Raw genomic sequence first — 57,671 nt, 5'->3', positions numbered from 1 at the left:
GCAAAAGATTTCCCGCTGCCACCTATAATTGATATCGTGACAGTGGTATTGACATCGGTAACAGGGGTCATTGCTTTAGGGGCGGCGCTAGAGGGCTATTTTAAGGGCGCTATGAATCCACTCACGCGTGGCATATTGGCCATCGGCGCGTTACTACTGATTTATCCTGAGCTGACGACGGGGTTTATAGGCGGTGTGATCGTGCTGATTATTGCTATACTCAATATCAAAACAGCCAAAAAGCCCACACCGACTATCACGGTGTAAAGAGTTGAGCTTGAAGGCTTTATTAAAGTTACGTCATTCTCAACTATTTGGCTTTATAGTTAGTACACTTTAAAACTTTCGATAAAAAAGGGTGAACAGTAACTATCTACTGTTCACCCTTTATTTTATCTACAGACTTGCGATTAGAGCTTTGCTAACTCAACAACCAAGCTTGCCTTCGGCTTCTAGCGCTTTTTTGCTACGAACCGGCGCAGGGCAATCTTCACCGTAGTACTGACGATCAGCAAAGTAGCTTGAGCGTACCATTGGGCCTGCCCAAATGCTAAAGAAGCCAATCTTTTTACCGTAGTCCATATAGCGCTGAAACTCATCAGGATGGACATAACGATCAACTGGCGCATGATCCTTACTGGGCTGTAGATACTGACCGATGGTAATCATATCGACATCATGAGCCTTGAGATCATCGAGCAGCGCATAGACCTCTTCTTCGGTCTCACCAAGACCGACCATAAAGCCGCACTTGGTGGCGATATCAGGACGACGCTCTTTGTAGATTTTGAGCAAGTCGAGTGAATGCTGATAATCAGAACCAGGACGGAACGCTTTGTACAGACGCGGCACAGTTTCGATATTATGGTTAAAGACATCTGGCGGTGTCTCAGTCAATAAGTCTAACGCAATCTCTATACGACCACGGAAATCTGGCACCAATATCTCAATTAAGCAGTTCGGGCTCAGCGCGCGAGATTCGTTCAATACTTCTACAAAGTGCCCAGCACCGCCGTCTTTTAGATCATCGCGGTCGACAGAGGTAATCACCGCATACTTAAGACCCAAGCCTTGAATGGTCTCAGCAGTGTGACGCGGCTCGTCTTTATCAAGCGCATTCGGACGACCATGACCCACATCACAAAACGGGCAGCGACGGGTACAGATATCGCCCATGATCATAAAGGTCGCTGTACCATCGGCAAAGCACTGCGGCAGGTTAGGGCAGGCAGCCTCTTCGCAGACGGTATAGAGCTTTTGCTCACGCAAGGTGGCTTTGATACGAGCCACTTCCGCAGGGGAGGACATCTTGACCCGAATCCAATCTGGCTTTTTTTTGGCCTCAACCGTGGGGATGACCTTAATTGGGATACGCGCAACTTTATCATAGCCACGTAGTTTTTCGCCTTGAATGGCTTTTTTGGGTTTGACCTTGGCAGCAGGTACATGTGTTTGTACGGCAGTTGTCATAATAGAGTTATCTCTTAACCCTTTATATTATAAGGGTTTATGGAATGATCAGAATGTTTTTTAAGTATCGATATTATAGCAGAGATTTAGGGTTTAATTTTTAGTGAATATTATTAAGACTACTATGAATTGTCTGATGATCATAGTTTTAAATATCTATATCAATGTCCAACTCATTTAGGATGTCTATGGCCGCGCGAAACGCTTCTTGGGTGGCAGGTGCGCCGCAATAGGGCAGGCTGTGCATCAGTACTTCTCGAATCTCGGCAACGCTCGCACCGTTATTAATGGCACCGCGAATATGACCTTTTAGCTCAGTCGGACTTTTTTGTGCAATCAAAAAAGCAATGGTAATTAACGAGCGATATTTGCGCGGTAATACTGAATCATCTTGCCACGTACTGCCCCAAGCATGCTCAATGATCCAGTCTTGTAGCGGCTGGGTAAAGCCCGTCGCGCTATCAAGCGAGCGTTTTACATGCTGCTCGCCCATCACTTCAGTGCGTACTTGTAGACCGTTTTGATAATTGACGTTTTCTGCCATTTTAAGCTCCTTCTTGTTATCTTTCGTATCAGTATTTCCCTATCGGTCTTTCTTTCGAACGCTTCTTATTTATGAATAAAACTTATTTTTTCAAGCCAGTCTAGCGTATTTAGGTTGCGCAGCCTCTGAGAGTGCAGCACGTAAGTAAAATTTATACCAGTAGCGCATTTAAGTTTATGCAATCTTTTTATTTTCAACTGATTGTATCGCTCATTTGTACGCCTAACAATTATGTCAAAAATAGACTGCTATTTCTTAGAGTTATGAGAGGGTGGTTAACCCTATGATTGATGGTACTATTTTTATAATAAATGTCCAATATGGCTTTATTCTGAGCCTTTTAAAGCCATAGCCATTAACATTTAGAGCGTTTTAAGCTATGATTGCACCGATTATTATTTCATATGGTACACAGACGCAGGCGGTCATGCTGACTACCCACGTATTGTGCTAACCCCAAATGACGAGGACGACTATTGTGTTAGAAGCTTATCGTAAACATGTCGAAGAACGTGCTGAGCTAGGAACTGTACCGCTACCATTGAATGAAAAGCAAGTAGCAGAGTTGGTTGAACTATTAAAAAACCCACCAGCAGGCGAAGAAGAGTTTTTGATGAACCTGCTAGAAAACCGTATTCCTGCTGGGGTTGACCAAGCTGCTTACGTTAAGGCTGCATTTTTGGCTGCTATCTTAAAGGGTGAAGCCTCATCACCACTTATCAATAAGAAAAAAGCGGTTGAAATCCTAGGTACCATGCAAGGTGGCTACAATGTCCAACCATTGGTTGCCGCTCTTGATGATGAAGACGTTGCTCAAGACGCTGCTGAGGCATTGAAAAAGACGTTGCTCGTATTCGATGCGTTCAACGACGTCACCGAAAAAGCTGAAGCAGGCAACGACATCGCAAAAGAAGTTGTACAGTCTTGGGCTGATGCTGAGTGGTTCTTAAACCGCCCAGAAGTGCCTAAAAAGACCACTTATACAACGTTTAAAGTGACTGGCGAGACCAACACTGATGATTTGTCGCCAGCACAAGATGCGTGGAGCCGCCCTGACATCCCATTGCATTCATTAGCTATGCACAAAAACTCTCGTGACGGCATCACTGCTGACGAAGAGGGCGTGCGCGGTCCAATGAACCTTATTGATGAGCTAAAAGAAAAAGGCCATCCACTTGCGTACGTTGGCGACGTCGTCGGTACCGGCTCTAGCCGTAAGTCTGCGACCAACTCAGTACTATGGCTGATGGGCGAAGACATCCCGAACGTACCTAACAAACGCGGCGGCGGTCTGGTACTGGGTAACAATATCGCTCCTATCTTCTTTAACACCATGGAAGACTCTGGCGCATTGCCAATCGAAAAAGTAGCTGTCGATAACCTAAACATGGGTGATGTGTTTGACATCTATCCACATGACGGCAAAATCACTAAGCATGACTCAGACGAGATCATCTCAGAGTTCAAACTAAACTCACCAACACTGCTTGACGAAGTTCGCGCGGGTGGCCGTATTCCATTGATCGTTGGTCGTGGTCTCACCAACCGTGCTCGTGAATACATGGGTCTGGGTCATTCTGACGTATTTGCGAAACCTGAAGAGCCAGCCGATACCGGCAAAGGCTTTACCCTTGCGCAAAAAATGGTCGGTAAAGCGTGTGGCCTAGAAGGCGTACGCCCAGGTATGTACTGTGAGCCGAAGATGACCACAGTCGGTAGTCAGGACACCACAGGTCCGATGACTCGTGATGAGCTAAAAGACTTGGCTTGCTTAGGTTTCCAAGCAGACCTCGTCATGCAGTCATTCTGTCATACTGCTGCTTATCCAAAGCCAGTCGACGTTGAGACGCAGCATACACTACCTGACTTTATCATGAACCGTGGTGGCGTCAGCTTACGCCCAGGTGATGGCATCATTCACTCGTGGCTTAACCGTATGCTTCTTCCAGATACTGTGGGTACTGGTGGTGATTCGCACACCCGTTTCCCAATGGGTATCTCGTTCCCAGCTGGCTCTGGTCTGGTAGCCTTTGCTGCAGCCACTGGTGTGATGCCGCTAGATATGCCTGAGTCTGTGCGTGTTCGCTTCGTAGGTGAGCGTCAGCCTGGTATCACCCTACGTGACCTCGTCCATGCCATTCCTTACCAAGCGATCAAAGAAGGTTACCTAACTGTTGATAAGAAAGGCAAAATCAACGAGTTCAACGGTCGTATTCTTGAGATCGAAGGTCTAGAAGACTTGACCGCTGAGCAAGCGTTTGAGCTGTCTGATGCGTCAGCTGAGCGTAGTGCGGCGGGCTGTACCATCACGCTATCTGAAGAGTCGGTAACTGAGTACCTAAACTCAAACATCACCCTGCTTAAGTGGATGATATCTGAAGGTTATGGCGACGCGCGTACCATTAGCCGCCGTATCGAGCAGATGCAAGATTGGTTAGCTAACCCTAGCCTGATGCGTGCTGACGAAGATGCAGAATATACTATCGATATGACCATCGATATGAGCGAGATCAAAGAACCAATCCTATGCTGCCCGAACGATCCAGACGATGCCAAGACTCTAGCAGACGTGGCTGGCGACACCATCGACGAAGTATTTATCGGTTCGTGCATGACCAACATCGGTCACTTCCGCGCGGCAGGTAAACTGCTACAAGACGTACCAGCAGGTAGCCTCAAGACGCGTTTATGGATTGCACCGCCAACCAAGATGGATGCACGCCAGTTGATGGAAGAGGGTTACTATAACGTCTATGCACAAGCCGGTGCTCGTACTGAGATGCCAGGTTGCTCACTATGTATGGGTAACCAAGCGCGTATCGCACCGAAGTCTACTGCCGTTTCGACGTCGACTCGTAACTTCCCGAACCGTTTGGGTCAAGGCGCAAACGTTTATCTCGCGTCTGCAGAGCTTGCAGCAGTAGCAGCGGTACTTGGTAAACTGCCAACTAACGATGAATACCAGCAGTATGCTGGCATGCTTAACAGCATGGGTGATGAAGTGTATCAATACATGAACTTCGATCGTATGGAAGAGTACACCGAAGAAGCAGATAAGATTAACGTTGCTCAGTTGACCTAAACTTTAAAGTGAAACGTTTTTAAGTTTTACCGTTCTTATATAAATAGAACCCCGTATCGTCATGATGCGGGGTTTTCGTTTTAAATGCACTGGCTGATTTCTCTCACTATCTTCTGTATAATATAGGGGCAGGCGGAAACCGTGGCTCTGCACTTTTTACTTTTTCTATCTCGGGACGGACCGATACTTTGATCATGCACTTTATGTGCTTTGGAGTCTTGGTTGATTACCTTATCCTCTATCAAACGTCGCCTTGTATATGTGACTGTCTTTGAAATTATCGCGATTATCTCGTCCACTTATGTATTGATGAAGCTTAGCGGCAGCGATGCGGCAGAGTCTTTGCCAGTTGCGGTAATGGTGTCATTGGCCGCCGTGATTTGGAACTTTATATATAACACCGCTTTTGAAGCATGGGAACAGCGCCGGCAGGTAGCAAAGCGTACGTTATTAATCCGCAGTATTCATGCGCTAGGTTTTGAGGGCGGCTTGGTGTTGGTTTGTTTACCGATTTATATGATTTGGTACGACGTTGGTTTGCTCAAAGCCTTTATGATGGAGGTAGCATTACTGCTTTTCTTCTTAGTTTACACTTTCGTTTTTACCTTGATTTTTGACAAGATATTTACTTTACCAAACCAGTATAAGCCAGCTTCTGCTTCTTAAAAAGCACTAAAATATCAAAATACTACTTATTATTTATAGACTGTGCTCAAAAAAAGCTGCCATCAATAGGCAGCTTTTTATGTAACGTATGCAGATATAAAGAGGTATTATTTGCCTTGATAAACTGGCTTGCGCTTTTCCATAAATGCTGTAACGCCCTCGACAAAGTCATCAGTGACTGCCATCATGTTTTGTTGTTCAACTTCCATATCAAGCGCTTCATTGAGTCCAGAAAAAGCATGCACATTAATCATATGCTTCATAGACGCCAAGGCTTTCCCAGGTAAGTTACTCAGGCGAGTGGCTAAAGTGTGTACAGCAGCATCTAATTCATCACTGCTGACCACATTATTGACCAAATTTAGACGAGCCATGTCTTCTGCTTTGACTTTGTCACCCAGCATGATCAATTCAGTGGTTTTTGCTGCACCGATCATCTGGTTGAGTAGATAAGTACCGCCTGCATCTGGAATCAAGCCTATATTAACAAAGGCTTGTACAAATTTTGCATTCTCACTTGCCACGCGAAAATCACAAGTGAGTGCCAAGTTCATTGCAGCGCCTGCAACCGCGCCTTCTAATTTTGCGATAATAGGCTTGTGAATATGACGCAGCTTTAAGCTAACCTCAGCTATCTCTTTTAGCATATAATCAAGTTTGCCCGCTAATACTTCAGAATCCAATCCACCTTCTAGCATCTCACCGATATCTCCGCCACTCGAAAAGTTGTTACCAGCACCTTGTAACACAATTACCCGCACTTCTGCATCGTTATCCGCCTTATCAAGGGCTTCCATGATGGCTGTTTTCATTGCTGTACTAAAAGCATTTAAGGTCTTTGGGCTGTTCATAGTGATAGTGGCGATATGGTTTTTGCTTTGATACTCAACGAGAGATTGGGACATGTTGGATTTCCTTGTCTTATATAGTTGTTTAAACCTGTTATTAGTAAAATATAAAGGGATGATAATATTGCATTTTGGACTACCAATGCCGATTACTATAGCAGCTTGCTATGATTATAAAAGCAGGTTTTGTGAGCGCTAAAGCCACAGTAATAAAAATAATATATAAAAGATTATGAATCAGGGGTCAGTAACGTTACTTGATAAAAACAATGGATTTATTTAAATTTGCTTACATTCATTATGAAAAACCATACTAGGCGACACAGGATTTGTGTCTTATGCTAAAGCATAAAAACTTGTATATAAAAACACTCACAATCAAGCCAGTCGATTTTTGCTTATAAACGACTATGGTTAATTGACTACATTAGACAAGGACGCTTCTATGCCACATATACAAATCAACAATGCCAATATTTATTACGAGGACAGTGCGCCCAAAGATCAAGATAAACCGGTCATGGTATTCGCTCATGGTCTGCTGTGGAGTACGCGGATGTATGATAAGCAGGTCGCTCATTTTAAAGAGGATTATCGCTGTATTGCTTTTGATTTTCGCGGGCAAGGACAGTCACAGATTACCAAATCAGGTTATGACATGGACTCTTTAACTGACGATACCATCGCGTTATTGGACGCTCTTGATATCGATAGTTGCCACTTTGTAGGTTTGTCTATGGGTGGGTTCATTGGGCAGCGAATCGCTATAAACCGTCCAGAACTTCTGTCCTCTTTAATACTACTTGAGACGTCATCTGATCCTGAAGATCCCAAAAATGCCCCGCAGTACCGTAAACTCATCAGCGCAATCCGATGGTTAGGGATGAAGCGAGTCAGCAAAAAAGTGATGCCTATTATGTTTGGCAGTAGTTTTTTGGCAGACAAATCGCGCAAGTCTGAATGCAAAGAGTGGCTGGCGCAGATTCAAGGCAATCACAAGGTTGGGGTAACTAAGGCCACGATGGGCGTCATCGAACGTAAAGGAACCTATGAGCAGCTTGGAAGTATTACCACCCCAACATTGATCGTAGTCGGTGATGAAGACGCTGCAACCCCTTATACAAAGTCTGAGCGCATGCACTTTGCCATCAAAGGCTCTAAGCTTGCAGTCATCCAGCGCGCAGGTCATACAGCGACTGTAGAAGAGCCTGAGCAAGTAAATACCGTTATGAGTAAGTTTTTGGAGTGCTGCGTGTAGTATATAAAGTCTCGCTGGTAAAAAAACCGCTACTCAGTTAAGGCAGCGGTTTTTTTAGGTTAATGTATCGTATAAATCAGCAATCTTACAAACGTGGTTTGTGGTCACTATTGCCATCGTTAATAGTGCCAAACACTTCAGCACGACTCACCACTTCATGCGCCCAAGCACGATGGGTTGCGGGCTCTAACATCGTATTGTTGTATTTAAACACCGCTTTGGCCTCGCTATGGAGTATCGCTTGCGCCTCATCCAACATACTAAGCGGCACGCAATAAGCTTGCTGCACCAAAGCAATTTGGCTGGGATGGATGACGGTTTTACCGACTAAGCCTAAGCTGACATCACGGGTCAGCTCTTGCATAAACAGCGTTGGTTGATCTAAATACTCGAACACGGGTGCGCTAAGATAAAAACCGTGCGGTACAAAGCAGCCAAGCAGCTGATAAGCGAGCATGCCAATCGGAGTATCGTAGACGATACTGTCCTTTGGACGGCGCAAACGCAGCGCGGCAAACAAGTCGTTGCCACCAATGCGCAAGGCATAGACGGGCTGATTAAAGGCTTCTTTAAAACCAATCGCCAACTCTTGATTATGATGCGGATTAAATAAAGCGGCAGTCTCCAAGGTTGGCATCAATAACTGATCCGTACTTACATTTTGACAGGCCATACGCCAATTCGACAAGCTATACATATCGACTTTGGGCATCACAAAACCATCAACGAGGTCAATATGAGCAAAATCTGTAAGTTTTTGTAGCATCGTCGGATTACGTGGTCGTATAAAGACTAGCGGCCGCGTAGGTTGCTGCGTCTGAATATTTGCCTGCCCTGAGGGCATATTGATGCTATCGACGTGCAGCGCCCACGTATGGAGTAGAGCTTGCAAGCGTTCAAGTGCCAACTCGACATCGCTATGGCTAACGGCATCTTCTAAACAAATAATAATGCTATTAATCGTCGGTAATTTATCACGCTTAATGACTTGCCAAATGTCTTGACGGGTGGCAGGCATATAAAGACTTGCACCAAGCTGATAGGGGTGATAAGTGTGCGGCTTGATCATAGCATGACGCTCAGTGATCAGATGTTCATAAGACTGGGTGTGGCTATAAATGTTTGTTTCGTTGTTTGGCGTATCTGACATAGTTGGCATCATAAATAAGGATAAATGAGAGATTGTAAAAGGTGACAAAGAGTAGAGGATTAAAATGCGCTAATCGTCTTTGTCACGCTGCTTAATAAGAGTGATGGCTTGATAAGGCAATATTTTAGCATCTAAAACACTGGTAGTAATATGACGGTCGCTACATAAATGACGTAATAGCACCGTGTCAGGGTGCTCGGCAGTTGCTAACAAGATACGCTCAGGGTCGCGGCGCAATATCGCTCTGGTGGCTTCTGCAATCGTCGGCTTAATGCGATTACGGTTGGTAATGTCGTAGTCCGCTGCGATTTTATCTATCAGCTCTGCGGTGTGATATCGCGGCCGCGTAAATGTTGGCAAACGTTGCTCCGTTATCGTCAGTGTTCGCCGCGCGTTATCGATTTGCTCGATAAAGTTTAGGCTATGGTCTGCCTCTACCAAGTTATCATAAAAAACACTGCGATGTAGTCCTGATTGCGGCTCGGTATACAGACTACGAGATATCAGTCCTGAGACGGTACTGTTTAGCAGTCCAGATGGAATTAGCCAGTCATCAGTACTGGCTGCCAGCCAAGCGACTCCTGCTGGATCAGCCAGTGTTAGTAAAGGAATGGCGCCCGTACCTTGATGATAAATACTGGCGAAATATGGATGATTGGGGTCACTAAAGGCTTCTAAACTGCGTGCCAGCTCTTGATAAATAGCGCCCTTGCCGGTCCAACCATCAACGAAAACGATAGGGCTATCAGGATGGCTGTCCAATATGAGCTGCAAGGCGACTGGATCAAGACCACGATCGCGAATGATGCTGACGCCATAATGCACACTGGGCAAAGAATAACTGCTAGCAGCATCTGTTAAGGCTCGCTGCAATAACACCCCAATCGGCAAACCTGCCCGTACCAAGCTGACCAGTACCAGCGGACACTCATCATGAACAGTATGCTGAAAAGTATGATGTAGCGTATGGGCCAAATGAGCAATATCGCTAGCCATGCGCGTTTTGCCTTGCTCAAGCGCTTGCAGATACAGCTGCTCATGCATGGCGGACGGTGCTTGCTCTAAAGTCAGCATGTCTGAATAGTGACGCTGACCACTTTGAATAAGTGCTTCTTTTTGGCTGACTGGCACATCGGCCACCGTCTCTTTATCGACGATATCAAGCAGTACCGTCACATCACTGGCAAGATAACTGCCTGAGCTGTATTTTTTTAGTTGTTGAATATTGGGGTTGGTCATAGAAGGTTTTTTTCTCGTATAGGCTGTTATTGTTATAATTACTGAGAATTAATATTGTCGTGCAGTTGACCATGATTGGGCATACCGTACCAATCCAATAGTTGTAAAAACGGTAAATCGGCTAAGCTATCACCAAAACCAAAACTTGGCCGTTGACTGTCTAAATGATGGTCTAATAAAAACTGCACGGCATGGCGCTTGTGCACTGCATGCGGCAGTATGGCAAGATTATTAGCGTTTACGTGCACATAAAAGTCCTGCTCAAAATCACGTATCAATGTAGGCAGCTTCTTGGCTAATTCTATTAATGCTTGATGGTCTTTTTGCGCATGTTTAATCGCCAAATAAATGGTCAGCTCTTCATTAACAGAACCATTATTAAAACTATCGATATGCGGTGTAAATACTAGCTGACTGTTATCGTTTTTACTATGGTTTGCAAATAATTGGCTTAATTGGTCCAGCTTATCCTGTAAGGGTTTAAGCTCGTTATACATATATTGCTGCCACGTACTTAATAGCTCACCATCAGAAGTTAAAATAATCGCACCGTGGGTTAAGACTTGCCAACTGTTAAAAGGCAGTTTAACGCGCGTGATCTCATAACGGTCGCGTGCAGTGACGACTATTAAGTCAGTGCTTACAAGCAGCCAATTTAAAAACGCTGTTTGCCGCTGACTCATAAAGCTCAGTTGTGCGCCTTGCTTATTGACCGTGGCGCATACTAAATTTTTGGTTTCAGAAGTGGGTAAACCCCACGCATCAATTTTACGCTGAGTTTGAAACAGTGTATCGTCCAAATCCATAAGTGTATAAGGTTTGATGATGTCAGGGTTGGCCTTAAAAAACGGGATAGTCATAAAAGTGTCCGTAAATGATGAGTGTAAAAATCAGAGCATAATCCAGTCAGAGCATAGCTTGGAGAGTAGTCTAAAACGTAGGACTCACCACCAACACATTATCCAAACTTTGCCACATATCATCGACACTATCAGCAGGTGTCTCCACACACAGTACAATCAAGTCCCAATCTTTTGGCTCAACATTATAGACAAAGTTGGTCATGCCAAGCCCATAATTGTCGTTAAAACTCATCATTGTACTAATCGCACCACCAAGCGCAATGGGTGAGCGGGTCAATGCACTAAATTTGACGGTTGGTACTGTTTCAGAGCCTTGTATTTGTGTCTCTTTTTCAAGCCATTCCGCCAATAAAAACGGCAACCAAACAAATTCATTACTGCCTAAAACCAAAATCCGCTCCGGCAACTGTTGTCTATCAAACTGTAATTGACCACTAAAGTGACTGAATGCATTTTGAAATCTTAATAGATAGTCAGCAAACCCATCTGTACTATCGAGTGTCGGGAAGCGTCCCCAGTTACCAGTGTCGCCTAATGGCTGACTACCAGCATCAGTAGTATCAACCGATGGCATGATAATTGCTCTAGGGTTTGGTGCATCTGTCCATCTCCAAGTACCAGACAACAAATGATGACGTTGAAAGTCGATATTAGGTAGACGTGCTGATACCTGATCAGAAGTTAGATCATCCGCGTCAGTTGCAGTTTGGGTCTGATTTAGAGACCAATCAACCAGCGTGGTGAGATGTACTTGTTCTAACTCTGTGAGTCCTGAGTTGCGTAAAGCTGTCACCACATTGATGCAAGTATTCCCTGTCGACGCTTCGTCATCGACCATGACAAGTGTTTTGCTGGCAAGTAGCTTTGCTTGTATGGCTTTATCAGAGCTTTTATAGATCAGATGCTGACTGGCATGACTATGATCTTCGCTAAAGCTGGTTAAGAGGCTGTCTTCATTATTATCTGTATGTTGGGCGTGACGAGTAGAGTTTAGCAGTAGGGCGTTTGGATAGCGCGTTTGTAGCGCTTGATGAACCCCAGCAGATAGACCAACGGCAGTTTCTGCCATCCCAATGACTAAGATTGGCTCAGGCAGGTCACTAGGAACCGAGTTTGCCAAGTGAGTAAATGCTTGGCGCATGGTAGTAGGCGCAACGGGAATATGACGCCCTAAGACTTTTGATACAAACAAAAATGCACGCTTTGGATTGATACGCTGCGCAAATCCAAGTAAATCTTCTAATTGGTAAAAGTCGTTTTGCTCTAAGTCATTATTACTTGTCACACCTTTGGTTTGGTAGGTCAAACTGAGTGTACCGCGAGGTAGGGCGATGGTTGTATGTTGCTGAGATGACATTGATGTTCCTTTAAGCTTTTAATTTTATAGTGTGACAAATAGGGCAGATGATAACTGAAATGTCATCGTAAAGTGCAGGTTTTATACACTTTACAAAAAAAGTAAAGATAAGATACGAGTAAAAAGATTGATTAATTAGATGCTTATTAATTGTATTCGTATAAACGAATTTAAATAAAAATTTGAATCAATTTTTATTTGAATTCAGCTTGTTTATTAGTCAAATGTCGTTTATCGGAAGATAACTCCCTTTATCGGACAATATTGTGCTAATGCTTGCTAGTAACTATTCCTTAAGTAATAATATTGAAAAATCCTTCTATAGAACAGGTACTACAATATTTAAATAATATTAAAGTGCAGTAGGGAATATAGTTTTAATTATAAGAATAAAAACTGCTGTCTGTTCTTTTTATCTTCTTATAAATAAAGATTAATAAATACAACTGTTTAATCAATAGTTTAGTGTTTATAACCGGGTTTACTTATATTAAATTATTGAATTTATTACATTTATAGAAATATTTTAGTTTTCTATGGTTAAAGGTCATAAATTTGAGCTGTAACAACCGCAAAGCAATTATTTATTACAGCTATAAAGTTAAATGGTTTAACTAAATGCAGCTATGCTTTTATGACAACTATACTGTAATCTTAATAAAAATTATAAATTAAATAACGCTACTATAAACTGTATATGCTATTTATTTTGACTATGAACTTTGTCTAAATAGTTTGGTACTAAAAAGTCTAGCTATATTTACAAAAAAAGGAGTGGTCTTTGAAATTTTCTTGTGCATTAGAAACGTCATCTGAACGCATTCGCCTAGTTAACGTAATCTCGCCTCTTATTAAAGCAGGTTATCAACTAGTATCGCAAAAACAAGAACCATCAGAAAACGGTGGAAATATTATTCATGTGGTCGCTAGAAGTCAAGGATCAAAAACACAAGCTGATCTGGTCGACGACTTATCCTCTATCGCAGGCTGTACGCTCTTCAATTTAGAAATCTCTGACGAAGAAACGGAAGCACCAACCAGAAAAGCGATGGATGAAAAAGAAGTTTTAGCGACTATTGGCGCTCAGTATCCCAATATAGTTGATGTGGTCAAAAAGTATGCAGACAGTTTGACAGATGGTAAGCGCGCTGCTGCGTTACATGAACTGGGTCGTAAGGTTGGCGGTGGTATTTATCAACGCGATTATGCGCTTGGTAGCCCCCTAAAAAAGTCTGTTGCCATCAGTCGAGAGCTTGTTCCAGCGCTGAAAAGTTTTGCTAAAGTTAAAGCTAATGAAAACATGATTACTTTAATTAGATGTCCGTTTTGTGGTTCGTCAAATAGCAGTCATTCAAGTTGTGATTTTGTAGTAGGTTACATAGAAGGCTTTTTAACGGCCAATCCTGCAGTAGGTAAAGCAAGTGTTGAGGAGACCAGCTGTGGAGCTGGAGGTAACAATACTTGTGAGTTTAACATTAGATAAAATAGTCGCTCATAGTTAGTTTAGCCGCTATAAACAAAAATAGTAGATGTATTAAGCACCTCGGTTCAACCAAACCAGCATGGTCTTATGCTCAACTTTTATTACATATGAAGGATAAAAAAATGATTGAAGTTCAATATGACATGCTTTTGGTGTTTGTCTCATACGCGATTGCAGTATTTGGTTCTTATGTCGGCTTAAACCTTGCTATCCGTGTTCCCGCTGCAAAGCCTGGCGCAGATTTATACTTTTGGGTAGCTTTATCTGCTATCGCCATTGGTGGTGCGATTTGGTCAATGCATTATATCGGTATGATGGCAGTCGATATGCAGATGCCAGTGACTTATGATGTAGGCATGACGGTTGCTTCTATGGTACTTGCAGTTGTGTTCGTTGCCATCGGTATTGTCATTGTAGGTCGCGGTACACCAAGTATTGCTAAACTATTAGGCGGTGGGACGCTAACAGGTCTTGGTGTTGCAGCCATGCATTATACTGGTATGGCTTCGATGCAGATGGAAGCCACTATGTCATACAATATGACGCTGCTGATCGTTTCAATCATCATTGCTATCGTAGCTGCTATCGCTGCACTATGGTTAGCGTTTAACTTACGCGGAAACTTACAACGTTTTGGTAGCGCGTTCATTATGGGTATCGCAGTTTGCGGTATGCATTATACAGGTATGGCAGCTGTGGAGATGACTCATACAGGTGATATGATGTCTATGGGCTATACTAATACAGGTGCATTTACCTCATCTTTGACTATCTTTATTAGCTCAGTGATTGTATTGAGCTTGCTATGGGCTGCTGCCTCTTACAACGCACCTAAAAAAGCGACTCTAGTGTTTGGTGAATAACAGCAAACCAGTATCGTTCTTGTAGTTAAACCACAAAGAGGGTTTTTAGATTTATGTCTAAAGCCCTTTTTTTGTGCCTGATTGTCTACTGCTCATGATTTTTATGATAAAACGCTTTCCTGAATTACAGTAAGAGTGATGCCTTAAATTATCTATCGTTAAGTGTTAGATATCAAAACTTAGTAACAATATCGAATAACAATACTAACGATAGATGATCTTCAGCTAATACGATGAAAGTAATATCTTATTGTTCCTAAACTTTCACACTCGTTGTAAATGGCCGTACTTGACAAGGTGTGATTTTTTGAACCATGTCCTGTAGTCTTGGTTTGTCAGTGAGTCCTAACCAATAGGCAAATCCTACTTGGGTCAAATCCACGCCGCTATGAGCCGTATAGCTAATACCGCCTGATGGGCGAGAGTTTATCTCAAGGACACGGTGCTGACCATTATCATCCGCCTTGGTCTGTACACTAACGATACCATCACAGCAAAAGGCTCTGATCAAAGGAATGACGACATCCATGACAGATTGCTCATAACCGATATGCTGAATTTGGCCTGTTTTGTGGCGAGTGATGGCTGCAAGTACCTCTCCGTATTCGCATACCACATCGATAGAGTATTCTTGACCAGATAAGTATGGCATCAGTAACATAGGGATGGGGCGCTCATGTACCATCTGGCTATTTGTATAAGCACTGACAAACTGCTCGGTGTTGATCTTCTTACTGTCTGTAAAGTATAAGTGTTCAAAGCTATCATAGGCTTTATGTGCTTGTTTTGCAGTATCAAGTCGCCAAAACCCTTGGGCAAAAATACCAGTAACAGGTTTTACGCATAGTGGCTGATGACCATGTTTAGCCAGTAACGCTTCAAGCTCAGCAGTATTATCAAAACGCCAAGCGTCCGCTACAGCAATATTGTGCATATGACAGTGCTGCATAAAAGCGAACTTGTCATCGATAGATGCTAATGATGCAACGCTGGTCGCACCTGTCAATAGACGAATCCCAACGGCATTAAACGTAGCGCGATGTGCCTCGTAGTCGATACCATTACGGCCCGTAAGAAGCACTTTTACGTTGTGTTGTTTGGCATGCTCTAACACAAATTGCCTACGCGGCATATCAGGTTTTATGGCTGAGTCTTTATCGTCATCTATTGGCACGCCAGTAGGCTCTTGATAAATTAAATCAGCAAATTCAAAAATCTCAGGTCTCTTATATCGATGTGAGGCGATAATATTAAATGGTGTGTTAGAACGAGCTTTTAGGGTTTGCAAACTGGCTAACATGTCACGCTGGCTTGATTGTCCTTCAGCAAGCCAAGCCGCGCTTAAATTATACTGATGCTCATTGTCTTGGTGGTCCATAAATCTCTCAACGTCATGTGGTTTGGCGTACTATTTTTACCGTCATTATATACAAATGCGGCAAATTATAAATAATTATGCAGCTAATGCACGACAGCTGATGTAACAGATTTCAAGCTTCATCGTAGCAAGCTGATACTCGTTTAGCCGCTACTAAAAATTGAGCAATATCCATGCTACTATAAGACGATAATAAGGCTAACAATATCTCAACCGCATAATCATACAAAGGATAAGTCATGAGTCAAACCCTAGTTGCAGGTGCCAATGCGCCATTACCAAATGACAATATTAGCATTAGAATTCTGAGTCAAAACGCGATTGATTGCGCCGCTTATCGTCTAACAAGCAGTGGTAAAGTCCGCGGTGATGGCGACATGGTGTTTTATGGTCAGACGCGTAGCGATGATGGCAGTGTCAGCTTTCGAGGACATGACAGTGATGGGTTTTTTGATATCAATTTGCCTGCGCAGCCCGCAAGCATCGAAAAAATAGCCTTAGCATTTTCTAGTGGACAGACGCTGTCTCAACTGGGTGATGTCGATATTCAAGTATTGCAAGGCAGTCAGGTATTGATGACTTGCCAGCTCAGTAGCGCTGGACGTAATGAAAAAGCCATTATCTTAGCCGAATGCTATCGCAGGCAGGGCAGCTGGAAGTTTCGCTTTATCGCTCAAGGTTTTGAAGGTGGTCTAAAGCCGTTGTCTGAGCACTTTGGCGTTGAGATTGCTGATGAAGCACCGGCCCAGCCCCAAGCTCAAAGACAGGCTCAAAACCAGTCACAACCTATCAATACTCAAAGACCTATCAATACCCAAAAAGCGGGTAATGCAAGTCAAGCAAGCACACCGCCGCCAATTCCCACTAGTCCTTCAATCAATTTAAGCAAAATTACCTTAACCAAAAACCAATCTAGTATTAATCTTAAAAAACGCGATGACTTTGGTAAAATATCTGTCAACCTAAACTGGAACCAACGCCCAAATATTGACAAGCAAGCGCCTAAAAAAGGCTTACTAGGCGACCTATTTAAGCAGCATGGTAAAGGCGGTATTGATCTTGATGTCGGTGCGATGATTCATCTTAAAAATGGCGAAAAAACACTGATTCAAGCGCTAGGTAATCGTTTTGGTAGTTTGCAATCAGCGCCTTATGTGTTGTTGCGTGCTGATGATCGAACGGGACAAGTCAGCGGTGGAGAGTGGCTTGATATTAACGGTCAGCAGTGGTCACAGATTGAGGAAGTGTTCATCTTTGCTTTTATCTATGAAGGTGCGCCAAACTGGGCGCAAACAGATGGGGTAGTGACCATCCACGTGCCAGAACAGCCACCGATTGAGACTCGCCTGACCGAAGGCTCGAACCATTCACCGATGTGCGCTATTGCACGTTTGGTCAATCAGCAAGGTAGTATTAACGTTGAGCGTATTAACCAATACTTTAAAGGTCATCAGGAAATGGACAAAGCCTTTAACTGGGGCTTTAGTTGGAAGCGCGGACGTAAGTAATACTTAAACCCAATACATTAATAAAAATATATTAATAAAAATCAGCCCGTCTACTATACATAGACGGGCTGATTTTTTATAAACAAGATACAGTTATAGCAAACGCTATTTAAACCTATTACGCATGTGGCGTAATAGCTGGCATCAAGTCGTGGAACGTGCGACCAGAAGCAGTCTCACCAATAGCATGCATCTTCCATTCATTATTATGACGATACACCTTTGCCATAATCATCGCTGTATGTCCGCCTTGGGCAGACAAGTTATAACGTGCGACTTCTGAGTTGTTATCAGCGTTGACGATGCGGCAAAAGGCATTTTCGACTGTCTCAAACGTCTGACCAGTAAAGCTATTGACTGTAAATACTAATGAAACCACATCACTAGGGACGCGGGAGAGATCAACGTTGATTACTTCGTCATCACCATCACCATCGCCTGTGCGATTATCACCAGTATGAACGATACTACCATCTTTTGACTTAAGCTGACTAAACCATATAGCATCGACAGGCTGTTTATTACTATCAAACATAATGCATGAAGCATCCAAATCGATTGAGTCGCCGCCAGTGCCGCCACCAAATAACTTACCTAAGAAGCCACCTTTTTTGTCTTGGGGTCCTTGTGCAACATCCCAGCCTAGACCTAGTTTTACTTGGTTGAGGGTGCCGCCAGCTTCTTTACTTAAAGATATTTTTTGACCCTTTTGTAAACTAACTGCCATGATAGAATCCTTATACCTTCCAAAATTATGATTAGCAGTGTCGAACTCGCTTAGCCTACGAAGCGCAGTACTTATACGCGTTTTTTGCTACTCTCATTTTGGTGAATGGTATTATAATAATTGTGAGTGGAATACTTAAAAGTTTGTTGCTGTATTTAGCTATCAATTTTGGTTATGAGTTTTAATTATAAGATATTATCTAAAAAACCACCATTACCGCCGCGACCACCCGAACTACTACCCAAGATACTTTGTAGCCAGCCCTGATAGCTATCTCGATTACGTGAACAAATAATTATCTTGCCAGTGCCTGAAAAGTTTAGCACCATGCCTTCGCCGCTAGTGACCGAGTTAATGATATTACTCATAATACCTTTTTTCTTACTGGTTGAGACCGACAGCTTATAATCAAGGTTTGAGTCCCAGCAGACTACGTGACCATTATCGATGATGACATCTTTGTCTGGTGTCACATCAATCTCAAATAAAGAGCCAAAGCCAGATACAACGACTTGCCCTTTACCTTGGGTCTGCATGACCATAAAGCCGCCCGTATCACCAAACACCGCGCCGCCAAGGTTACGCTGAATATTGGCTCTGATGTCGACGCCTGTTTGCGCTGCAACAAAGGCCCCATCGCTCAAAGTATACTGCTGAGTACCGACATCAAGTATCTGCATATCGCCATCAAGCGTCGGGGCAAGTAGGCAGTCACCTTCGCCATTGACCGCTTCTATTTGTTGTTGAAACAGGGATTCATCATTAGCAAAGCGGCGCATTAGCGATTGCATCAGTCCACCTTGCATTTTACCTTTTAGCTCAAGGTTAGACTCCATCATCACCATGGCATTGGCTTCGCAATAAATCGAATCGCCTTTTTTGAGGTTACAATGCAAAAATGGTTCGATAGTACCGATTAGGCTAAACGTAGCAGTCATAAATGACAAATCCTTGTTCTATTTCTATGTCTATTTTAAATATCTTACTAAGTAATTATAGTCAAAAAAACGTAGTCAAAAAATTTTGTGCAATCATTTATATTTAAAGCCATCAAATGCTATCTATACACTTGATGGCTTATTAGGAACTACAATCAGAGTTTTGATTGCAGTTTTTTACTCATAAATGGTTAAAATCAATAATTAAACATTGACACCATAAGAGGCAGCTAATGGTCCTAAACCACCACTAAAGCCTTGACCGACAGCGCGGAATTTCCAATCACCATTATGGCGATATAATTCACCAAAGATCATCGCTGTTTCAGTGCTACCATCTTCTGATAAGTCATAACGAGCCACTTCAGAATTACCCGTGTCGTTGACGACGCGAATATAAGCTTCACCAACCTGACCGAAGTTTTGATTACGGTTTTGACCTTCATAGATGATAGCGCAAATGGCTACTTTACTGACATCAGAAGGGATATTGGCAAGGTTGATTTTGATTTGCTCATCATCACCGTCACCCTCACCAGTACGGTTGTCGCCAGTATGCTCAACAGCGCCGTTATCTGACTTTAGGTTATTAAAAAAGATAAAGTCTTGATCGTTACGTACTTTGCCTGATTCATTGACCAAAAAGCCAATAGCATCCAGATCAAACTCTTGACCGTCGGTTGCGCGTGGATCCCAGCCTAGACCAACTGTGATATTGGTTAAACCTGGTGCTTCTTTTGATAGGTTTACGTTGCCGCCTTTTGTTAAGCTAATAGCCATATAAATATCCTTTAAATTATTAATTAAGTGGATTAAAGAGTCGAACAGATACAATAAAAATCATGCAGAAAGTTTACGATCAGCGTAAATAACAAAGATATCTACCTGTATGTCACGTCCTGCATATCATTACGTTTTACTATACTAAGCGTTTGCCTACTAAGCAAGGCGAATTTTGTGTGACTATATGACATATATCTTTCTATTTATAAAAAAATGATTTTATGACGATATCACGCTCATTTTGGCTATTTATCTGATTATGATTTATAATAGCGCGCTCAGGTTCCCTCTACCCTGATGTAAAAAAAGGCCGCTTTATGACTATCAGTACTGTTTTGAAAACCCCCATTGAACCCATTCGTTATAGCCGTGCTCTATTTTGGCTTGTCAGCTTGCATATCTTTATCATCGCTATTAGTAACTACTTAGTGCAGATACCTGTTGAGCTGTTTGGCTTTATCACTACATGGGGCGCCGTTACCTTTCCTTTTATCTTTTTAATTACTGATTTGACCGTGCGTATCTTTGGTCAAAATCTCGCTAGACGAATTATCTTCTTTGCTATGTTGCCTGCGCTGGTGATCTCTTATTATTTTTCAGTGGTGTTTTCAAATGGTCAGTTTGTTGGCCATGAACATCTGCTAGATTTTAATCTATTTGTCTTTCGCATTGTTCTTGCAAGCTTTAGCGCTTATGTCGTCGGTCAACTGTTAGATATCCAAGTGTTTAATAGATTACGCCGCCTGAGTATTTGGTGGATTGCGCCCTTAGTATCGACGTTTATTGGTAATCTGGTCGATAGCTTTTGCTTTTTTGCTATCGCCTTTTATAAAAGCCCAGACCCTTTTATGGCGTCGCACTGGGTTGAGATTGGCGCGATGGACTACTTATTTAAGATCGTGATGGGCGTGTTTATTTTCTTACCGCTATACGGTGTGATATTGGCAAAATTGCAAAAGATATTAGCAGGTAAGTAGAGCGTAAAAAAATAAGGTGAGTATGCGTAATTGTCTAACACGCTCTAAAAACGCACATAAAAACAGGTCATAACCGATAGCGGCGATGACCTGTCATTTAACATCTCAAATAACTCTAAGTGTTAAGCTTAGAGCTATCAAAACCTATTCAATTGCTGCTTGCTTACGATATTTTAGTGAAGAAAGTAGCGCCCAGCCGATAAAGGCGATACCGATAAGACCAGTAATCAGCTCTGGCACATGGAACTTCACTGATAACAGCATGATAATTGCTAATGCACCGATAGCATAGTGTGCGCCGTGCTCAAGATAAACGAACTCATCAAGTGTGCCTTTGTCCACTAAGAAGATAGTCATAGAACGTACAAACATTGCACCGATTGCAAGACCTAGCATAATAACGATAACGTCGTTGGTAATCGCAAAAGCACCAATAACACCATCAAAACTGAACGAGGCATCAAGAACTTCTAAGTATAAGAAGCCAATAATACCGCCTTTCATAATAGCGCTGGTCGCTTCCCCGCCCGACGTACCGCCTTCGTGTTCTAGCTCTTCTTCTAGATCACCCTCGAGCATACCAGATACCACTTGGACACCAAGGTAAACTAAAATACCCCAAACACCAGCGATCAAGACAGCTGCTGACTGGTCTGCATTGGCCCATGATACTGCTATCATTAAGATGATAAGTGCTACAAAGACACTCATAGCATCAACCTTACCCAGTTTTGCCAATCGGCTTTCAAGCCAGTGGAACCATAGGACTTCTTTTTCGTCAAATATAAAGTTTAAGAAAACCAGTAGTAAGAAAATACCACCAAACGCTGAGATTTCAGCATGGTGCGCCATCAGTCTGGCCGAGTACTCTTCTGGGTTGTATAAGGCTAAGTTGACCACTTCCATCATACCAAGGTCAGCGGTAACCGCGACAATGACGATAGGGAAGACCAAGCGCATACCAAATACGGCAATTAAAATACCAACGGTTAAGAAGATTTTTTTCCAAAATTCATCCCAGCCTTTGAGGACTGAGGCGTTGACCACCGCATTATCAAACGATAATGAAATCTCCATGACGGCCAAAATAGCAGTAATAGATAGGGTGGCTATCATGCCGCCCATACCGCCGTGTGAATATCCCCACCACGCCGCTACCGCTAAGGCAATGGCCGTAAAGATAAAGTCTAAATAAAAATGTCTCATGACACATCCTGTCTGGTTGCGTAAAGCTAAGGTCGGCCTATTATAGACACAAACCACAAAAAAGTGGTTATTGCTAACCACTTTTTATGCATAATTCTAACCGAAACATAAAGCATTATTAGTCGTTTGGCTACCAATAATAGTGACTGTTTTGTAGCTGTATTCCCTACTAATAATAGACCAACCTCTACTTTATGTTTTGGATGTGATAATTATTCTAATATGAATGTAAGTACTGATTTTGGGACAACTTTAGATATCCACACCATATTGGTGACACATGGCTTGTAGGCCACCTGAGTAGCCTTGACCGACAGCGCGGAATTTCCACTCACCATTATGACGATACACTTCGCCAAATACCATGGCTGTCTCAACAGAGTAGTCTTCTGCTAAGTCAAAGCGAACGACTTCAGTACCTGTCTCTTCATTAACGACGCGGATAAAAGCATTGGCTACTTGACCAAAGTTTTGATTGCGTGCCGCCGCATCATGAATGGTGACCGTGACGACGACTTTGTCGATGTCGGCTGGGACTTGGGTGAGGTTTACTTTGATGACTTCATCATCACCATCACCTTCGCCAGTACGGTTGTCTCCGGTATGCTCAACCGCGCCATTGTCAGATTTGAGCTGATTATAAAAGATAAAATCATGATCGCCGCGTACCTTGCCAGCAGTGTTCAATAAAAATACACTTGCATCAAGATCAAACTCAGCGCCAGACGTTGCGCGTTCGTCCCAGCCGAGGCCAATAAGCAGCTTAGATAAATTTGGGTCGGTTTTCGTTAGCGATAAGTTACCGCCTTTATTAAGAGATAAAGCCATTTTAAAGTCCTTATTATTAGAGTAAGTTAAACGTATTAATAAAATCGTGTTGGTGTTGAGACGATATAAGAAAAATAATATTGCACTAAAACTAGTGCAAGACCAACGCTTAATAACGCTCTATCATAACAACAAAAAATGACCCAATCAAAGCAGATTGGGTCATTGTCATGTTTGCTACAAAATAACTCGCAAGACTAGGAGGCGACTTTTTTGAGGTCAGCTTTGTTGCTCGATTTTAATTTATCTCTTAGCGATGGCGAATCTCAAAACTCTGATGGATGGGCTTTTTGATATTAAAATCAAAGCCAATGGTCTTTGAGGTAATATCAACGATATCGTAGCGCTCGCTTAGCTGCTCATCTAACTCAAAACGGGTAAAGTTGTTAGAAAAATACAACACACCATCCGAGGTTAGGCGATTCATAGCACGATTAATAAGGGCAGCATGATCACGCTGCACATCAAACGTACCTTGAAACTTTTTCGAGTTTGAAAAGGTCGGCGGATCAATAAAGATAATGTCGAATTGCTCAGTATTGTCCTTGATCCACTCAAAGATATCGGCTGCGACGAATTGATATTTACTACGGCTGACGTCCAAACCATTTAAGGCAAAGTTTTGTTTGCCCCAATCGAGATAGTTTTGTGACAAATCTACGCTAGTGACTTTTTTGGCACCAGCGAGGGCCGCATGTACACTCGCTGTACAGGTATAAGCAAACAAGTTAAGTACTGCTTTACCGCGACTATTGCTCTTGATGCGGGCGCGCATATTACGATGATCAATAAACAGACCGGTATCCAAATAGTCAGTAAAGTTGACATAAAAATACGCCCCATCTTCACGAGCAACGTAGAACTTTCCGCGTTTTTCAGTGTCGCCCTGCTTACTATATTGATCGTTGCCCGATTGACGCGCACGGGTTTTGATAAAGACTTGCTCGCGGTTGATATCAAACACCTCACGAATACCCATTAAGGCTAGGTTAAAGCGTTTTTTGGCAGTCTCAGGCGGGATGGTTTTGGGCGGTGCATATTCTTGCACGTGCGCATAATCGCCATAAAGGTCGATGGCCACTTTAAAATCTGGCAAATCAGCGTCATAGACACGAATATTACTAACATTGTCTTTTTTGGCGAGCTTTTTAAGCTTAGCAAGGTTTTTTTGCAGACGATTAATAAAGTCTTGTCCATCTTCTACTGTAATCTCACGTTTCTCAAAACGACTGACAAGGTTACCTGTTTGACCAGCGATGAGTGTCCCATAACGGAAATAAACGGTGATAGCACCATTGTGGCAGCGTAGGGTTTTGGGTTCTTTGATCGGTAAGATGTCGACTTGCTCGACATGAGATGCCAAGATACCAAGCTTTGGATTAATTCCGCTACCAGCAAAGCTGTCTTGTAAGATAAGCCCTAACGCATGGTATAACGGTTTTATCATTTCTTCATCACCCAAGCGCTCACCATAAGGTGGGTTGGTTATGACTAAAGGATTGCTTAATCTACCATCATTGACCATTGGCTTTAGGATGCTGCTTAATTGGTCAAGGGCGCGGGTCTCTATGTCTAGTAGCGGTAGCAAATCTTGCAAACCTGCCGCAATCAGATTCTTCTCTGTCGCTATAGTCGCACCACTATCTGCATCGTAACCTAGTATAAGAGGCAAGGTGTCTGGCTGCTCTTGAGCAATCGCTAAAGCGTCGCGAAAACGAGTTTGTGCATCATCGATCATCTGCTGCCAGAGCGCATCATCATGATGTTGCCACTCATAAAAACCAAACTGATTGGCCGCTTTATCGATACCGACCGCATAATCACAATGCATCAGGAGTGCTTCGATAATAAATGTACCAGAGCCGCACATGGGGTCGATTAGGGCGTTATAAAAAGGCGCATCGCCTGCGTCGTTTTTCTTATGCCAGCCTGCGCTATAGAGTAGCGCTGCTGCTAGGTTTTCTTTTAAAGGCGCTTCGGTCATGGCTACGCGATAACCTCGACGATGCAAACTGGTACCTGACAAGTCTAAATACAGCTCGGCCTGTTTGTCATTGACAGTGGCAAACACAGAAAAATCCGGATTTTTGCTGTCGACATTAGGGCGGCTGTCATATACCTCATTGAAGGTATCGGCGATGGCGTCTTTGATACGCAGCATCGCAAACTGCTGACTGACAGCGACGCGCTTATCAACAGACAGACGAATCGCAAAGGTTTGCTCTAGGCCAAATTGCTCCGTCCAATTGACAGATTTTGCCAAACCATAGAGCTGCTCGGCCACATCATATTCGGTATTGATGTTTTTGCGTTTGATCAGTAGCAGTACCCGTGAGGCCACACGAGACCAAAGGCAGATCGTATAAAGATCACGCAAACTACCAGTGACGGTCAGACGGCCTGTGCTTTTTATATCGCTTTTGATACCAAAGCTGGTCAGCTCAGTCTGTAGCGGCGCTTCGAGCCCATCGGCACAGGTAACGATAAGGTCAAGCGACAACGCTGGCGAAGATGCTGTGGAAGATGCTGGCGAAGTGGTTACGGTCATACGGATACCTGTGGGCTAAATTGATAGATAATACACATTATAAGATACGCTGTTTAACCCGTGATTTTATCATATTTCAAGGTAGGATGGTTTAAAGTGGTTGGCATTGGGTAATATAGTCGATACTAAATCTATGAATGCGCCAACTGATAGCACGGCTCAATGTGTATCGACTGTTTCATTGCTTATCTTTAGTTAGTGGTAGCGGTTCTGATTTTGGTTCTGGTTCTGAGATAACTTGCGTAGTAGTGGCAAAAGGCTTGGTAGCGATAGGATAGTCGACATCTTTTGGCATAAGCAAGCGCATATGCGGGTAGGGTGTTGAGATATTTGCAGCGTCAAAGGCACGTTTGATATTTTCTTGGAGGTTCTCTTTAATCTTTGGCATACGGGCGACAGCTGCAGGTTTTACCCAAAACCGTACGATAAAGAAAACCCCATATTCCCCAATCTCATCGACTGTGGCTGAGGTCTCAGGACGACTTAGCACCACATCAGTGTCGGTCAATACTTGTAAAATCTCTTTGCGTGCAGTGTCGATATCGTCTTCAAAGGCGATACGCACCCGAATATCAAAGCGTATAAAGTTTTTGGAGGTTAGATTGGTGACCTCAGAGGAGGCGACATTGGAGTTTGGAATAATGACGGTGATGTTGTCTCGTGTCAAAATATGCGTGGTACGTAAGGCAATCAGTACTACCCGGCCTTCATTTTCATTGATATGAATCCAGTCGCCAACTTGAAAAGATTGTTCGAGCAAGATAGTAATACCAGCGATAAAGTTAGCTAGCGTTGACTGGGCTGCAAAGCCCACCGCCAAACCAACAATACCTAAACCGGCTACCAAAGAGACAATATCAAAACCAAATTGGGCCATGACGCTGGCAAGTCCAAGTACCCAAATTAATACTGATAAAATATTTTTGAGTAGTTGTTCGATAGAAGCATTAAGACCGTAGTGCTGCAGTACTCGATGAATAATTTGCCCTGATGATGCCCATAATATGTAATAAATACCTGCCCAAATACTGGCTTTTGCTGTAGCTTTGACCGTACTTGGCTCAAAGTTAATCTGACTCATAATAGCAATGAGGCTAGCGACAACCCATATATAACGTAACACTGAGCGTGCTATGTTACTACGGCGTTCATTAAGGCGAAGCCGTGATTTATTCTGTTTTATAATATAAATCGCTAGCCAATAAAAAAATCCTAACACTGCAAGCAGTATTAGGATCTTAATGCCAGTGCTAACCAGCTCTACTGCTTGAGAGGACCAATCAAAAGAATTTTCTTCTACTGAGCCACCAAGCGCAAGATATAAACTGGTATGTAGGTCATGGATAATTTCTTTAAAAAAATCAGTAATACTAGCGATTGGCATTGTTTGATCCATGCAGAGGTTATTACATGTAAAGTATTTTGAACAACAGTATATTAAACAATACGCCGTCATGACGTACAGTAATAAGTTACCTTAAATCAAAAGAGCAAGCAAACGTAAGATGCCCGTTGATTAGCCCTCATTATATCTGCTTTTAGTATGCCTTAGCTTAAAAGTTGTCTTCTTGAGTGTCGTGATACTGATAAGGTATTTTCATTTTATGCTGTACATCGCGCAGAGCAGTACGCAGGCCTTCTAAAATAGTAGGATGATAAAAAGGCGTATCAAGTAAAGCTTTAACGCTTAAATCATTGGTAATAGCAGTCGCCAATATGTGTCCAATGTACTCAGCATCTGGGCCAACCATACTAGCACCTAAAACTCTATCGGTTTTTTTACAACCATAAATATGCAATAGGCCGCAATTGACACCCATAATACGACTACGGCCTTGGTTGTCAAAACTGACACGACCGATGACATATTCTAGCTCTGGATCCTGTTGTATCTCAGGTAGTGACATGCCGACGTTGACAATCTGCGGTGAGCAAAACACGATAGAAAAGGGAATAGCTGGTGGACGTATATAGGCGTCTGCTTTGTTTTCACAAACAATGTTACCTGCACTATAGCCTTCATCACTAGCAACGTGTAACAAAGGAATATTGGCATTGGCATCGCCAATAATATAAACATTAAGATTACCAATCTGACCTGTCTTCTTATCCAACTGTTTTGGACGGTTTTTGTCATCAAGCTCAACGTCTAAATTTTCGATACCCAATTGCTCAATATTATTCCGTCGACCAGTCGCGACTAGTACATACTCACCTTGCCACTGCTGCGCATTGCCTGCGCTGTCTTCATACTCAATAAAGGCAGATGTTCTGTCATTATCTTCATCTGTTTGCGTGCCTACGTTATGGATTTTACTGCCCAAATGCATGGTCAATTCGCGGTTTAAACAAACGATTGCTTTATTACTAATATCATCATCTTTAAGTCCTGCAACGCGTTTATCACGATTGAATAAAGTTACCTCCACACCTAAACGTTTAAACGCTTGCGCAAGCTCCAACCCAATAGCACCTGCGCCTACTACAGCCATAGTGCTGGGCAAGTCTGTTAGCTCAAAAACTGTATCAGAGGTCAATAAAGTGTCACCAAGCTTGTCAGACCAGTTATCTGGAATATAAGGGGAGCTACCAGTAGCCACAATAATTTTATTGGCTTTGATCAGCTCATCATTAACTTCGATCAAACCTTGTTTATTAATGTGCGCACGCCCTGAAATTTTCTTGTCTTCAGGCCAGCTATCTACCTGATCTTTAACATAGCTTGCAAAATGACTACGCTCATCACGGACACGCTTCATCACTTGTTGGCCATCTATTTGAGCAGTGGCATGAACGCCAAATTCATCAGAATGATTGGCTTCGTGAGCACGATCAGCTGCTGCAATCAAAAGCTTACTCGGCATACAGCCAACTTGAATACAAGTTGTGCTCCAAAACCCATCATTAATAATGACAATGTTTTCAATAGTTTTACTGGCCTGACGAAACGCGTTTTGACCTGCAGTACCAGCACCAATCACAGCTACCTCTACCTCACGAGTAACATTATTATCGGTGTTATCAGACGATTTGCTCATATTATCCTCAATTAATTGATTATTCATAACCACATTTAACGATCTATTATTTTAAATAGTAGGCTTTAATATTAAAGCCTATCTACACGTGATGCCTTTATTTATACGTAGCAAGCTGTTGCAAAAATGTGTAGTTACCTGCTCAGACAGAATAAGTAATTCTAAAGAATTAGCAATTAAAACCAGTAAACACGGTTTCTTCCTTATCAAAAAGTCTTAAAACGTGTCTAGAAAATAGGGTAATGCTAATTAGGAGTTTATGGTCTTGGTATATAAATTGCATAAATTTTAACCAAGTTCATAAAATTTTCTTATTGACATAGTTAAAAACCTTACTCTTGTTACATTAAATAGACACAAGTTGGTAAGACAGGTTAAAAATAGAACAGATATTTACATAGATTTCTGGGCCTTTTTTGAGAGCGCGCCTTAGCTCATAACGCACTGAAACTAGAAGTTATCTGTCAATTTTTGAGTCTTTTGTAGGTGTTATCGATATTTTGCCATATCGATGTAACTAGAGATTAAGAAACATATCTAACCCTATTACTCAAGGCAATTGCATGGAAGACTTGATCGAAAGAATGTCTTTATCCACAGCTAGTGAAAGGACTCATACTAAGGTCGCAAAAGAAACCTATTTTAAAAAATTTGGTAATAAGCAGACATTTCACCCTATTAAGATGCAACACCCTGCTATAGCTTCTATGGCATTATTCCTCGCTGGTTGCGGAGGAGGTGGTTCATCAAGCGGCTCCAGTGCGGCCAGCTCTAGTACGACAGGCTCTAGTACGACAGGCTCTAATACGGCAGGTTCTACTACGACAGGCTCTAATGCGGTAGGTTCTACTACGACAGGCTCTAATACGACAGGTTCTAGTACGACAGGCTCTAGTACGGCAGGTTCTAATACGGCAGGTTCTACTACGACAGGTTCTACTACGACAGGTTCTACTACGACAGGCTCTACTACGACAGGCTCTACTACGACAGGCTCTACTACGACAGGCTCTACTACGACAGGCTCTAATACGGCAGGCTCTAATACGGCAGGCTCTAATACGGCAGGTTCTAATACGGCAGGTTCCGATGCATCTATCTCTAGTCCCACCAGTACACCGGTAGATAATATAGTGAATATAGAGCCGTTAAATGATATCAATGCTGCTAGATTTTTGCAGCAGGCACAATTCTCATCTACTAAAGCTGAGATTGAAGACCTTAAAAGCATTGGTATAAATCAATGGCTGGCCAATCAGTTTTCTATGCGTAGCGGTATTAGCGGATACAACTGGTTGCTAAACGAAGGATACAATACTGCAAAACATCGTTATTCAACTTGGTCTGCAGACTGGATGTCGTGGCAACAGTTATTGTCTGCTAAAGATACCTTGCGTAAGCGTATGGCCATATCGCTATCAGAAATACTGGTCATGTCCTCTGTAGGTTTGGGTCTGCCGCACAAATCGTTTGCGGTTGCTGCTTACTGGGATGTACTCAACGAACATGCATTTGGAAATTTTAGAGATCTGTTAAAGGCTGTTACCCTAAATATGGGTATGGGCGCTTATCTCGACTTAAGACATAGTAGAAAAGCCAACAGTAAAGGGCGCAGACCAGACGAGAATTACGCTCGAGAAATCATGCAGTTGTTTACTATCGGATTGGTTGAGTTAAATATTGATGGCACGCCCAAATTGCACAATGGCAAGCCGATAGAAACTTATAGTCAAGAGACGGTCAGCAACATTGCTCAAGCTTTAACTGGATGGACAGTAGACAATAGATCCAACGTTGATAAGTCGATCACTTACACTGAATTCACGCGCAATCCCATGATTAATATAGCGAGTCGGCATGATACTCGTAGTACGAGTTTCTTTGGTGTTATCGTGCCTGAAGGGTCTAGCGGTGAGCAAGCTTTAGAGATTGTAATAGACACGTTGTTTAATCATCCTAACGTTGCACCTTTTATCACAAAACAGCTTATCCAGCGTTTGGTTACCAGTAACCCTAGTCCTCATTATATAAGACGAGTGGCTACTGTTTTTAATAGTAACGATAACGGTGAGCGCGGTAATCTACAGTCAGTGTTGACGGCTATTTTGACAGATTCAGAAGCTCGTAATCTTCCTGATAATACGCCGACAATTGGCAAGGTACGTGAACCTATGCTCAGGCTAGTTCAGTGGGTTCATACTTTTAGTAATCGCCAAAGCATATCGGGCGAATGGAAGATAAGCAATACCAGTAATAGAAAATGGTACTTAAATCAAAGTCCTCTTCGAGCGCCATCAGTATTTAACTTTTTTGATATTGATTATGCGCCTAATACAGATGCATTTATCGATAATGGAATAGTAGCGCCAGAGCTTCAGCTGCATAACGTGACTTCCACGGTAGGTTATATCAACCATATAAAACGTGTGATCGAAAAGGGCATTTTTTATGGGTTTATTGAAACTATTATCGAGATAGCACCAGATTATAGAACAGAGATGAAACTATATAATAAACCTGAAGAGTTAGTAGATCATTTAAATCTCATCTTATGTGGTGGTCAGATGTCACCTAAAACGATGGGGTTGATAAAGTCTGCCTTAAGAGCACTGACTGATGATACTCCAAGCTGGAAAGAAAATCGCATTCATTTGGCTGTGTTTATGACTATGGTTAGTCCAGATTATCTTGTGCAAAAATAAAAAGACGACTAAAAGCGAATGACTACTATGAGCGAATTATCAAGAAGAGCATTTTTAAAGCGTTTAGGATATCTAACCGCAGCAGGCGTGGCCAATCCTGTCACCATAAATTTGATGGGTATGGCTGAAGCTGCCGCTCAAACGGCTACAGACTATAAAGCATTGGTTTGTGTGTTTTTTGATGGTGGTAATGACCAAGCCAATACGCTTATTCCTATCGATTCAAAGAATTACAGAACTTATAAAGACGTGCGTCAAAGTATCGCTATAGACCAGTCAAAAGTCTTACCACTGATACCATCATCAAGTTTAGCAAATGGTCTAAAATGGGGCTTTCATCCAAACCTTCAACGTTTAAATAGCTTGTTTCATCTAAAAAAACTGGCAGTCTTACAAAATGTGGGTACTTTGATTCAACCAACCTCATTAGATGAGTTCAACAAAAAAACAGTCCCTTTGCCAAACATGCTATTTTCCCACTCTACACAGAAAAAGATTTGGCAAAGCACTTCTTCTGCCGCTTTTAAGGAAGGCTGGGGTGGAAAGATTGGTGATCTTATTTTGAATCAAAACTCACAAGCCATGTTTTCTTGTGTGAGTACAGCTAACAACTCTCTATTTTTGACAGGAGATAAAACAGTTCCTCTTAATATCGGAACAGACGGTATCATTCCTATTCCACCAGCCAAAGAAAACGCCAGACTTTATGGTTCAAAAGAGTGTGCACGCGCTTTTAAAGAGCTTATTACCTCAAGTCGTAACAATATTATGGAAAACCATATTAATGAAGTCACATTACGTTCCATAGAAGCTGAAAGCACAATGTCATCGGCATTAAAAAGTGCCGGAGAGCTAAAAACACAATTTTCAGCCAATAATTCTTTAGCTGAGCAGCTAGAGGTTGTGGCAAAGCTTATCAAAGCGCGTGGCCATTTTGGTGTAAAAAGACAGGTGTTTTTTGTGAGTCTTAAAGGCTTTGATACGCATTCAAGCTTATTAAGTCGGCACAGCAAACAGATGTCTTTGGTTGATGATGCTTTAGCAAGCTTCTATGAGGCGACTGAAGAATTAAATGTGACTGACAGTGTCACCACCTTTACCGCATCAGACTTTGGACGTACATTTAGTAGTAATGGTGATGGTTCTGATCATGGCTGGGGTAGTCATCATATGATTATGGGCGGGGCAGTTAATGGTAGAGACTTTTATGGACAAAGTCCTGAAATTGGACTTAATACGGCAGAAGACACAGGCCAAGGCCGGATGCTACCCACGACGTCTATCGATCAATATTCAGCCACTTTGGCCAAATGGTTTGGTGTACCAAATAGTGATTTGAGCTTGATTGCGCCCAATATTCGTAACTTTAATAACCAAGATTTAGGCTTTATGAGAAACTGATAGCTTATCAGTTAAATGATGAAAACAAAAAAAGCCTTCTTAATACTGATAGCATTTATCAGTGCTCGGAAGGCTTTTTGTACTCTTATTTATTGTTCAAATAATATCAATCAAAGCGATTACGCGCCTAGCGTATCCAACAAACGCTCAGTATAACCTTTTGCTCTTAGGTTGCGCTGTGCATGGGTCAGTGTCCCATCCTTATCAAATACAAATACTGAACGCACAAGACCCATAGTAGTTTTTCCGTACATGTTTTTTTCTTTAATGACATCGAAGTACTGGCATAGCTTTTCATCACTATCGCTAATTAGCGGAATTTGCAGATCGTACTTGGTGATGAATTTCTTATGAGACTCAACGCTGTCTCGCGATACACCAACGATATCATAGCCAAGCTTGTCAAAAACATTTAAATGTTCTGTAAACTCTGTCGCTTGCGTGGTACAACCAGGGGTGTCGTCTTTGGGATAAAAGTAAAGAATGAGTCCTTTATCGGTATGCTGTACAAGCTCTTTTAAACTAATATCGTCATGAATCAAGTGGCCATCGAGATTGCGAACGATTGCTACTGGAAAATCTGGTAGGGTAATGCTTACTGTTGCTGGCTTTGCCATCTTAACTTCCTTATCTTGTTAAATCCAAAGTTGTCGTCAATATCAGTTAACTTATTATAGTCAAACTAATAAAAGTGATTGATAAATTTTGTATGTTGTTCATTTTTTAGCAAAAAAAGACTGACATCTGCCAGTCTTTTTATTATACGCATTTAGTGACTAGGTTACGCAGGCTTTTGCGGTTGCTTTAAGTCCAAACCTTTGGTGCACTGCTGCAAATCTTTTTGCATCTTTTTTACATAAGGTAGACCCGATGGGTCCTTTTTATCTTGCGCGTAGCTTTCAATTTCCCACATCTGACCAATCGTCATTTTACTGCGTACATTGATGGTACAGTTACAGAGTTTGGTGGCGGTGCTCTTATCAGCGACTTTATATTTGACCGCACCAGTAACACATTGATTGATGTTGTTTTGCTTAATATCAGTAGCGTTTGCTTGCGGCATAGCGACCAAACCGATTAATGCTAAGGGTAGTACTTTTAATAGCTTCATATATATTCTCTTATAAATAAATACAGCGTCAATAAAACAGACGCTAAATGGATAATACTGTTGTCAGCTAGACATTAACTAAAAAATTTATCTATCATTTATACTATTATTTGTAAACGACATCTAGTATGAGCATAAGGAATCATACCATAACAATTATAGCCATTAATGAACACCATACGCTTGCTGTGTTGATGCAATTAAATGTTACGCTTATGTTTGTCGCTTTTATGCTACATGCTTTGAGGATAAAACATCATTTAGATAAAACATCATTTGGATAGAACTATGCAAACATAGATTTAAGTATGCAATACAACTTAAATGTCTAAATTTACTCAGGACGTAGATACTGGGTCTGATAATGCGTAGGATCAGCAACCCCAGCTTGAGCAAAACCTTGACGGCGTAGCGCACAACTGTCACACATACCGCAAGCAAGGCCATCTTTATCTGCTTGATAACAAGAAATGGTCTGTCCATAATCAACACCAAGCGTTAATCCAAGCTCGATCGTTTGAGCTTTAGACAATTCTTGCAAAGGTGTTTGAATGCTTAAACGATGACCTGTAACGCCAGCTTTGGTTGCAAGGTTTGCCATGTGCTCAAAAGCGTTGATGTACTCAGGACGGCAGTCAGGATAGCCAGAATAATCTACTGAGCTAACGCCAATAACAATATGGTTGGCAGCAGTGACTTCGGCAACCGCCAACGCATAAGATAAGAATATGGTATTACGTGCAGGTACATAAGTATTTGGAATGGCATCGTTATCAATTTTATCGTGTTTCTTATTAGGGAATTTGTCTGCATCCCCATCAGGGACAGTCATACTGTGATCAGTTAACGACGAACCACCCAGCTGTGCGATATCGATATCAATAATGCGGTGATTCACCGCAGCTGTTTTAGCAATCGCTTTTGCTGCAACGAGCTCACTGTTATGACGCTGTCCATAATTAAAACTGACTGCGGTGACACAAGCATAACGAGCCTTTGCCCAGTACAAACAAGTGACCGAATCAAGCCCACCTGATAACAAGACGACAGCATTTTGCTCTTGATGAAGCGTATCTGAAGAAGGGTTAGATGCTGAACGGATGAGGTCGGATTGCGGGGTAATTTCAGTCATAGTAGTGTCTAGTATTGAGTTGCGAAAACGGCCATTTTAACAAAGTTACGGCTACTATTATATATCTATAAAAGTCATAAAGCCTTTACAGTTATATCAGTAACAAATACGGCGCGCGTGAAATTTTATAATATTAAACCTAGTAATTTAATCTCATCTTTTCAAACTGTTAGCATTTTTTGTTATAATCGCTGCTGCTTTTAGCACATTAGTAGTAATACGTTATTACGCCTTGTTTTACTATCAATTGCTTTATCGCCAAATCACCTTTGTAAAGATACTGAGTAGTTTATGACCGCAGCGACCTTATTTACGCCAAAAAATATGCCTGAGTTTGACGAGGTGCCGACTAAAGCACATTTAGATAGCCATACTTTAGAGACTGATGCTTATAGTATGGAGTATGATGACGTTGATGTTGACATCACTACAGAATCTGCTTCTGGAGATTTAGCTGACGGACAAGCTCGTACTGAGTCTGTATTATTTCGCAAATTACAAAAAAAGCTACGTAGGCAAGTCTCGTGGGCGATTCGCGACTTTAATATGATCGAAGATGGTGATGTCGTGATGGTATGCGTTTCGGGCGGTAAAGATAGCTATACGCTGTTAGATATCTTGCTGCTATTGAAACGCATCGCACCGATAAGCTTTGATATTGTCGCGGTCAATCTCGATCAAAAGCAGCCTGGATATCCAGAGGATATTTTACCTGCTTATTTAAATGAGCAAGGCATTGCACACTATATTTTAGAAAAAGACACTTATAGCATTGTTAAAAGCGTTGTACCAGAAGGTAAGACCTATTGCTCAGCTTGTTCACGTCTGCGCCGAGGCTCGTTATATGGTTTTGCTAAACAAATCGGTGCAACCAAAATAGCCTTAGGTCATCATCGCGATGACATGTTGGCCACTTTCTTTTTAAATCTGTTCCATGGCGGTGCTCTAAAGTCGATGCCACCTAAACTGCTTAGCGATGATAAGCAAAATATGATTATTCGTCCGCTCGCTTATGTTGAAGAAAAAGACATCATTGAATATGCTCGTCTAAAAGAATTTCCTATCATTCCATGTAATCTATGCGGTAGTCAGACCAATCTTCAACGCGCCATCATCAATGACATGCTGCGCGAATGGGATGATGCTCACCCGCAGCGTTTGGCCTCTATTTTTAAGGCAATGCAAAACGTCGCGCCATCGCAATTAGCAGATCGTGAGTTATTTGATTTTGAGACATTAAGCCTCGAACGTGACGACAATAAGCGTTTATTTGAAGGCGATAATATTCAAGCTGGACAGACTGATAGCCTTACTGAGATTGGCCTGCCTATAGCACCAGAGACCCAGACTTTTAATGCAAAATTTGATTACGATCATAAGCAGTCAATGGCTTTAGATAAAGAGAAAAAAAGTAGTCGTTCTACACAAAAAATCCCTACGATTAACCCCGTTATTTAGCTGTCTATTTAACTAGACATAATTGGTTAGCATAAGACACAAGCCATATGACGCTCACAAAAAAACCAGCTATTAATCAGCTGGTTTTTTATGATTTAAAATTAACGATTTAAGACTGATTTTAGCTTTTGGCAAACACGGGCAGGGGATCAAAGCTGACTTCTGAACGTGGCAGTCTTGCAACGTCTTGCATACGCCAGTCGTCTTTACCATCGTTGCTTACTTGTAGATAGTACTTGGCTTTTACTGAGTCAATATCTACTTTGGCACTGTATTTATTTCCTTCTTGGTGCGTTAGTACCACATCTCGATCCTTTTTAACATCCGTTGCATGCGATATGGAAAGCTCTAACGTATCAGGATAGGTAAGTGGTTCACCATTTAACAGTTTGCCTGTTTGTAAGCTTTGCTGCGGATAATCGAGATAAAAAGTGATGTCACCGTCTGAGGTAAATTGCATTTTGCCGCGTAAGTCTAGATCATAGGTCAGCTTATCGCGTGATACATCGTGATAAAGCGTCTTACCGTCCATATACCAATCATCACGTACCACACTGTCACGAATTTGATAAGAGTAATAAACAAACCAGAGGCAAGCGATAACCACAAAGGCTGGCATACCGATGACAAAGATGACTACCATGTAATTTTTATACCATGGCTGGCTATCTTGACGCTTAAAACTTGGCGTAGGAGTGGGTGTAGACATAAAATACCTATTAAATGTATGAGACGATCAATATACTATTGCCTAGTTTGAGTGACCTAAATCTAGTCACTCAAGTATAGATTATACGTTATATTTCAAGTATTTACTGGCCTTGAGTCGTAAAAATGTTTTGTTTACTTACCTTGTACTGACCATCTTCACTTACTACGTTTAAAGTAATAGGCGTTTGACCAGACTCAACGACATCAGGGTCACCGTAAATGCTAACAGGCATATCAAAGCTTTCACCAGCTTCTAATGGCACATCGTTGAAACGCAGCTCTAAACTTAGACCATCTTGCGGCGCAAGCGATATTTTATAAGCATGAGGTTCTTGGGTTTTATTGGTCAGCTTCACAATGTAACTGTTTTCAATCATACCTTGGTTGGTCATAGAAGACAGCTGATTACGGTCACGACGTATATCAATCTCTAATGGCACGCGATCAGTTAATGCGTAAATAAGACCACCACATAACACAGCCAACAGAGTCAAATAAGCAAACAGACGCGGACGTAAGACACGGCTAGGCTCTTTTTCAGCCAGTTGCCTCTCAGTTGTATATCTGATAAGTCCTCGTGGATAGCCAACTTTGTCCATGACTTCATTACAAGCATCCACACATGCTGCACACTGAATACACGCGACTTGCAGACCGTCTCGAATATCGATACCAGTCGGGCATACCTGTACACACATTTGACATTCAATACAGTCACCTAGATGTTCTGGATTAGTCCCCTTTTTACGAGGGCCGCGAGGTTCACCGCGATCATAATCATAAGATACAATAAGGGTATCTTTATCAAACATAACGCTCTGGAAACGACCATAAGGGCAAATTTGAACACACATCTGTTCACGCATATAACCTGCGTTTACGTAGGTAGAAAAAGCAAATATAAATATCGAAACCCAAACCCACGTTGACCAATCAGGGAATGGCATAAAACCTATGAGCTGCCAGCTGCCATACAGGTAGTCAGTTCCCGCTACGTAACTAACAAAGGTAGTAGCAGTAATCATCGAAAAGACGAACCAGATAAAATATACCAAAAAACGTTTAAAAGCTTTAGTCGCAGTCATAGGCGACTTATCAAACTTGATACGTTTATTGCGATCACCGATGACTATCTTTTCTACATATTGATAAAGATGCGTCCAAATGGTTTGTGGGCAAGCATAGCCGCACCACACCCGTCCAGCATAGACGGTCACCATGAATAGTGTAAAAGCTGCAATAAGAGCGAACGCGGCAATAAAATAAAAGTCTTGCGTCAAAAACGTCATACCAAAAATATAGTAATGCTGAGATGGCACATCAAACCATATTGCTTGCCTACCGTTATACCGGATCCAAGGTAAAATCAAAAACAACGCTAAAAACGCATACATGCTAATGACACGAATATTTTGATAAAAGCCTGTGACGAATCGGGGGTGTATACGATGCTTTGTCGCATCAAGATCTATTTGTTGTACTGGGATTTTATTGGGTTGTTGTGCTGACATAAACGTGCCTCTTTAAAAAAAGAATCAGTCTGCTGGCATGAGTAACAAACACCTATGAAAAAACAAGATGTAAATGCTTATAATGTTATCGATGTCAGTAAGTAAAAAGACAACCTAGCGAATATGAATAAAAAGTAGGTTAACCTAACTACTAAATGAGCGATTATAAATAACTGGTTGAGATTGGATAAATACTATCTAAAACTATAACTGGGGCGCTGTTTATGAGCCTCGCTATTTTAGCATTTCCCTTACTCTAAATGGGGTAATAACCTCAAAAAACAATCATCATTATGGTAGAAACCATATGATTTATGAGAGTCTATGTAGGGCATTAGGATTTATAATAAGACCTATAGATAAACGCTCAACCAAAAAAGGAGGACTGCGATGACAGTCCTCCTTTTCAAATAATATATTAACGACCATAACGCAGAAGCCAATAAGACAATCTTAATTAGTAGAAACTTCTACTGCTTCTGCTGTATTCGTATTAGGAGTAGTAGCCATAGCAGGTGACACCTCAGACTGGACTTTTTGATCAGATAGCGAGTAGACATATGCAGCAAGAAGCATAATACGCTCGTTACCTAACTTCGTCTGCCATTCGGGCATAACACCAGCACGTCCATAACGTAATGTCTCACGAATGGTTTCTCTATCACCACCATACAACCAAATATCGTCAGTCAAGTTAGGGGCACCAGTAGAAATCATACCTTTAGCATCTTCACCATGACATAGTACACAGTTAGTAGGTTCATTAAAGATAACCTTGCCCTGTGCAACCATGGTCTCATCAAGATCATAGCCTTCTTGATTACCAGATATGGCTAACACATACTCAGAAACAGCCCGTATACCTTCTTCTCCAAGCTGATCACGCCAAGCTGCCATACCACCGACACGGCCGTTATGAAGCGTCGTCAAGATGTTCTCAGGCGCACCGCCATATAACCAATCATTGTCAGTTAGATTAGGATAACCCACGGCACCTTTAGCATTAGAACCATGACATACTGAACAGTTCTGTAAAAATAAGCGACTACCTACTTTTAAAGCATTTGGGTTTTCAGACAGTTTTTCTACATAAGGAGCAAGCTCTGCTACCTTTTGATCAATCTGCGTCTGCAAATCTGCTGGTGGGTTTTCGCTACGACGCATGGTCGCTTGCATCTCAGCAAGTGTCGCTAATGTCGATGTAGCACCATTGGCGTCCGCTTTTGCCAAAATGTTTTTTTCAAAATTATCAGTAAAAACTTTATTATTGCTTTCAAGCTCACTATATAGCTCGTTTTTAGAAGTCCACGGTACAGTCTCACCATCAACTTCTACCGTTGCAATACCTTCCCATTTTGAAGGGAAAATAGCAGGGAAAAACACCCAATAGGCGACTCCCCAGACGATTGAGCCAAAAAATATCACTAACCACCATTTAGGAAGTGGTTTATCGTATTCTCGAATACCGTCATAAGTGTGACCTGTCGTACCGTCTTCCTCAAGGTCTGGTCTATATTTTAATACAAATAATAAGACCCCAAGAATAAAAAGCCAACACCCAATACTTAATATGGTGATCCAAGAACTCCAAAAAAATGTCATCGTTCATCCTTATTGCGCTGCTCTTCAGACAAAGGTTCTTCAACCTCATCATCAAGCGCAAGTTGTGCATCTTCTTCGAAGCGTTTTTTGTTTTTTGGCGAATACGCCCACCATGCAACGCCCAAAAAAGCGATAAAGGCAGAGACAGTCGCAATTGTTTGTAATTCACCAATACCCATTAGCGCTGTCCTTCCATCGCAGTACCTAACTGTTGAAGATAGGCAACTAGAGCGTCGAGCTCAGTAGCACCTAAAACAGCATCAGGAGCACCTTCAATGTCTTCTTCAGTATAAGGTACGCCAAAACGATCGCGGAATAGACGCATCTTAGTTTGAACGTTCTCACCATTAACTTCATTGGTTGCAAGCCATGGGAAGCCTGGCATAACAGACTCAGGAACTAATGAACGCGGATCGATCAAATGCTGCTTTTGCCAATCCTCAGAGTAGCGTCCACCAACACGCGCCAAATCAGGTCCAGTACGTTTTGAGCCCCATAAAAATGGGTGATCCCACGTAGACTCAGCAGCGCGTGAATATGGACCATAACGTTCAACTTCTGCACGTAGCGGACGAACCATCTGGGTATGACAGACGTGACAGCCTTCACGAATATAGATGTCACGACCTTCAAACTCTAGTGCCGTCCATGGTTCCATAGCGGGAAGGGGAGCGTTAACCCCACCATCCTCGGGACTTTTATTATCATAAATCAATGGTACGATTTCAACTAGCGTTGCAAAGCTAATAGCAATAACGATACCGATGACCAACAAGCCTGTATTTTTTTCAATAATTTCATGCGGTGTACCAGCCATGATCGCTCCTTATACGTTAGCTGTCGATGGTTTTTCGACACTAGGTTCATGATCCGTTGGATCCGCGACATCTACAGGCTTACCTTCTGGCATCTTGAGTGTTTTATAGCAGTTATATGCCATGACAAACATACCCGATACATATAAGAAGCCACCAAAAGCACGACCAATATATGGGAAGTGCGAGAACTCAACCGTATCAACGAAACTATATACCAAAGTACCGTCAGGATTGGTCGCAAGCCACATCATGCCTTGACCGATGCCTGAGATCCACATAGATACGATGTAGAAGATAGTCCCTGCAGTCGCCAGCCAAAAATGCGTGGTGATTAGGCTGATAGAATACATCTTTGGTTTGTTATAGATACGTGGTAACAGTACGTATAGCGAACCAATAGTAATCATACCTACCCAGCCAAGCGCGCCTGAGTGTACGTGACCTACTGTCCAGTCAGTGTTATGCGATAGCGCGTTTACCGTCTTAATAGACATCATTGGACCTTCGAATGTCGACATCGCGTAGAACGACAATGCCACAATCATAAAGCGAATGATTGGATCGGTACGCAGCTTATCCCAACTACCTGATAGCGTAAGCACACCGTTGATCATACCACCCCAAGATGGCGCGAATAGGATAATAGAGAACACCATCGCAAGAGACTGCGTCCAATCTGGAAGCGCTGAATAATGCAAATGGTGACCACCAGCCCACATATATGACGCAATCAATGCCCAAAAGTGAACGATAGACAAACGATACGAGTAGATAGGACGACCAATCTGCACCGGAACGAAGTAATACATCATCCCAAGGAAAGCCGCCGTCAAGTAAAAACCTACCGCATTATGTCCGTACCACCACTGCACCATTGCATCAGTTGCACCGCCGAATAGAGAGTATGACTTAAACGCACTAACAGGAATGGCCATGCTGTTCACGAGATGCAGTAAAGCAATCGTAATAATGAAAGCACCGAAAAACCAGTTAGCCACATAGATATGTGAGGTTTTACGTTTGATCAGCGTACCGAAGAATACAATGGCGTAAGATATCCATACCAAAGCGATCAAAATATCAATAGGCCACTCAAGTTCGGCGTACTCTTTAGTAGAGGTCAAGCCTAAAGGTAGGGTAATAATCGCTGAGACGATAACCGCTTGCCAACCCCAAAAAGTAAACCAAGCTAGATAAGGTGCAAATAGCCTTGTCTTACAAGTACGCTGCACCACATAATAAGAGGTTGCGAACAGGGCAGAGCCACCGAACGCAAAAATGACCGCGTTGGTATGTAGCGGTCTTAAACGACTAAAGGTCAGCCATGGAATGTCGAAGTTAAGTGCTGGCCACGCCAACTGTGAAGCAATGAACACACCAAGACTCATGCCGACGATGCCCCATACTACGGCCATAATCGTAAAAAATCTTACGACAGTAATTTCGTATTCACGGTCAACTGGGGCGACTGCTGTGTTTTGTAAACTCATTGGATGATTCCTTTACAGCCCGAATTATCAACAGAATTAACTAACTCTCCACGTTGCATATACGATAAAGCATAACGAACGTGACACATGATATTGTCTGACTCACCTATTACTGTAAGGGTTTATTAACTACTTTATAAAACTTTTCGCAGGGGATTGACTAGTAATAACAGTATACAAGCAACAAGGCGTTACGATTACTATTCGGCGAGACTAAGGCAATTAATACATCGTTACAGTTAATAAGAAAACAAGCCGACCTTAGGCATCAAACGTCTATTTTACAAAGTGTGAATGATAGAGGTATGCGAGCGGCGGCTGACAAAAACATATTGACGTAATGTTTAGTTAAAACTCCTGATTCTGTTTAAGGTATTGTAACGCAATCTTAATGAAATATCATCAGGACTATGCGTCAAAATACAAACTCTTTGGTAAACAATGTGGCTAACAACCTTCACTTATCACTGAGAAAATGGCTGTAAAACACCATGTTTATAATAAAAATTAATGGAACTATAATTTGGCACTAATGGATCAATAGTGTAATAACGTTGTCATTCAATAATGCTAAACTCTACCACCTATCTTTATTAATACTATTAACCTATCTGTCGCTAACCATATGATTTAACTTATGATACGCTTATAAAATGGATATGTTAAGAGAATTTTTTGAAGTTTATTGACGTTAAATGACGTCTAATCTATTGAACTTGTTAAGCCGATAACTTGTGTATGACAACTGATTATTTAGGGTTGTCGGCGCTCATCATAACAAAAAACCTTGATATATCAATATAAAACGTAAGGATTTTTATTATGACCTTCATATAAAGAGATATTGGGTAAAAGGCGTTAAATTATGTTGATGGATGACTGTTTTAAACAAACATAGAGGTAGTAGAATTTGTTACAATTTGGCAAAGGCTCGTCGTTATAGGTTTTACTTATTATAAAACCCCGTCATAATAAGGCGCAGTAACATTGACCGTAATTTTTTAACGTACAAAGGATAATAATATGGCAGTTTTTTTAACGGACGCATGGTTTGAGCAAGTATCGCAGTTAGGGGATGAAGCTGGCGAGTTGAATTTACCTCCAGCACTAGCAAACATGGTTATCAATCTAAAGGTTTCTGATGCTGAGCAAGATATCGAAGCCAGTTTTTCGGATGGGCTCCTTCAAAAAGGTTTAAACGACGATGCTACCACAACACTATTACTTGATCGTGTTACCTTACAATCTATCATCACAAATTTCGATATGAATGAGATTATGGGTGCTTTCATGAGCGGTAAAATTCGTGTTGAGGGTGATATGTCACAGTTAATGGCATTACAAACTGCCCGTCCAAGTACAGAGCAAAAAGAGCTATTTAAAAAAATTAAGTCTATGACTACCATGGCCTAAAGTATTAGACTTAGACTAAAAGCCTGTAAATAAAAGCTTCCAAATAAAAAGCCCCTAGTTAAATTAGGGGCTTTTTATTTGAGTCATGGGCCGTTTTCAGACAGTAAGATTACTGAGATGATTATGGATATATCAGCTAGCTTGCGTCTGTATTTGCACTTTTGTGTTTTTGGAGTCTTGATTTTCTTTATAAATCGCTGCTTGTAGCCAAATATTTGCTTGAATGTAATTATTTACCTTGATGGCTTTTGTGGTTTCTGTACTTAGCGCACCTATACGCACAACAAAAGGATCTGCATCTTGTTCACGCAAGATGACCACATCAAATAAGATGATAGGCTTGTCATTGAATATCGTTTCTTGTTTGCCAATAACTTGCCCTTGGCACCAAGCCTCGTCTTCTTGACCGAGAGTATCGCCAAATAGATAAGCGCACATATGACCCAAGTTGATCTCTACTGGCGCCATTTGTTCTTTGGTCTTTGGTTGCCACTCTTTAATTTGTTCTTGAATATCTTCTGGTACTTGTCCGTCATTGGCCGCAACGATATCATTAAAAGCGCGATGGTAGCGAATTGCTTCTTGATCCTCGACCATAATGACTTCGTCTTGATGACTAATCGATATCTCGTGAGCCCAAGCACTAAAATTTACAAAATATGGCGTGTTTTGTTGATATAGATGACGGTTGGCTGTGTAGAGCTGATCAAAAGCATAAATAATACTGCCATCAACGCTACGCAGGCGTAGTACTGCATCATTTGAGCTGTCACTGACAATCATACGCTCAATCGTACAAGTCAGACCATAAGGGCCATTGACGCAAGGGTAGGCGTTAATAAAGCATTCAGGCTTGCCATCTTTCATTGCGAGTACTTGATTGATGTGACAAGGCTGATCTTCAGACAGTAGCAAACAAGAATCTTGAGCACTTGCATGGTTGTTGAGACCTTTAGGCATGGTCGCATGTTCAATCATCTGCTGTAGCCATTCTGGCACATCACGACTCATATCATCAGTCAAAATACGCCAATGATCAGCATGACCAGCGGTTTGCTCGTCTGTTAAAGTAATTTTGGTGGGTGATTGTACGTTTTTATATTGATAATTAATAGTCATGAGAATACTCAAACTTAAGTCTGCCATGAAGTTTGGACACCAAATAGCGCCATGAGCTTTTATTTGTTACTAACGCAGTAAGCCAATACCTAAGCAATATATTATATACATCCTCAATATTGTGCTATGTTTGCGCAGCAGCAATGGGTCAACAAACAACAATGATGGGTTAATGACAATTGTCCTTAGCATACAATATATAGGTATAGACGCAACTAATAGCAAGCCCCTCATAGAAAAATAATAACGAAGCGCTGTATTTTAATAAAAAAGACCTGCAGTTTTTATGAATGATTGGCACATATTAGGAAAATTGTGTCAAACTATCCACTTTTTTGGTAGCCACGATTGGGACGACTAAAACCATGTTTATATGTCTGAATTATATTCATATAAGCATAACCAGTACTGGCTCAGTTGCTTGTTAAGCGCAAAAAGCTTGTTGGCTTACGTTAGTGTGCTTATATGACAGTCGCTCACCTAGATAGGATAAAGAGTTTGAATATGTTTCGTCCTTTAGCATTATTTATCGGTTTACGGTATACCCGAGCAGAGCGTAGTAATCGCTTTATCTCTTTTATATCGCTCATTTCAATGATTGGTTTAACCCTTGGAGTAGCGGTATTGATTACCGTGCTATCAGTGATGAACGGCTTTGATCGCGAGTTGAAGACCCGTATTTTGGGAATGGTTCCGCAAGCGACTGTGACGTCACCTGAGGTCATTGGCGATTGGAAACAGCTTGCTGAACGTATTCAAGAAGATCCGGAGGTTTCAGCAGTCGCACCATTTATTCAACTCCAAGGTATGTTGACTTCTAATGGTCAAGTTGCCGGGATTATGGTCACAGGTATTGATCCTGATTACGAAAAAAATGTCTCAATCATTAATAAGCATATGACTGAAGGCAGCATTGATACTTTAAAAGGTGGCGACTTTAGTATTGTGTTAGGCGAGGAGATGGTACAGTCGCTTGGTTTGAATATTGGCGATAAGGTCACGTTGGTGCTACCAGAAGCGTCACCATCACCAGCTGGTGTCATACCGCGCTTTAAGCGTTTTACTTTGACAGGTATTTTTAGCATCAGTCCAGAAGTAGATAGCTTGATGGCATTCATTCCGATGAATGATGCTGCCAAATTGCTGCGTCTTCCTGAGGGCGCGCAAGGTATTCGTATGAAGCTTGATGATTTATTTAATGCACCGATGGCAGCGCAAAAAGCAGCGGCAATTGCGCCAGAGCAGCTGTACCCCAATGACTGGACACAGACTCATGGCAATCTATTTGGCGCGATTCAGATGGAAAAAGCGATGGTAGGTTTATTATTGTTCTTAATTATCCTTGTCGCCGCGTTTAATATCGTCTCAAGCTTAGTCATGCTCGTCACTGACAAAAAAGCAGACATCGCTATTTTAAAGACTTTTGGCGCTTCTCCGCGTTTGATTACTCAAGTATTTATGGTGCAAGGTGTGGTAATCGGGGTCATTGGTACAGTAGCTGGTACTGTGCTTGGGGTTATTTTTGCCTTAAGTATTAGCGATATTTTAGGTTGGATCAATCAAAGCTTTGGCTTAAACCTGTTCGATGCTTATTTTATTAATTACTTACCATCGCAGCTACGCTTGGTCGATGTCGTACTGATCACTGGGGCATCGTTTGTTCTAAGCTTTTTGGCAACCATCTATCCTGCACGCCGAGCTGCCAAGATCCAACCTGCGCAAACGCTGCGTTATGAGTAGTCATATTGATGACTTTACGATAATCGTATAAGAAATATAATTACAAATTTTAAGTTTTAGCTTTTGATTGACAAATATTAATGAAGGAAGCGGTATGGCGGCCATTTTAGAGGCAAGCAACATTAGTAAGATATACGATGAAGGTGCAGTGCATACGCAAGTGCTGACAGGGTTGGATTTATCTGTCAATGCAGGCGAGCGTATTGCCATCGTTGGCACAAGTGGCTCAGGTAAGAGTACTTTGCTACATTTGTTAGGCGGACTAGATACACCTACTGATGGTGAAGTATGGCTGCATGGTCAGTGCTTAAATCATATGAATGAAACCCAGCGCGGCGCCATGCGTAATCAATATTTGGGCTTTATCTATCAGTTTCATCATCTATTGGCAGAGTTTACCGCGGTAGAAAATGTCGCTATGCCTTTGTTAATGCGACCCAAAGTGTCCACAACAGAAGCGCGTCTGCAAGCTATTGAGCTGTTAGAAAACGTGGGGTTAGGTCATCGTTTGGACCATAGACCAGGAGAGTTGTCAGGTGGTGAGCGTCAGCGCGTGGCCATTGCTCGTGCTTTGGTAACTAAGCCATCACTCATATTAGCAGATGAACCGACTGGTAACTTGGATTATGACAATGCCCAATCTGTATTTGGTCTGCTATCAGAGCTACAAAGCACCATGCAAACAGCATTACTCATGGTGACTCATGACCGCAATTTGGCTGCGCTGGCTGATCGGCAGTTGCTACTACGCAATGGTCATTGGGCTGAATATTAAATCATCGAGGGTATATCGATAGCGAACCATGTTCATATGATTTAAAGTCTGCGTAAAGTTTATAAGGATAAATATTATGAATGATAATAAAAACGATGATCCAGTTTCTGCTTTTGGTAGCGCTGAAGAAGGCAATGATCCGTTAAAGGACTATATTGATCCAACGCTTTTTGAGACGATCGATAGACAGACGCAAATAGAGTTGCTCACACCCGCTTTTGACGCTATTACGCTTGCTGGTGCTGACTATGATCTAAAAGCTCAAGACAGCGCTACAGGAAAACGTTATACGTTACTCAAAGATAAGGAAGTGATAGATATCTTAGTGATGAATGATAATTTTACCGATCAAGTCGTTGACGCTATAAATAAAGACCAAGAAGAGTAGTGTTTTTAAACAAAACACTTAACATAGATACCTTTTACTACTACTACGTCTTTGGATGTTTATCTGAAGACTCTTTTTGACGCTTTTGCCAGCTTGTCACTGTTTTATAGCGCCAGATCGCCTTAAAGGTTAAACCACAAATAAGACTAGTCACCACGGCTAGCAGCGTCAGTCCTAAACAAAACGCAGTCAATGACACTGTACCACGATAAGTAATGAATGGATTGGCACCATTTGCCAGTACCCATAAGCTAAAGTCAGCAATCATCCTTCCAATTATTCGTAAGCTAATCATTGGCTCGCCCATAATATGGGCGCCAACGTAATAACCTGCATAAAAGATAGGTAGCGTAGTCAGAGGATTAGTGATCCACGTCAAACCAAGGGCCATCGGTACATTAGCACGAAAAATAAGCGCACCAATCAACGCCAGTAACATCTGTCCTGGTAACGGAAAAAATGCACTAAGCACCCCAATATAAACCGCCTTATTCAAACTATGGCGATTAAATTGCCATAAACGTGGATCAGCCAAATGCGGCGCAAATAGCTTTAAAGAGCGGCTCTCTAAGATCTTTTCGGGCGTGGGTAGGAGACTTTTGAGACGTTTTTGGGGCACAGGTTTGCCTTTGTTCGTTATCTACAGTTCACTCAGAAGAGTACAAGGGTTTAGTATTTAACAATATTCGAAAACATCGTCAGTAAAGATAAATTGTCGATAGAATAATAGGACGAGTGGTTATCAATAGAAGCAGTCGCGATATGTTAAATAGTATAGGGTAATACCGTTAATAATGCTATCATCGGTATTTAGTCGTCTAATGTAAGTTAATAAACAACCAAACAAATGACGTATGATATAGGTCTGTCTATAGTTATCTTTTCAGTGTTATCCAAGTCTGAGTGTAAATTTGATAAGCCATCACGTAAGGAGTGCTGATGTATTGGGCGATTGGCATCTCAAGCATTATAGCGATGGTAGGCGTATTATCAATAGGGACTATGGACTTTGCTCAAGATAGACTATTACCATTTAACTTGTCTATCACAAGTTCTTTTATTTGGCTTTCGTTGACCGTAACAACGATAACTTTTCTTTTTCTTCTCCAACGCAGTGCAGCGCTATCATCAGTCAGCAATCACTCCCTTCATAAAAATCGAACAAAAGATACCACCGCATTCTCTAAGTTTATCCGTTATCTAATGATGACTGCCATAGCTAGTATGCTGATTATCGGCAGTGCACTACAAGCATTATCTGCCTATCAGCGAGCAGAAGCTACAAAAATTACTGAGACTACGCAGGTACGCGCATGGGTAACTATAGAGGGCATTAGCGATAGCGTATACGACCCTGCGATGAATAGTGGCTATCGGCAAGTGGCAACTTTGCAGGCAATTGAGCCGTTGGTTTCCAAATTAACTGTGCAAGAGCTACAAGCGCAAACGCTAGCCTATATTAATAATAGCCTAAGTAATAGCAACTTATATAATAAAGACATAAATTACGATAGCGATGAAAGCCTAGAACATCGCGTGTTGCTCAATGTATATCCTAATCAAACTTCTAATAACACACAGATAACCAATCTCAATAATCTACAGCCTGGTGATCAGCTGTTTATGACTTTGAAGCTTGCACCTTTGGCTACCTCTGAGCAAACCATCAATAATCCAACAGGTTTTGACAGCTATCGCTGGCTTAGAGGACGTCACATTGATGGTATGGCTGCTATTATTGCCACTGGTGAGCCCATCAGAGCGCTAGGCAACTCATCAACAATCACTGCTTTGGATAATGTCTCTGACTCATTTCTTAGCAGTTTGCGTACTCGTATTGATCAATGGCGTTGGCAGCTGCGTCAGCATTTTTATGTAGATTGGCTGCAGCAAACGACATCAGAGCAGCAAGCAAAAGTGGTAACCTTAAGTTTGCTAACAGGTGATCGTAGCTTAATCAATCGTGACACTAAAGATTTATACCAGCTGGCTGGCATCTCGCATCTGTTGGCTATCTCTGGTACGCATGTTTTGTTTTTGGCTATCATGCTCGCAGGTGCAGCAGTTTGGTTGGTAAACTACCAGTGGCCTACGCTGTATCGTAATATACCGCGCTGGCAGGTGCGTTGGTGGGTCATGATTGGTGTCGCTTTTATCTATGCTTTATTTACAGGGTTCGATGTACCAGCTGCACGTACTGCATGGATGCTATTAGCAATAGGGGCGGTACGATTAACGCTACTGCCGATTAGTACCATGCGTGTGTTACTTGCGATCGCAGTACTCATGGCTTGGTTTGATCCTTATGTATTATGGCAAGCAGGCTACTGGTTATCGTTTATCGCAGTGGCATTATTATTAAAATATGACGACGCCTCACATCAGCAAGATAAAGCAGCTTCAGGGCAGTATCGACATGACACTGTTCATAACAACCATGTAAGTGGTACTTTACTGACTCAGATAAGGCTGGCTGGTAAACGCGTATTTAAATTGCAGTTTTGGTTATTTATCGCGTTACTGCCTATTACGTTATTATTGTTTGGCAAAGCCTCGCTTTGGGGGCTGTTTATCAACCTATTTGCTATTGGTTTATTCGGTTGGGTCATCGTACCTTTGAATCTGTTAGCAGGGCTTTGCTATCTGTTATTACCCGCTATAGCAGATGGTATTTGGGCATTGGTAAGTATGATGGTTGCAAGCCTGCATGAACTGATAGCGTGGTTAACGTCATTGTCAGCGTTATCGGACGCTTGGCTGTATACACCGGTGAATATGGCTATATTGCTGATGGCGCTACTGATCATGGTACCATGGTTGCTACCGCGCGGGCTTATTAGTCGCGGGCTAGCATTACCGCCTCTAAGCTTGTTGGTGATGACAGTATATGCCAATCAGCAGAGCTTAGCGACAACACCTACCTTATATATATTACCAACTGGTGACCAGTATTTAAGCGCGACTCTATTGCAGTACCCAGTAACACGTCAACACATGGATAGCAGTAGTATTATTAAAAACAATAATAAAAATAATGGTAAAAGAGCAGCAGCTTCAGATACTGTTTATTGGCTATTTTTAGCAGATCATAGGCCCTATGGTACAAGAACAATGCCAAGCACAATGACTGCGGATGATATCACTGCAAATTTAGTACAACAACTGCGAACGTTATCGGTTAAACAGTTAGAAGGTGTCGTTGTACAAACCAGCGTGCCGACGCTAACCAATACTTTGTCTGCTAAACAGCAAGATAACAAGATTAAAAGCAGCTCTAAAAACGCTGAGCTGCTACCAATGAGCGTCTTACAATTAAATCAAACTACGCCAATCAATCAGTATTGGCAAGCAGGTCGTTACGAGCGCTGGACAGCTTATCAGCAGCTATCTCTAGAGCGCAATCAATCTGCGCGAACCATCAAGATTAGCGCGCAAAGCTGCGAGCAAGGTAAAACGTGGCAGCTAGACAACAATGATATGGCACTACAGGCCATAACAGGCTGGCATGACATCGATGATAGTAGCGTTTGGGATTGTACTATAGCGATTGCTAGCAAGCAGCCAATTCGTGTCGTTCGATACGATGTCAATGACCCGCAGCAGTCATTACAGGCAACTGCTCAAACGTTTATCCCAACTGTATCAGTAACGAATATCAGGCAACAATCTCACCAAGGAGATACCTATCAAGACGAGACGTTTCAAGCAAGCACGATTTTAAACGCAGATACTCATCAGCGTCTGTGGCAAATGTGGCCACTGCTGTGTTCAGCTGATTCATTTGCAGATATTACGAGCTCAGGTTATCCTACGCAGTGGCTTGGTCACAGTACGTCACAGGTGACTATTGACATATTAAACCGGCAACAGATTGATGAGATAATTACTTATGATCGTAAGACCTTGGAGATAGCGCTACGTTTTGATGCTTTACCATAAAAATGAAGCCATTACTGCTAACATCTATTATCAACATCATAGTATGATGACATTTCACGTTTTCACTATTGAACCTTGACGAAAACACCACCATACTAAATGACCTAGCCATACCGATCATTCATGTATTCAACTTTTTTATTATACTTATTTTCTATACCCATCTTTACTTGTTTTAGATCGCTTTTTACCTAGGAAGTTATATGCCCAACTGGCCGCCAGACCCTAACAAACGTCCTGATAATTCAGAAAATCAGCCGGCACCATTGCAACAAATATCGCCTAACCAGCCAAATGGACAAGAATGGCGTCTTATTGAAAAAACCTTATTAGCCAGTGTAGAAGAGCAGCGCCGCTCAAGGCGTTGGAGCATCTTTTTTAAACTGCTCACTTTTGGTTATATTTTATTGCTATTTTTGACGATAGGTCGTAGTTGTAGTAATGATGCGCCATCTGGGCTAGAAGGTATTGATACCAGTAAGCCGCATTTAGCTGTGGTTGAGTTACAAGGTACGATAAGTAATGCTGATCCTGCAAATGCCTATGATATCAGTAAAGCATTGACGCGCGCATTTGAAAACAATAACTCAAAAGCAGTGGCACTTGATATCAACTCACCTGGTGGCTCTCCAGTACAGTCAGATGAGATCTGGCAAACTATGATGAACCTACGTCAGCAATACCCAGACAAAAAGCTGTATGCGGTGATTGGTGATATCGGTGCTTCTGGTGCTTACTATATTGCATCAGCAGCAGATGAGATCTATGTAAATCCATCAAGCTTAGTGGGCTCTATTGGTGTCATTATGCCAAACTATAATATCGAAGGTTTGATGGATAAAGTAGGTGTCAAAGACCGTACCATTACGGCTGGTGAATATAAAGATATCCTAAGCTTGTCACGTCCGCTTAGCAGCTATGAAGAGCAGCATGTCGAAGAAGTACTTGCCAATACTCATAAGCACTTTATCAATGCCGTAAAAGAAGGCCGCGGTGATCGTCTCAAAGATCCTGAGGCCAACAACTTGTTTTCAGGGTTATTTTGGACTGGTGAGCAGTCTATTGCATTGGGACTGGCAGACCAATCAGGCAGTATTGCAAGCTTGGAAAGAGAGTTAAAGTTAGATAACGTGGTAAATTATACGCCGATGGATCCGTTCCAACTGTTCATGGATCGCTTCGCAGTTAAGCTTGGTGCGGGCGTAGGTTCAAGTATCAATCTTGATGTATTGCCACAAGAAGATGGTAATATCGAGATGCGTTAAACGTTCCTTTTTCATTTTGAACGGATTATATTTAATGTGTATGATTGATGAGGCTGAGCATAGCTATATGCTCAGCCTCAGTTATATAGTCAGTTTAAATTATAAATAAAGTACTAAATCAAGTACCAATCTTTTAAAAGCAACCTCTATCAGAAACAATGAGAGCCTGTCATGAGTGAAATCAATTTGCAGACCTTTGCATCATTGCCTGTATCTAACATAACCCAAAAACCAGTCATTCATTTTGCCCATGCCAACGGGATGCCAAGTGCGGTCTATCAGCCATTTTTTGAGGCGTTGGCCGAATTTTTTACGGTTGAATACATACCGATGTTAGGTAATGATCCAGATTACCCTGTTGATGATCACTGGCGTAGTCTAACCCAGCAAGTCATCGATAGTGTAAAGACTGTCTGTGAGAAACACGGCATCTCACAAGTAGTCGCAGTGGGTCATTCGCTTGGTGCCATGTGTACGCTGCAAGCGTTGTACCGCGCCCCCGAAATATTTCATCAAGCAGTACTTATGGATCCGCCTTGGGTTTATGGCAAGTCAAGCTTGCTATGGCATGTCGCAAAAACAGCTGACAAGTTGCCCCGAATGAATCATCGACTGATGGATAAGCTGTCACCGTCTGGTATCTCTAAGAACCGCCGTGATGTTTGGGATAGTCGTAAAGAGGCTTATGAAAAGATGCGTCATAAGGGATTTTTTAAAAATTTCGATGAGCGTAGCTTTGAAGGTTATATTCAGCATGGCTTGTGTGAGCGTGCAGATGGCAAAGTCACTTTAGCCATTCCTAAAGCCAGTGAGGTTGCTGTATTTCGTACCAACCCTTCTTGGTACTGGTTGTCACCCAATCGTAGGCCCAAGCCGCCAGTGACGCTCATTATTGGAGAGGATAGTATATTTTTAAAACGCCGTTTCCCGCAGCAAATCCAAAAGCGTTTAGGTATTCCTTATAAAACCCATGCAGGTGGTCATATGTTTCCGCTTGAGCATCCAGAATCTGTCGCGCAGCAAGTATTAACATTGATTGAGCAGCAATTGTCATCTTAATTGGTGATCAAATACTATATATCACAAATATTTATGAGAGTTATTAAGTTACTGTTTTGAGTCTCAATATGTCAAACCGTGCTACTGCTGTAAATAATACAGTGACACCGCAACCCAAGCGTCCAGCTTTGTTTTCGCGCTTGGGAGCATTTTCTCTTGTCATTGGAATGGTCATTGCTTTTTTTATCAGCCAGTTGATGGGAGTATATATCGCAGGCAGATTATGGCTGCCGGCTACCAAAAGCACAACGATAGGAGATATATTCTTTTTTGGCAGTAATGATGGGACAGTAGTAAGTGTTTCTATTATTATCAGTTGCATACTACTGATGGCACTGAGCTATTTGATTGTACGTGTAAAATCTGGTGATATACGTGAATATTTAGCGATTAAGCCATTTTCCTTGGCAGTTGGCATTGGTATGTTTGGAATACTGCTGTTGTTTATGATTGGCAGCCAAGCATTGACCTATTTTTTAGATAAGTCACCACTGGTTTTTGTAGATCCTTTATATCAGTCTGTCAGCTCGGTGTGGTTGCTCGTGTTTGCGATGGTGATTGTCGCACCGATATATGAAGAGTTGGTCTTTCGCGGCATCTTATGGTCGGCTGTTGCAGAGCAGTTTGCGCCAGCGAAGTTGAATGGCGCACTGCTAGCGAGTATCGTAACCAGCTTTATTTTTGCCGTGATTCACTTGCAGTACGGTATTTATGAAATCACTACTATCGTAGTACTAGCATTTGTATTTTGCTACGCGCGTATCAAGTCAGGCTCGTTAGTACTACCTATGTTATTACACATTATTAATAACGGTGTTGCTATGTGGCAATACCTAACCCAAGTTGGTTGAGTAAAATATACTCGACCAAAACACACAAAATAAATTAAGCGTTAGGGTTTAGTTGCAAAACTTCGTCGGCGGCTTTTTTAATATCATCAAGTGTCAGCTGCGGTTTACCACTTAGCGCCTGTCGCCACTTACGAGCACCTGGCAATCCTTGAAATAACCCTAAGTAATGCCGCGCCATCGTCGATAGTGTCTCACCTTTTGTAAGCTGCTCCTCTAGATACGGATACAACTTGACTAAAATATCTGAACGCTTAGGTAACGGATGATCCCATAAAGCATTAGCTTCTGCTAATAGATAAGGATTTTGATAAAAAGCTCGCCCAATCATTACCCCATCGATATGTTGTAAGTGCGTGGCAATATCAGCGACAGTATCGATACCACCATTAATCTCAATATCAAGCTCTGGAAAATCCTGCTTAAGACGATAAACATCATCATAACGTAGTGGCGGTATTTCGCGGTTTTGCTTAGGGCTCAGTCCTTGTAACCAAGCTGTGCGCGCATGCACGATAAAACGCGTACAACCCACATCAGCTACTGTCTTTACAAAGTCTGCCATAAACTCATAACTGTCAAAATCATCAATACCGATGCGATGTTTGACGGTCACCGGAATATCTACAGCCGCCTGCATGTGCGTTACTAAGTTGGCCACAGTTTTAGGCTCTGCCATTAGGCAGGCGCCGATTTTGTTATGTTGTACACGGTCAGAGGGGCAGCCAACATTGATATTGACTTCATCGTAATTATGCTGCTGAGCAAATTCGGCGCACTGGGTCATCTCGGCAATATCTGCGCCGCCAAGTTGTAGTACTACAGGGTGCTCTAATGCATCAAAGCGTAAGTGCCGCGCACGATTGCCATAAATAAGTGCACCAGTGCTGATCATCTCAGTGTATAGATATACTTGCGGGTTAAATAATCGCGCAAAGTAACGATAATCCGTCGTCGTCCAGTCAATCATCGGAGCAACTGAAAGTCGTTTATTGGTCATATCAACCATGGTTGTTAAGCCTTAATATTTTATCTTTAAAGTTTTGTACAAGAGATAACGAAACAACTGTTTCATTACCCCTAAAGCTTGATTAAACAGTCTATAAAACAAGAGTAGTAAGTCATCATACAATAAGTAAAATGAATAATGACAAAGCTAGATTAACTGATTGATTCTTTTATATTCGGGCAGATTATAAAAATAAAATCCCATGATAATGCTAATTAAGCCGATAAAAGCGATATATAGTGCAGGTGAAAAGCTGACAAACGTAGTAGCGTAGCCAAGACCAAAAGGTACGGACACGCCTACAAGACCATAGGTCACATTGTAGCAAAACGCCATTCCTGTCAGACGTACATTGGTGGGGAATAACTGTACGAAAATAGCAGGTACCATGCCAATAATGCCAGCAAAAAACCCTAAGAGGGCATACATGATCAAAATATAGTCACCACCAGCTTGCATATGGTAAAAAAACGCAAACATTTGAGCAATCAGTAAAACAGAGCCAGCGACTAAAATTTTACCAAAATTTTGATAGTTGGATAGTATTCCATAAAACACACAACCAAAGACCATAAAAACAATGCCTAAACTATGTGAAAATCCAAATAAGTCCTTGTCTAAAGCAAACCGTAATTCAATCAAATCTGGAAGCAATAGTATGATGACAGTCGTAATGCTAGACATAATCAAACTCAACATCATACCGATAAATATTGAATGCTTACAGTGCTTAAAGAGTAGGATAAACGGCTGAGCGTTATGGCTATTGGGTTTTGATTTTGTCATCTCTAAAAAAAATGGTGACTCATCAAGAAAACGCCATGCAAGTAGAGGTAAAAAGCTTAGTATTGCTGCGATAAAAAATGGCACGCGCCAGCCATAATTAATCAGATCTTCAGGCGTCATAGAACCAGTAAGCCATGTAAAAAAAGCATTAGAAAATAATACGCCTATAAAAAAACTTGCAGTCACATAACTACAGCCAACTGATAGATACTGCCGCGGTACATGCTCTGCTACAAAAACCCAAGCCAATGGGACGTAAAGACTAAATGCCATGCCCTGTACAATCCTAAGCAGGATAAATAGGATCGGAGCTAACATGCCCCATTGTGCATACGTTGGCAAAAATGCCATTATCAGCAAACTGCTTGCAATAATAGACATACTGACTAATAAAGTAGTCTTGCGACCTTTAATGTCACCGTAACGTCCAAGAATAATGCCACCAAGGGGCCGTGCCAAATAACCCACCGCGAAAAGCCCAAGTCCTTGTAGTCTTAGAGTATCAGGATTGGTACTAGTCGGAAAAAAAGCAGAAGAAATAATGTCTGCGATATATAAATAAAGGGGCTGTAGTAGATAAGCACTATGCTAGACTACTTTTATGAAGATAACCCGTTGTAAACTAAGTAAAAAAGTACAG

50 protein-coding genes (1 of these 50 running past the window's edge) are annotated in these 57,671 nt (G+C 41.9%); 20 read left to right on the top strand and 30 right to left on the bottom strand.

Features of this window, described 5'->3' with window-relative positions; genetic code table 11:
* Positions 1-267 carry the end of a TRAP transporter permease gene (locus Q0895_RS05780; protein WP_299186357.1) on the top strand. Its footprint begins 1,818 nt before the window's first position, so only the last 267 of its 2,085 coding nucleotides appear in the window; its start codon lies beyond the left edge, outside the window; it ends in the stop codon at positions 265-267.
* Between the two features lie 159 nt (positions 268-426).
* On the opposite strand, the gene lipA is transcribed toward Q0895_RS05780, so the two are convergent.
* Together lipA and Q0895_RS05770 are read right to left on the bottom strand one after the other, a co-directional pair.
* Positions 427-1,470 carry a lipoyl synthase gene (gene lipA, locus Q0895_RS05775; protein WP_299186354.1) on the bottom strand — a complete coding sequence of 348 codons (1,044 nt, stop codon included), beginning with the start codon at positions 1,468-1,470 and terminating at the stop codon, positions 427-429.
* A 148-nt stretch (positions 1,471-1,618) separates the two neighbouring features.
* Entirely contained in the window at positions 1,619-2,014 is a 396-nt protein-coding gene (locus Q0895_RS05770; protein ID WP_299186352.1) for a carboxymuconolactone decarboxylase family protein, read from the bottom strand.
* 478 nt (positions 2,015-2,492) lie between these two features.
* Here Q0895_RS05770 and acnB point away from each other — a divergent pair, with 478 nt between their 5' ends.
* Positions 2,493-5,096 (top strand): bifunctional aconitate hydratase 2/2-methylisocitrate dehydratase, encoded by a 2,604-nt coding sequence (gene acnB, locus Q0895_RS05765; RefSeq protein ID WP_299186349.1) that lies wholly within the window; start codon positions 2,493-2,495, stop codon positions 5,094-5,096.
* A 222-nt stretch (positions 5,097-5,318) separates the two neighbouring features.
* Entirely contained in the window at positions 5,319-5,762 is a 444-nt protein-coding gene (locus Q0895_RS05760; RefSeq protein ID WP_299186347.1) for a PACE efflux transporter, read from the top strand.
* Positions 5,763-5,869: 107 nt separating this feature from the next.
* Here the strand turns inward: Q0895_RS05760 and Q0895_RS05755 are convergent, their stop codons facing one another.
* A complete protein-coding gene (locus Q0895_RS05755) occupies positions 5,870-6,667 on the bottom strand; it encodes an enoyl-CoA hydratase-related protein (RefSeq protein ID WP_299186344.1) in 798 nt (265 codons plus the stop codon).
* A gap of 388 nt (positions 6,668-7,055) precedes the next feature.
* Here Q0895_RS05755 and Q0895_RS05750 point away from each other — a divergent pair, with 388 nt between their 5' ends.
* Positions 7,056-7,868: an alpha/beta fold hydrolase gene (locus Q0895_RS05750; RefSeq protein WP_299186341.1), complete on the top strand. Its 813-nt coding sequence runs from the start codon at positions 7,056-7,058 to the stop codon at positions 7,866-7,868.
* An 85-nt stretch (positions 7,869-7,953) separates the two neighbouring features.
* Here Q0895_RS05750 and Q0895_RS05745 read toward each other — a convergent pair whose 3' ends face one another.
* From Q0895_RS05745 to Q0895_RS05730, 4 genes are all read right to left on the bottom strand, one after another.
* Entirely contained in the window at positions 7,954-9,018 is a 1,065-nt protein-coding gene (locus Q0895_RS05745; RefSeq protein WP_299186339.1) for an HpcH/HpaI aldolase/citrate lyase family protein, read from the bottom strand.
* 69 nt (positions 9,019-9,087) lie between these two features.
* A complete protein-coding gene (locus tag Q0895_RS05740; protein WP_299186336.1) occupies positions 9,088-10,257 on the bottom strand; it encodes a cysteine protease StiP domain-containing protein in 1,170 nt (389 codons plus the stop codon).
* 38 nt (positions 10,258-10,295) lie between these two features.
* Complete coding sequence (locus Q0895_RS05735; RefSeq protein WP_299186333.1) at positions 10,296-11,117, bottom strand: HAD hydrolase family protein; 822 nt, start codon at positions 11,115-11,117, stop codon at positions 10,296-10,298.
* A gap of 70 nt (positions 11,118-11,187) precedes the next feature.
* Positions 11,188-12,477 carry a phosphoribosyltransferase domain-containing protein gene (locus tag Q0895_RS05730; protein ID WP_299186331.1) on the bottom strand — a complete coding sequence of 430 codons (1,290 nt, stop codon included), beginning with the start codon at positions 12,475-12,477 and terminating at the stop codon, positions 11,188-11,190.
* A 781-nt stretch (positions 12,478-13,258) separates the two neighbouring features.
* Here Q0895_RS05730 and Q0895_RS05725 point away from each other — a divergent pair.
* Together Q0895_RS05725 and Q0895_RS05720 are read left to right on the top strand one after the other, a co-directional pair.
* Positions 13,259-13,960 (top strand): hypothetical protein, encoded by a 702-nt coding sequence (locus Q0895_RS05725; RefSeq protein ID WP_299186328.1) that lies wholly within the window; start codon positions 13,259-13,261, stop codon positions 13,958-13,960.
* Between the two features lie 122 nt (positions 13,961-14,082).
* A complete protein-coding gene (locus Q0895_RS05720) occupies positions 14,083-14,823 on the top strand; it encodes an MHYT domain-containing protein (protein ID WP_299186325.1) in 741 nt (246 codons plus the stop codon).
* Positions 14,824-15,079: 256 nt separating this feature from the next.
* Here Q0895_RS05720 and Q0895_RS05715 read toward each other — a convergent pair whose 3' ends face one another.
* Complete coding sequence (locus Q0895_RS05715; RefSeq protein WP_299186323.1) at positions 15,080-16,201, bottom strand: ATP-grasp domain-containing protein; 1,122 nt, start codon at positions 16,199-16,201, stop codon at positions 15,080-15,082.
* A gap of 112 nt (positions 16,202-16,313) precedes the next feature.
* A complete protein-coding gene (locus tag Q0895_RS05710; protein ID WP_299186320.1) occupies positions 16,314-16,442 on the bottom strand; it encodes a hypothetical protein in 129 nt (42 codons plus the stop codon).
* Here Q0895_RS05710 and Q0895_RS05705 point away from each other — a divergent pair.
* Positions 16,441-17,709, top strand: coding sequence for a TerD family protein (locus tag Q0895_RS05705; protein WP_299186319.1), 1,269 nt, complete (start codon positions 16,441-16,443; stop codon positions 17,707-17,709). The two genes, Q0895_RS05710 and Q0895_RS05705, sit on opposite strands and share 2 nt — an antisense overlap.
* Before the next feature lie 118 nt (positions 17,710-17,827).
* On the opposite strand, the gene Q0895_RS05700 is transcribed toward Q0895_RS05705, so the two are convergent.
* The 3 genes from Q0895_RS05700 to Q0895_RS05690 form a co-directional block, all read right to left on the bottom strand.
* The gene (locus tag Q0895_RS05700; protein ID WP_299186316.1) at positions 17,828-18,436 is read right to left on the bottom strand and encodes a TerD family protein; all 609 of its coding nucleotides are present in this window, start codon (positions 18,434-18,436) and stop codon (positions 17,828-17,830) included.
* Positions 18,437-18,621: 185 nt separating this feature from the next.
* Positions 18,622-19,374: a TIGR00266 family protein gene (locus Q0895_RS05695; RefSeq protein WP_299186313.1), complete on the bottom strand. Its 753-nt coding sequence runs from the start codon at positions 19,372-19,374 to the stop codon at positions 18,622-18,624.
* Between the two features lie 204 nt (positions 19,375-19,578).
* Positions 19,579-20,154, bottom strand: a complete 576-nt coding sequence (locus Q0895_RS05690) for a TerD family protein (RefSeq protein WP_299186311.1) — start codon at positions 20,152-20,154, stop codon at positions 19,579-19,581.
* A gap of 320 nt (positions 20,155-20,474) precedes the next feature.
* Between Q0895_RS05690 and Q0895_RS05685 the strand changes: the two genes are divergently transcribed.
* On the top strand, positions 20,475-21,134 hold the full coding sequence (locus tag Q0895_RS05685) for a 7-cyano-7-deazaguanine/7-aminomethyl-7-deazaguanine transporter (protein WP_299186309.1): 660 nt from the start codon (positions 20,475-20,477) through the stop codon (positions 21,132-21,134).
* A 144-nt stretch (positions 21,135-21,278) separates the two neighbouring features.
* On the opposite strand, the gene Q0895_RS05680 is transcribed toward Q0895_RS05685, so the two are convergent.
* The 5 genes from Q0895_RS05680 to Q0895_RS05660 all read right to left on the bottom strand — a co-directional run bounded on the left by Q0895_RS05680 (position 21,279) and on the right by Q0895_RS05660 (position 28,754).
* A complete protein-coding gene (locus Q0895_RS05680; protein ID WP_299186307.1) occupies positions 21,279-22,340 on the bottom strand; it encodes a DUF475 domain-containing protein in 1,062 nt (353 codons plus the stop codon).
* Positions 22,341-22,592: 252 nt separating this feature from the next.
* Positions 22,593-23,168, bottom strand: coding sequence for a TerD family protein (locus Q0895_RS05675; RefSeq protein WP_299186304.1), 576 nt, complete (start codon positions 23,166-23,168; stop codon positions 22,593-22,595).
* A gap of 250 nt (positions 23,169-23,418) precedes the next feature.
* Positions 23,419-25,716: a bifunctional 23S rRNA (guanine(2069)-N(7))-methyltransferase RlmK/23S rRNA (guanine(2445)-N(2))-methyltransferase RlmL gene (gene rlmKL, locus Q0895_RS05670; RefSeq protein ID WP_299186301.1), complete on the bottom strand. Its 2,298-nt coding sequence runs from the start codon at positions 25,714-25,716 to the stop codon at positions 23,419-23,421.
* 178 nt (positions 25,717-25,894) lie between these two features.
* Positions 25,895-27,100 carry a mechanosensitive ion channel family protein gene (locus Q0895_RS05665; RefSeq protein WP_299186299.1) on the bottom strand — a complete coding sequence of 402 codons (1,206 nt, stop codon included), beginning with the start codon at positions 27,098-27,100 and terminating at the stop codon, positions 25,895-25,897.
* Between the two features lie 169 nt (positions 27,101-27,269).
* A complete protein-coding gene (locus tag Q0895_RS05660) occupies positions 27,270-28,754 on the bottom strand; it encodes a dihydrolipoyl dehydrogenase (RefSeq protein ID WP_299186297.1) in 1,485 nt (494 codons plus the stop codon).
* An 864-nt stretch (positions 28,755-29,618) separates the two neighbouring features.
* Between Q0895_RS05660 and Q0895_RS13455 the strand changes: the two genes are divergently transcribed.
* From Q0895_RS13455 to Q0895_RS05650, 3 genes are read left to right on the top strand one after another with little or no spacing between them, the layout of a single operon-like run.
* Entirely contained in the window at positions 29,619-29,879 is a 261-nt protein-coding gene (locus tag Q0895_RS13455) for a pentapeptide repeat-containing protein (RefSeq protein WP_366139921.1), read from the top strand.
* An 8-nt stretch (positions 29,880-29,887) separates the two neighbouring features.
* Positions 29,888-31,456, top strand: a complete 1,569-nt coding sequence (locus tag Q0895_RS05655; protein WP_366139920.1) for a DUF1800 domain-containing protein — start codon at positions 29,888-29,890, stop codon at positions 31,454-31,456.
* A 27-nt stretch (positions 31,457-31,483) separates the two neighbouring features.
* Entirely contained in the window at positions 31,484-32,857 is a 1,374-nt protein-coding gene (locus Q0895_RS05650; RefSeq protein WP_299186291.1) for a DUF1501 domain-containing protein, read from the top strand.
* 119 nt (positions 32,858-32,976) lie between these two features.
* Here Q0895_RS05650 and Q0895_RS05645 read toward each other — a convergent pair whose 3' ends face one another.
* From Q0895_RS05645 to queC, 3 genes are all read right to left on the bottom strand, one after another.
* Positions 32,977-33,474: a peroxiredoxin gene (locus Q0895_RS05645; RefSeq protein ID WP_299186289.1), complete on the bottom strand. Its 498-nt coding sequence runs from the start codon at positions 33,472-33,474 to the stop codon at positions 32,977-32,979.
* 164 nt (positions 33,475-33,638) lie between these two features.
* Positions 33,639-33,968: a hypothetical protein gene (locus Q0895_RS05640; RefSeq protein ID WP_299186287.1), complete on the bottom strand. Its 330-nt coding sequence runs from the start codon at positions 33,966-33,968 to the stop codon at positions 33,639-33,641.
* Positions 33,969-34,302: 334 nt separating this feature from the next.
* Entirely contained in the window at positions 34,303-35,100 is a 798-nt protein-coding gene (gene queC, locus Q0895_RS05635; protein ID WP_299186284.1) for a 7-cyano-7-deazaguanine synthase QueC, read from the bottom strand.
* A gap of 423 nt (positions 35,101-35,523) precedes the next feature.
* Between queC and ttcA the strand changes: the two genes are divergently transcribed.
* Positions 35,524-36,558: a tRNA 2-thiocytidine(32) synthetase TtcA gene (gene ttcA / locus Q0895_RS05630; protein WP_366139919.1), complete on the top strand. Its 1,035-nt coding sequence runs from the start codon at positions 35,524-35,526 to the stop codon at positions 36,556-36,558.
* A 121-nt stretch (positions 36,559-36,679) separates the two neighbouring features.
* Here the strand turns inward: ttcA and Q0895_RS05625 are convergent, their stop codons facing one another.
* The 6 genes from Q0895_RS05625 to ccoN all read right to left on the bottom strand — a co-directional run bounded on the left by Q0895_RS05625 (position 36,680) and on the right by ccoN (position 42,690).
* On the bottom strand, positions 36,680-37,267 hold the full coding sequence (locus Q0895_RS05625) for a FixH family protein (RefSeq protein WP_299186279.1): 588 nt from the start codon (positions 37,265-37,267) through the stop codon (positions 36,680-36,682).
* 103 nt (positions 37,268-37,370) lie between these two features.
* The gene (ccoG, locus tag Q0895_RS05620) at positions 37,371-38,780 is read right to left on the bottom strand and encodes a cytochrome c oxidase accessory protein CcoG (protein ID WP_299186277.1); all 1,410 of its coding nucleotides are present in this window, start codon (positions 38,778-38,780) and stop codon (positions 37,371-37,373) included.
* Positions 38,781-39,233: 453 nt separating this feature from the next.
* Complete coding sequence (gene ccoP / locus Q0895_RS05615; protein WP_299186275.1) at positions 39,234-40,382, bottom strand: cytochrome-c oxidase, cbb3-type subunit III; 1,149 nt, start codon at positions 40,380-40,382, stop codon at positions 39,234-39,236.
* Complete coding sequence (locus Q0895_RS05610) at positions 40,379-40,561, bottom strand: cbb3-type cytochrome c oxidase subunit 3 (RefSeq protein ID WP_299186273.1); 183 nt, start codon at positions 40,559-40,561, stop codon at positions 40,379-40,381. Before Q0895_RS05610 ends, ccoP begins: the two co-directional genes overlap by 4 nt.
* Positions 40,561-41,199, bottom strand: coding sequence for a cytochrome-c oxidase, cbb3-type subunit II (ccoO, locus tag Q0895_RS05605; RefSeq protein ID WP_058368480.1), 639 nt, complete (start codon positions 41,197-41,199; stop codon positions 40,561-40,563). Before ccoO ends, Q0895_RS05610 begins: the two co-directional genes overlap by 1 nt.
* A gap of 9 nt (positions 41,200-41,208) precedes the next feature.
* Positions 41,209-42,690 (bottom strand): cytochrome-c oxidase, cbb3-type subunit I, encoded by a 1,482-nt coding sequence (gene ccoN, locus Q0895_RS05600; RefSeq protein ID WP_299186270.1) that lies wholly within the window; start codon positions 42,688-42,690, stop codon positions 41,209-41,211.
* 1,023 nt (positions 42,691-43,713) lie between these two features.
* Between ccoN and Q0895_RS05595 the strand changes: the two genes are divergently transcribed.
* A complete protein-coding gene (locus Q0895_RS05595) occupies positions 43,714-44,103 on the top strand; it encodes an SCP2 sterol-binding domain-containing protein (RefSeq protein ID WP_299186267.1) in 390 nt (129 codons plus the stop codon).
* 132 nt (positions 44,104-44,235) lie between these two features.
* Here Q0895_RS05595 and Q0895_RS05590 read toward each other — a convergent pair whose 3' ends face one another.
* Entirely contained in the window at positions 44,236-45,222 is a 987-nt protein-coding gene (locus Q0895_RS05590; RefSeq protein WP_299186817.1) for a hypothetical protein, read from the bottom strand.
* 504 nt (positions 45,223-45,726) lie between these two features.
* On the opposite strand from Q0895_RS05590, the gene Q0895_RS05585 reads away from it, so the two are divergent.
* The 3 genes from Q0895_RS05585 to Q0895_RS05575 all read left to right on the top strand — a co-directional run bounded on the left by Q0895_RS05585 (position 45,727) and on the right by Q0895_RS05575 (position 48,125).
* The gene (locus Q0895_RS05585; RefSeq protein WP_299186265.1) at positions 45,727-46,962 is read left to right on the top strand and encodes a lipoprotein-releasing ABC transporter permease subunit; all 1,236 of its coding nucleotides are present in this window, start codon (positions 45,727-45,729) and stop codon (positions 46,960-46,962) included.
* Positions 46,963-47,056: 94 nt separating this feature from the next.
* Complete coding sequence (gene lolD, locus Q0895_RS05580; protein WP_299186263.1) at positions 47,057-47,737, top strand: lipoprotein-releasing ABC transporter ATP-binding protein LolD; 681 nt, start codon at positions 47,057-47,059, stop codon at positions 47,735-47,737.
* 76 nt (positions 47,738-47,813) lie between these two features.
* Positions 47,814-48,125, top strand: coding sequence for a hypothetical protein (locus tag Q0895_RS05575; protein WP_058368485.1), 312 nt, complete (start codon positions 47,814-47,816; stop codon positions 48,123-48,125).
* 43 nt (positions 48,126-48,168) lie between these two features.
* Here Q0895_RS05575 and Q0895_RS05570 read toward each other — a convergent pair whose 3' ends face one another.
* A complete protein-coding gene (locus tag Q0895_RS05570) occupies positions 48,169-48,744 on the bottom strand; it encodes a DUF2062 domain-containing protein (RefSeq protein WP_256713820.1) in 576 nt (191 codons plus the stop codon).
* A gap of 584 nt (positions 48,745-49,328) precedes the next feature.
* Here Q0895_RS05570 and Q0895_RS05565 point away from each other — a divergent pair.
* The 4 genes from Q0895_RS05565 (at position 49,329) to Q0895_RS05550 (ending at position 55,239) form a co-directional block, all read left to right on the top strand.
* Positions 49,329-52,064 carry a ComEC/Rec2 family competence protein gene (locus tag Q0895_RS05565; RefSeq protein ID WP_299186258.1) on the top strand — a complete coding sequence of 912 codons (2,736 nt, stop codon included), beginning with the start codon at positions 49,329-49,331 and terminating at the stop codon, positions 52,062-52,064.
* 203 nt (positions 52,065-52,267) lie between these two features.
* Positions 52,268-53,329 carry a signal peptide peptidase SppA gene (gene sppA / locus Q0895_RS05560; RefSeq protein WP_058368489.1) on the top strand — a complete coding sequence of 354 codons (1,062 nt, stop codon included), beginning with the start codon at positions 52,268-52,270 and terminating at the stop codon, positions 53,327-53,329.
* A 171-nt stretch (positions 53,330-53,500) separates the two neighbouring features.
* The gene (locus Q0895_RS05555) at positions 53,501-54,388 is read left to right on the top strand and encodes an alpha/beta hydrolase (protein ID WP_299186255.1); all 888 of its coding nucleotides are present in this window, start codon (positions 53,501-53,503) and stop codon (positions 54,386-54,388) included.
* 68 nt (positions 54,389-54,456) lie between these two features.
* Positions 54,457-55,239 carry a type II CAAX endopeptidase family protein gene (locus Q0895_RS05550; RefSeq protein ID WP_299186254.1) on the top strand — a complete coding sequence of 261 codons (783 nt, stop codon included), beginning with the start codon at positions 54,457-54,459 and terminating at the stop codon, positions 55,237-55,239.
* A gap of 34 nt (positions 55,240-55,273) precedes the next feature.
* On the opposite strand, the gene dusA is transcribed toward Q0895_RS05550, so the two are convergent.
* Positions 55,274-56,245 (bottom strand): tRNA dihydrouridine(20/20a) synthase DusA, encoded by a 972-nt coding sequence (gene dusA / locus Q0895_RS05545; RefSeq protein ID WP_299186251.1) that lies wholly within the window; start codon positions 56,243-56,245, stop codon positions 55,274-55,276.
* Between the two features lie 147 nt (positions 56,246-56,392).
* Entirely contained in the window at positions 56,393-57,571 is a 1,179-nt protein-coding gene (locus Q0895_RS05540) for an MFS transporter (RefSeq protein WP_299186815.1), read from the bottom strand.
* Positions 57,572-57,671 lie beyond the last annotated feature (100 nt).

Source organism: uncultured Psychrobacter sp. (assembly GCF_947495825.1).
Lineage (GTDB): Bacteria > Pseudomonadota > Gammaproteobacteria > Pseudomonadales > Moraxellaceae > Psychrobacter.
This window is presented reverse-complemented; position numbering and strand designations above follow the sequence as displayed.

Excerpts from the sequence above, each read along its gene's own strand:
- Q0895_RS05665 (WP_299186299.1), bottom strand. The coding sequence starts at position 27,100 with ATGCCAATCGCTAGTATTACTGATTTTTTTAAAGAAATTATCCATGAC.
- Q0895_RS05730 (WP_299186331.1), bottom strand. The coding sequence starts at position 12,477 with ATGTCATCTCAGCAACATACAACCATCGCCCTACCTCGCGGTACACTC.
- rlmKL (WP_299186301.1), bottom strand. The coding sequence starts at position 25,716 with ATGACCGTAACCACTTCGCCAGCATCTTCCACAGCATCTTCGCCAGCG.
- Q0895_RS05685 (WP_299186309.1), top strand. The coding sequence starts at position 20,475 with ATGACTATCAGTACTGTTTTGAAAACCCCCATTGAACCCATTCGTTAT.
- Q0895_RS05710 (WP_299186320.1), bottom strand. The coding sequence starts at position 16,442 with ATGACTTATCCTTTGTATGATTATGCGGTTGAGATATTGTTAGCCTTA.
- Q0895_RS05595 (WP_299186267.1), top strand. The coding sequence starts at position 43,714 with ATGGCAGTTTTTTTAACGGACGCATGGTTTGAGCAAGTATCGCAGTTA.
- Q0895_RS05705 (WP_299186319.1), top strand. The coding sequence starts at position 16,441 with ATGAGTCAAACCCTAGTTGCAGGTGCCAATGCGCCATTACCAAATGAC.
- ccoG (WP_299186277.1), bottom strand. The coding sequence starts at position 38,780 with ATGTCAGCACAACAACCCAATAAAATCCCAGTACAACAAATAGATCTT.
- Q0895_RS05735 (WP_299186333.1), bottom strand. The coding sequence starts at position 11,117 with ATGACTATCCCGTTTTTTAAGGCCAACCCTGACATCATCAAACCTTAT.
- Q0895_RS05770 (WP_299186352.1), bottom strand. The coding sequence starts at position 2,014 with ATGGCAGAAAACGTCAATTATCAAAACGGTCTACAAGTACGCACTGAA.
- Q0895_RS05750 (WP_299186341.1), top strand. The coding sequence starts at position 7,056 with ATGCCACATATACAAATCAACAATGCCAATATTTATTACGAGGACAGT.
- Q0895_RS05590 (WP_299186817.1), bottom strand. The coding sequence starts at position 45,222 with ATGACTATTAATTATCAATATAAAAACGTACAATCACCCACCAAAATT.
- Q0895_RS05720 (WP_299186325.1), top strand. The coding sequence starts at position 14,083 with ATGATTGAAGTTCAATATGACATGCTTTTGGTGTTTGTCTCATACGCG.
- Q0895_RS05610 (WP_299186273.1), bottom strand. The coding sequence starts at position 40,561 with ATGGGTATTGGTGAATTACAAACAATTGCGACTGTCTCTGCCTTTATC.
- Q0895_RS05740 (WP_299186336.1), bottom strand. The coding sequence starts at position 10,257 with ATGACCAACCCCAATATTCAACAACTAAAAAAATACAGCTCAGGCAGT.
- sppA (WP_058368489.1), top strand. The coding sequence starts at position 52,268 with ATGCCCAACTGGCCGCCAGACCCTAACAAACGTCCTGATAATTCAGAA.
- lolD (WP_299186263.1), top strand. The coding sequence starts at position 47,057 with ATGGCGGCCATTTTAGAGGCAAGCAACATTAGTAAGATATACGATGAA.
- queC (WP_299186284.1), bottom strand. The coding sequence starts at position 35,100 with ATGACTGAAATTACCCCGCAATCCGACCTCATCCGTTCAGCATCTAAC.
- Q0895_RS05700 (WP_299186316.1), bottom strand. The coding sequence starts at position 18,436 with ATGGCAGTTAGTTTACAAAAGGGTCAAAAAATATCTTTAAGTAAAGAA.
- Q0895_RS05695 (WP_299186313.1), bottom strand. The coding sequence starts at position 19,374 with ATGACTGCTACGTTTAGCCTAATCGGTACTATCGAACCATTTTTGCAT.
- Q0895_RS05565 (WP_299186258.1), top strand. The coding sequence starts at position 49,329 with ATGATGACTGCCATAGCTAGTATGCTGATTATCGGCAGTGCACTACAA.
- Q0895_RS05585 (WP_299186265.1), top strand. The coding sequence starts at position 45,727 with ATGTTTCGTCCTTTAGCATTATTTATCGGTTTACGGTATACCCGAGCA.
- Q0895_RS05755 (WP_299186344.1), bottom strand. The coding sequence starts at position 6,667 with ATGTCCCAATCTCTCGTTGAGTATCAAAGCAAAAACCATATCGCCACT.
- Q0895_RS05555 (WP_299186255.1), top strand. The coding sequence starts at position 53,501 with ATGAGTGAAATCAATTTGCAGACCTTTGCATCATTGCCTGTATCTAAC.
- ccoP (WP_299186275.1), bottom strand. The coding sequence starts at position 40,382 with ATGACATTTTTTTGGAGTTCTTGGATCACCATATTAAGTATTGGGTGT.
- Q0895_RS05675 (WP_299186304.1), bottom strand. The coding sequence starts at position 23,168 with ATGGCTTTATCTCTTAATAAAGGCGGTAACTTATCGCTAACGAAAACC.
- Q0895_RS05645 (WP_299186289.1), bottom strand. The coding sequence starts at position 33,474 with ATGGCAAAGCCAGCAACAGTAAGCATTACCCTACCAGATTTTCCAGTA.
- Q0895_RS05575 (WP_058368485.1), top strand. The coding sequence starts at position 47,814 with ATGAATGATAATAAAAACGATGATCCAGTTTCTGCTTTTGGTAGCGCT.
- Q0895_RS05640 (WP_299186287.1), bottom strand. The coding sequence starts at position 33,968 with ATGAAGCTATTAAAAGTACTACCCTTAGCATTAATCGGTTTGGTCGCT.
- Q0895_RS05715 (WP_299186323.1), bottom strand. The coding sequence starts at position 16,201 with ATGGACCACCAAGACAATGAGCATCAGTATAATTTAAGCGCGGCTTGG.
- Q0895_RS05680 (WP_299186307.1), bottom strand. The coding sequence starts at position 22,340 with ATGAGACATTTTTATTTAGACTTTATCTTTACGGCCATTGCCTTAGCG.
- Q0895_RS05650 (WP_299186291.1), top strand. The coding sequence starts at position 31,484 with ATGAGCGAATTATCAAGAAGAGCATTTTTAAAGCGTTTAGGATATCTA.
- dusA (WP_299186251.1), bottom strand. The coding sequence starts at position 56,245 with ATGGTTGATATGACCAATAAACGACTTTCAGTTGCTCCGATGATTGAC.
- Q0895_RS05690 (WP_299186311.1), bottom strand. The coding sequence starts at position 20,154 with ATGGCTATTAGCTTAACAAAAGGCGGCAACGTAAACCTATCAAAAGAA.
- Q0895_RS05550 (WP_299186254.1), top strand. The coding sequence starts at position 54,457 with ATGTCAAACCGTGCTACTGCTGTAAATAATACAGTGACACCGCAACCC.
- Q0895_RS05625 (WP_299186279.1), bottom strand. The coding sequence starts at position 37,267 with ATGTCTACACCCACTCCTACGCCAAGTTTTAAGCGTCAAGATAGCCAG.
- Q0895_RS05660 (WP_299186297.1), bottom strand. The coding sequence starts at position 28,754 with ATGAGCAAATCGTCTGATAACACCGATAATAATGTTACTCGTGAGGTA.
- ccoN (WP_299186270.1), bottom strand. The coding sequence starts at position 42,690 with ATGAGTTTACAAAACACAGCAGTCGCCCCAGTTGACCGTGAATACGAA.
- ccoO (WP_058368480.1), bottom strand. The coding sequence starts at position 41,199 with ATGGCTGGTACACCGCATGAAATTATTGAAAAAAATACAGGCTTGTTG.
- Q0895_RS05745 (WP_299186339.1), bottom strand. The coding sequence starts at position 9,018 with ATGTCAGATACGCCAAACAACGAAACAAACATTTATAGCCACACCCAG.
- lipA (WP_299186354.1), bottom strand. The coding sequence starts at position 1,470 with ATGACAACTGCCGTACAAACACATGTACCTGCTGCCAAGGTCAAACCC.